Origin of the sequence: Aeromonas sp. S13(2024), from assembly GCF_041402405.1 — a bacterium.
In the GTDB taxonomy this organism is placed as follows: domain Bacteria; phylum Pseudomonadota; class Gammaproteobacteria; order Enterobacterales; family Aeromonadaceae; genus Aeromonas; species Aeromonas veronii.
Genome location: NZ_JBGLRA010000008.1, coordinates 113270 through 170940, shown reverse-complemented (window position 1 = coordinate 170940; position 57671 = coordinate 113270). Strand labels below are relative to the sequence as shown.

Annotated in this window: 50 protein-coding genes, 3 tRNA genes and 1 pseudogene (2 of these 54 running past the window's edge); 25 read left to right on the top strand and 29 right to left on the bottom strand. The window is 58.9% G+C overall.

What is annotated here, in order from left to right:
* Nucleotides 1–435, top strand: a pseudogene (locus tag ACB042_RS12865) (IS1595 family transposase); it begins 290 nt to the left of the window's first position.
* A gap of 29 nt (nt 436–464) precedes the next feature.
* Here ACB042_RS12865 and ACB042_RS12860 read toward each other — a convergent pair.
* Nucleotides 465–1184 (bottom strand): GntR family transcriptional regulator, encoded by a 720-nt coding sequence (locus ACB042_RS12860; RefSeq protein WP_005337027.1) that lies wholly within the window; start codon nt 1182–1184, stop codon nt 465–467.
* A gap of 247 nt (nt 1185–1431) precedes the next feature.
* Here ACB042_RS12860 and mngA point away from each other — a divergent pair, with 247 nt between their 5' ends.
* Together mngA and mngB are read left to right on the top strand one after the other, a co-directional pair.
* Nucleotides 1432–3378 carry a PTS 2-O-a-mannosyl-D-glycerate transporter subunit IIABC gene (gene mngA, locus ACB042_RS12855; protein WP_150388969.1) on the top strand — a complete coding sequence of 649 codons (1947 nt, stop codon included), beginning with the start codon at nt 1432–1434 and terminating at the stop codon, nt 3376–3378.
* Between the two features lie 86 nt (nt 3379–3464).
* Complete coding sequence (gene mngB, locus ACB042_RS12850; protein ID WP_371178522.1) at nt 3465–6119, top strand: mannosylglycerate hydrolase; 2655 nt, start codon at nt 3465–3467, stop codon at nt 6117–6119.
* Between the two features lie 164 nt (nt 6120–6283).
* Here the strand turns inward: mngB and ACB042_RS12845 are convergent, their stop codons facing one another.
* Complete coding sequence (locus ACB042_RS12845; RefSeq protein WP_368191834.1) at nt 6284–7273, bottom strand: D-alanine--D-alanine ligase; 990 nt, start codon at nt 7271–7273, stop codon at nt 6284–6286.
* A 204-nt stretch (nt 7274–7477) separates the two neighbouring features.
* Entirely contained in the window at nt 7478–8086 is a 609-nt protein-coding gene (locus ACB042_RS12840) for a 2OG-Fe(II) oxygenase (protein ID WP_371178521.1), read from the bottom strand.
* A gap of 350 nt (nt 8087–8436) precedes the next feature.
* Between ACB042_RS12840 and ACB042_RS12835 the strand changes: the two genes are divergently transcribed.
* A complete protein-coding gene (locus tag ACB042_RS12835; RefSeq protein WP_371178520.1) occupies nt 8437–8913 on the top strand; it encodes a glutathione peroxidase in 477 nt (158 codons plus the stop codon).
* 182 nt (nt 8914–9095) lie between these two features.
* Nucleotides 9096–10499: a DEAD/DEAH box helicase gene (locus ACB042_RS12830; protein ID WP_129504202.1), complete on the top strand. Its 1404-nt coding sequence runs from the start codon at nt 9096–9098 to the stop codon at nt 10497–10499.
* A gap of 111 nt (nt 10500–10610) precedes the next feature.
* On the opposite strand, the gene hutW is transcribed toward ACB042_RS12830, so the two are convergent.
* A complete protein-coding gene (hutW, locus tag ACB042_RS12825; protein WP_371178519.1) occupies nt 10611–11972 on the bottom strand; it encodes a heme anaerobic degradation radical SAM methyltransferase ChuW/HutW in 1362 nt (453 codons plus the stop codon).
* 256 nt (nt 11973–12228) lie between these two features.
* On the opposite strand from hutW, the gene ACB042_RS12820 reads away from it, so the two are divergent.
* The gene (locus ACB042_RS12820) at nt 12229–13824 is read left to right on the top strand and encodes a methyl-accepting chemotaxis protein (protein WP_371178518.1); all 1596 of its coding nucleotides are present in this window, start codon (nt 12229–12231) and stop codon (nt 13822–13824) included.
* A gap of 126 nt (nt 13825–13950) precedes the next feature.
* Here the strand turns inward: ACB042_RS12820 and aroG are convergent, their stop codons facing one another.
* The 5 genes from aroG to ACB042_RS12795 form a co-directional block, all read right to left on the bottom strand.
* Nucleotides 13951–15006, bottom strand: coding sequence for a 3-deoxy-7-phosphoheptulonate synthase AroG (aroG, locus tag ACB042_RS12815; protein ID WP_005351268.1), 1056 nt, complete (start codon nt 15004–15006; stop codon nt 13951–13953).
* A 220-nt stretch (nt 15007–15226) separates the two neighbouring features.
* Nucleotides 15227–16510 (bottom strand): 3-phosphoshikimate 1-carboxyvinyltransferase, encoded by a 1284-nt coding sequence (gene aroA, locus ACB042_RS12810; RefSeq protein ID WP_371178517.1) that lies wholly within the window; start codon nt 16508–16510, stop codon nt 15227–15229.
* 224 nt (nt 16511–16734) lie between these two features.
* Entirely contained in the window at nt 16735–17823 is a 1089-nt protein-coding gene (gene serC, locus ACB042_RS12805) for a 3-phosphoserine/phosphohydroxythreonine transaminase (RefSeq protein WP_005345045.1), read from the bottom strand.
* A 225-nt stretch (nt 17824–18048) separates the two neighbouring features.
* Nucleotides 18049–18975: an electron transfer flavoprotein subunit alpha/FixB family protein gene (locus ACB042_RS12800; protein WP_371178516.1), complete on the bottom strand. Its 927-nt coding sequence runs from the start codon at nt 18973–18975 to the stop codon at nt 18049–18051.
* A complete protein-coding gene (locus tag ACB042_RS12795) occupies nt 18972–19724 on the bottom strand; it encodes an electron transfer flavoprotein subunit beta/FixA family protein (protein WP_371178515.1) in 753 nt (250 codons plus the stop codon). Before ACB042_RS12795 ends, ACB042_RS12800 begins: the two co-directional genes overlap by 4 nt.
* A 169-nt stretch (nt 19725–19893) precedes the next feature.
* Between ACB042_RS12795 and ACB042_RS12790 the strand changes: the two genes are divergently transcribed.
* From ACB042_RS12790 to ACB042_RS12780, 3 genes are all read left to right on the top strand, one after another.
* A complete protein-coding gene (locus ACB042_RS12790) occupies nt 19894–21537 on the top strand; it encodes an electron transfer flavoprotein-ubiquinone oxidoreductase (RefSeq protein ID WP_371178514.1) in 1644 nt (547 codons plus the stop codon).
* 292 nt (nt 21538–21829) lie between these two features.
* The gene (corA, locus tag ACB042_RS12785) at nt 21830–22777 is read left to right on the top strand and encodes a magnesium/cobalt transporter CorA (RefSeq protein ID WP_005337059.1); all 948 of its coding nucleotides are present in this window, start codon (nt 21830–21832) and stop codon (nt 22775–22777) included.
* Between the two features lie 148 nt (nt 22778–22925).
* Nucleotides 22926–23387, top strand: a complete 462-nt coding sequence (locus tag ACB042_RS12780; protein WP_371178513.1) for a DUF2919 domain-containing protein — start codon at nt 22926–22928, stop codon at nt 23385–23387.
* 12 nt (nt 23388–23399) lie between these two features.
* Here the strand turns inward: ACB042_RS12780 and ACB042_RS12775 are convergent, their stop codons facing one another.
* On the bottom strand, nt 23400–24119 hold the full coding sequence (locus ACB042_RS12775; protein WP_302246145.1) for a hypothetical protein: 720 nt from the start codon (nt 24117–24119) through the stop codon (nt 23400–23402).
* A 271-nt stretch (nt 24120–24390) separates the two neighbouring features.
* Here ACB042_RS12775 and ACB042_RS12770 point away from each other — a divergent pair, with 271 nt between their 5' ends.
* Together ACB042_RS12770 and ACB042_RS12765 are read left to right on the top strand one after the other, a co-directional pair.
* Nucleotides 24391–24942, top strand: coding sequence for a lipoprotein (locus ACB042_RS12770; RefSeq protein WP_371178512.1), 552 nt, complete (start codon nt 24391–24393; stop codon nt 24940–24942).
* A gap of 195 nt (nt 24943–25137) precedes the next feature.
* The gene (locus ACB042_RS12765; protein WP_371178511.1) at nt 25138–27135 is read left to right on the top strand and encodes a hypothetical protein; all 1998 of its coding nucleotides are present in this window, start codon (nt 25138–25140) and stop codon (nt 27133–27135) included.
* An 84-nt stretch (nt 27136–27219) separates the two neighbouring features.
* On the opposite strand, the gene glgC is transcribed toward ACB042_RS12765, so the two are convergent.
* Nucleotides 27220–28494, bottom strand: a complete 1275-nt coding sequence (gene glgC, locus ACB042_RS12760; RefSeq protein ID WP_371178510.1) for a glucose-1-phosphate adenylyltransferase — start codon at nt 28492–28494, stop codon at nt 27220–27222.
* Between the two features lie 189 nt (nt 28495–28683).
* On the opposite strand from glgC, the gene ACB042_RS12755 reads away from it, so the two are divergent.
* Nucleotides 28684–30324 carry an EAL domain-containing protein gene (locus ACB042_RS12755; RefSeq protein ID WP_371178509.1) on the top strand — a complete coding sequence of 547 codons (1641 nt, stop codon included), beginning with the start codon at nt 28684–28686 and terminating at the stop codon, nt 30322–30324.
* Here ACB042_RS12755 and ACB042_RS12750 read toward each other — a convergent pair.
* From ACB042_RS12750 to ACB042_RS12710, 9 genes are all read right to left on the bottom strand, one after another.
* Nucleotides 30287–30781, bottom strand: a complete 495-nt coding sequence (locus ACB042_RS12750) for a hypothetical protein (RefSeq protein ID WP_042055706.1) — start codon at nt 30779–30781, stop codon at nt 30287–30289. The two genes, ACB042_RS12755 and ACB042_RS12750, sit on opposite strands and share 38 nt — an antisense overlap.
* 175 nt (nt 30782–30956) lie before the next feature.
* On the bottom strand, nt 30957–31319 hold the full coding sequence (locus ACB042_RS12745; protein WP_005337077.1) for a DUF2750 domain-containing protein: 363 nt from the start codon (nt 31317–31319) through the stop codon (nt 30957–30959).
* Nucleotides 31320–31499: 180 nt separating this feature from the next.
* Complete coding sequence (locus ACB042_RS12740) at nt 31500–32804, bottom strand: inosine/guanosine kinase (protein WP_005337079.1); 1305 nt, start codon at nt 32802–32804, stop codon at nt 31500–31502.
* Nucleotides 32805–32990: 186 nt separating this feature from the next.
* Nucleotides 32991–33383, bottom strand: coding sequence for an MAPEG family protein (locus ACB042_RS12735; RefSeq protein ID WP_043825191.1), 393 nt, complete (start codon nt 33381–33383; stop codon nt 32991–32993).
* Between the two features lie 34 nt (nt 33384–33417).
* Nucleotides 33418–34392 carry a ferrochelatase gene (gene hemH / locus ACB042_RS12730; protein ID WP_279489238.1) on the bottom strand — a complete coding sequence of 325 codons (975 nt, stop codon included), beginning with the start codon at nt 34390–34392 and terminating at the stop codon, nt 33418–33420.
* A 98-nt stretch (nt 34393–34490) separates the two neighbouring features.
* A complete protein-coding gene (gene adk, locus ACB042_RS12725) occupies nt 34491–35135 on the bottom strand; it encodes an adenylate kinase (RefSeq protein WP_005337083.1) in 645 nt (214 codons plus the stop codon).
* Nucleotides 35136–35438: 303 nt separating this feature from the next.
* The gene (locus ACB042_RS12720) at nt 35439–36197 is read right to left on the bottom strand and encodes a tRNA-(ms[2]io[6]A)-hydroxylase (RefSeq protein WP_005346385.1); all 759 of its coding nucleotides are present in this window, start codon (nt 36195–36197) and stop codon (nt 35439–35441) included.
* Between the two features lie 205 nt (nt 36198–36402).
* On the bottom strand, nt 36403–37923 hold the full coding sequence (purF, locus tag ACB042_RS12715; protein ID WP_005351229.1) for an amidophosphoribosyltransferase: 1521 nt from the start codon (nt 37921–37923) through the stop codon (nt 36403–36405).
* A gap of 21 nt (nt 37924–37944) precedes the next feature.
* On the bottom strand, nt 37945–38433 hold the full coding sequence (locus ACB042_RS12710; RefSeq protein ID WP_005337086.1) for a CvpA family protein: 489 nt from the start codon (nt 38431–38433) through the stop codon (nt 37945–37947).
* Between the two features lie 8 nt (nt 38434–38441).
* Between ACB042_RS12710 and ACB042_RS12705 the strand changes: the two genes are divergently transcribed.
* On the top strand, nt 38442–38618 hold the full coding sequence (locus ACB042_RS12705; protein ID WP_162504387.1) for a hypothetical protein: 177 nt from the start codon (nt 38442–38444) through the stop codon (nt 38616–38618).
* Nucleotides 38619–38620: 2 nt separating this feature from the next.
* Here ACB042_RS12705 and serS read toward each other — a convergent pair whose 3' ends face one another.
* The 5 genes from serS to lrp all read right to left on the bottom strand — a co-directional run bounded on the left by serS (nt 38621) and on the right by lrp (nt 45536).
* The gene (gene serS / locus ACB042_RS12700) at nt 38621–39916 is read right to left on the bottom strand and encodes a serine--tRNA ligase (RefSeq protein WP_201910252.1); all 1296 of its coding nucleotides are present in this window, start codon (nt 39914–39916) and stop codon (nt 38621–38623) included.
* 306 nt (nt 39917–40222) lie between these two features.
* A complete protein-coding gene (locus tag ACB042_RS12695; RefSeq protein ID WP_157160616.1) occupies nt 40223–41560 on the bottom strand; it encodes a replication-associated recombination protein A in 1338 nt (445 codons plus the stop codon).
* A 76-nt stretch (nt 41561–41636) separates the two neighbouring features.
* Nucleotides 41637–42245, bottom strand: coding sequence for an outer membrane lipoprotein chaperone LolA (gene lolA / locus ACB042_RS12690; protein WP_041202312.1), 609 nt, complete (start codon nt 42243–42245; stop codon nt 41637–41639).
* Nucleotides 42246–42325: 80 nt separating this feature from the next.
* Entirely contained in the window at nt 42326–44842 is a 2517-nt protein-coding gene (locus ACB042_RS12685; RefSeq protein WP_272955693.1) for a DNA translocase FtsK, read from the bottom strand.
* Nucleotides 44843–45044: 202 nt separating this feature from the next.
* Nucleotides 45045–45536 carry a leucine-responsive transcriptional regulator Lrp gene (lrp, locus tag ACB042_RS12680; RefSeq protein WP_005300047.1) on the bottom strand — a complete coding sequence of 164 codons (492 nt, stop codon included), beginning with the start codon at nt 45534–45536 and terminating at the stop codon, nt 45045–45047.
* Between the two features lie 150 nt (nt 45537–45686).
* Here lrp and ald point away from each other — a divergent pair, with 150 nt between their 5' ends.
* From ald to ACB042_RS12665, 3 genes are all read left to right on the top strand, one after another.
* Nucleotides 45687–46802 (top strand): alanine dehydrogenase, encoded by a 1116-nt coding sequence (gene ald, locus ACB042_RS12675; RefSeq protein ID WP_257687476.1) that lies wholly within the window; start codon nt 45687–45689, stop codon nt 46800–46802.
* 185 nt (nt 46803–46987) lie between these two features.
* Nucleotides 46988–47938 (top strand): thioredoxin-disulfide reductase, encoded by a 951-nt coding sequence (gene trxB / locus ACB042_RS12670; RefSeq protein WP_019445530.1) that lies wholly within the window; start codon nt 46988–46990, stop codon nt 47936–47938.
* A gap of 62 nt (nt 47939–48000) precedes the next feature.
* Nucleotides 48001–49248 (top strand): diguanylate cyclase, encoded by a 1248-nt coding sequence (locus ACB042_RS12665; protein ID WP_058057438.1) that lies wholly within the window; start codon nt 48001–48003, stop codon nt 49246–49248.
* 108 nt (nt 49249–49356) lie between these two features.
* On the opposite strand, the gene ACB042_RS12660 is transcribed toward ACB042_RS12665, so the two are convergent.
* On the bottom strand, nt 49357–49827 hold the full coding sequence (locus ACB042_RS12660; protein ID WP_005337104.1) for a glycine zipper 2TM domain-containing protein: 471 nt from the start codon (nt 49825–49827) through the stop codon (nt 49357–49359).
* Nucleotides 49828–49846: 19 nt separating this feature from the next.
* Here ACB042_RS12660 and aat point away from each other — a divergent pair, with 19 nt between their 5' ends.
* The 3 genes from aat (at nt 49847) to infA (ending at nt 51554) form a co-directional block, all read left to right on the top strand.
* Nucleotides 49847–50554, top strand: coding sequence for a leucyl/phenylalanyl-tRNA--protein transferase (aat, locus tag ACB042_RS12655; RefSeq protein WP_019445527.1), 708 nt, complete (start codon nt 49847–49849; stop codon nt 50552–50554).
* A complete protein-coding gene (locus ACB042_RS12650) occupies nt 50551–51267 on the top strand; it encodes an arginyltransferase (protein WP_371178508.1) in 717 nt (238 codons plus the stop codon). The genes aat and ACB042_RS12650 overlap by 4 nt, the downstream gene beginning before the upstream one ends.
* Nucleotides 51268–51335: 68 nt before the next feature.
* A complete protein-coding gene (gene infA / locus ACB042_RS12645; RefSeq protein WP_005300033.1) occupies nt 51336–51554 on the top strand; it encodes a translation initiation factor IF-1 in 219 nt (72 codons plus the stop codon).
* Nucleotides 51555–51622: 68 nt separating this feature from the next.
* Here the strand turns inward: infA and clpA are convergent, their stop codons facing one another.
* Together clpA and clpS are read right to left on the bottom strand one after the other, a co-directional pair.
* Nucleotides 51623–53878: an ATP-dependent Clp protease ATP-binding subunit ClpA gene (clpA, locus tag ACB042_RS12640; RefSeq protein WP_005337110.1), complete on the bottom strand. Its 2256-nt coding sequence runs from the start codon at nt 53876–53878 to the stop codon at nt 51623–51625.
* 59 nt (nt 53879–53937) lie between these two features.
* Nucleotides 53938–54255: an ATP-dependent Clp protease adapter ClpS gene (gene clpS / locus ACB042_RS12635; RefSeq protein WP_005337111.1), complete on the bottom strand. Its 318-nt coding sequence runs from the start codon at nt 54253–54255 to the stop codon at nt 53938–53940.
* 229 nt (nt 54256–54484) lie between these two features.
* Here clpS and cspD point away from each other — a divergent pair, with 229 nt between their 5' ends.
* A complete protein-coding gene (gene cspD / locus ACB042_RS12630) occupies nt 54485–54703 on the top strand; it encodes a cold shock-like protein CspD (protein ID WP_005300025.1) in 219 nt (72 codons plus the stop codon).
* Between the two features lie 117 nt (nt 54704–54820).
* On the opposite strand, the gene folD is transcribed toward cspD, so the two are convergent.
* Entirely contained in the window at nt 54821–55675 is an 855-nt protein-coding gene (gene folD / locus ACB042_RS12625) for a bifunctional methylenetetrahydrofolate dehydrogenase/methenyltetrahydrofolate cyclohydrolase FolD (RefSeq protein WP_005337113.1), read from the bottom strand.
* Between the two features lie 213 nt (nt 55676–55888).
* On the opposite strand from folD, the gene ACB042_RS12620 reads away from it, so the two are divergent.
* The 5 genes from ACB042_RS12620 to rstB all read left to right on the top strand — a co-directional run.
* Nucleotides 55889–55965: transfer RNA gene (locus tag ACB042_RS12620), tRNA-Pro, on the top strand.
* Between the two features lie 37 nt (nt 55966–56002).
* Nucleotides 56003–56079: transfer RNA gene (locus ACB042_RS12615), tRNA-Arg, on the top strand.
* 52 nt (nt 56080–56131) lie between these two features.
* Nucleotides 56132–56207, top strand: a tRNA-His gene (locus ACB042_RS12610).
* 312 nt (nt 56208–56519) lie between these two features.
* The gene (rstA, locus tag ACB042_RS12605) at nt 56520–57230 is read left to right on the top strand and encodes a two-component system response regulator RstA (RefSeq protein WP_258721035.1); all 711 of its coding nucleotides are present in this window, start codon (nt 56520–56522) and stop codon (nt 57228–57230) included.
* A gap of 21 nt (nt 57231–57251) precedes the next feature.
* A protein-coding gene (rstB, locus tag ACB042_RS12600) for a two-component system sensor histidine kinase RstB (RefSeq protein WP_371178507.1) crosses the window boundary here: on the top strand, nt 57252–57671 show its beginning. It continues 906 nt past the right edge of the window; the window shows 420 of its 1326 coding nt (coding positions 1–420); its start codon is at nt 57252–57254; the stop codon falls past the right edge of the window.

Below are 57671 nucleotides of genomic sequence, written 5' to 3'. Positions count from 1 at the left end.
TGTGGGTCAGCAAAAACACCGCGTTCCTCTGGCGTCACCACTTCTTGCGTGCGATGGCGACCCATCAGGTTGGAGAAAATTGATGCCGAGACGGTCATCGCGGTGTTGAAGCCATTGGTGTCACCCGATTCGGTGTTGTGTAGCGATGGTGCGGGCGTGTATGCCAGTTTCAGTAAAGTGCAGGGCGTGACTCATCAAGTAGTGCGCAATCGTTAGGGTGAGAGGGTGGTAGGGGCATTCCACATCCAACATGTAAACGGATATCACTATCGATTGAAAGAATGGATGGTGCGCTTTCATGGAGTGGCAACTCATTATCTGAGGAATTATCTGGGTTGGCGCAGGATGCTGGAGCGTTACGGGAGGTGCGTAAATATCAAAGCATGTTTGCATGAGGCGCTGGGGCACCCCATGCAACACATAATTGGAACATAGCCTTTTTTATCTCGGGTGCTGTCGCCTGCTCACCCCTTGGCGCGGCGGGCGACCAGGGTGAATTTGTAATCATCGCTCTTGAAGAAGTTGCGACTGAACTCGAACACGGTGCCATCTTGCAGGAAGCCGCGGGAGACCTTCTCGATAATGGGCTTGGCAGGGTCGATACCGAGCGCCTCCACCACCTGCGCCGAGGGGAGCACCGGAATGATCTCCTGCTCGCTGCGGTCGATCACCAGCTGCTTCACCTCTTCGATGTAGTGGTACTTGGAACCCTGCATCACCGCATAGCTGAGGTCGGGGAAGAGGGCGAGCGGCATCCAGGTCTCCTCCAGCGTCACTGCAATCTGGCGAATAAAGCGCACCCGCTTGACGTAGTAGACCAGTGCCCCTTCCAGCAGATTGAGCCGCTCGGCCAGCTCGCTGCTCGCCTTGATCACCTCGAAGGCGAGAATGTCGCTGTGGGTCTCGGCCGCAGGATCGGTCACCTTCTCATAGAGGCTGGTGAGCTGATAGATGTCGTAGTTCACCTTCTCCTGCCGCACATAGCTGCCGCTGCCCTGAATGCTCTCGATGACGTTGAGTTCGGTCAGCTGCTTGAGGGCCTGACGCACCGTCACCCGGCTCACCCCGAACTGCTCGCGCAACTCGGCTTCGGTGGGCAGGGCATCGCCGGGGGCCAGCTCCCCTTGCGCAATCCACTGCTGGATGGTGTCGGCTATCTGGCGATACATGGGTTTTTTCGACACGAAAGGCCACCTCGTCGGCTCTGCACCATGATAAATGGAAGAGGCGCCATTCTACCCCAGTTGCCCGGCAGACAAAACGGCTCAGCCCCATTTGACCTAACAAATCACCCCGAACGAACAATACAAAAACAATACAAATAATGAATTGTATGATACCACTCACAAAAATCAGTCGGCCGGTTTGTTAGCATCGCTGTCACTTTCACCATGACGGCTTGCTGGCAAGCCAACCTGACAGAGGATCATCATGAATCTGACCAGTCTTACCGGCCCCCATCTCATCACGTTGCAAACCCGGTTTGCCGATCGGGATGCGGCCATTCATGCTCTGGCTGATCGGCTCGATCAGGCCGGCAAGCTGCACGACAAGGCCGCCTTTTTGGCTGCGGTCATGGCCCGCGAGGCGCAGGGCCCCACCGCCCTTGGCGAAGGGCTGGCGGTGCCCCACGGCAAGTGCGATGCGGTGCGTGAAGCAGCCTTTGCCGTCGCTACCCTGAACGAGGAGCTGGGCTGGGAGGGGATCGACGGCCCCGAGCCGGTCAACCTGATCTTCATGCTGGCGATCCCGACCGATCAGGCGGGCTCCACCCACATGCAGCTGCTCACCACCCTCACCACCGCCCTGGTGGATGACGATACCCGCGAGGCTGTGCTGGCGGCCCAGAGTGCCGAGCAGCTGATGGCGCTGCTCGATGGTGAAGGGGATAGCGGCAAGCAACCAGCAAAAGAAGACAACTTAGATACCAATCAACCCACTGTGGTCTGTGTCACCGCCTGCCCGGCGGGGATCGCCCACACCTATATGGCCGCCGAGTATCTGGAAAAGGCGGGGCGCAAGCTGGGTATTCGGGTACTGGTCGAGAAGCAGGGTGCCAACGGCATTGAGGATCGCCTGCCGCAAGAGGCGCTCGATGCTGCGGTGGCTTGCATCTTCGCCGCCGAGGTGGCCATCAAAGAGCAGGAGCGTTTTGCCGGCATCCCCCGGATCGAGACGCCGGTGGCCGAGCCCATCCGCCATGCCGAGCGGATCCTCAATGATGCGCTGGAAGCGGCCAAGGCAGGGCGCACCGCCCCGACGCCCAACCCCAGCCAGAGCGACGTGCCGACCGGCAAGAAGGTGAGCCTCAAGACCGAGCTCAAGCAGGCGCTGCTGAGCGGCATCTCCTTTGCCGTGCCGCTGATCGTGGCAGGCGGTACCGTGCTCGCCGTCTCTGTGCTGCTGGCCCAGATCTTCGGCCTGCAACATCTGTTTGATACCGAGAACTCCTGGCTCTGGATGTACCGAAAACTCGGCGGTGGCATGCTGGGCACCCTGATGGTGCCGGTTCTGGCGGCCTATACCGCCTACTCGCTGGCAGACAAACCGGCGCTGGGCCCGGGCTTTGCGGCAGGACTGGCCGCCAACATGATTGGCTCCGGTTTTCTCGGCGGCGTGGTCGGCGGCCTTATCGCCGGTTACCTGATGCGCTGGGTCAAGCAGCATGTGCGCCTTAGCCCCAACTTCAACGGCTTTCTCACCTTTTACCTCTATCCGGTGATCGGCACCCTGGTAGCAGGCAGCCTGATGCTGTTTGTCATCGGCCAGCCGGTAGCCTGGCTCAACAACAGCCTCACCGAGTGGCTCAACGGCCTCTCCGGCACCAACGCGCTGGTCTTGGGCGCCCTGCTCGGTTTTATGTGCTCGTTTGATCTGGGTGGCCCAGTCAACAAAGCGGCCTACGCCTTCTGCCTCGGCGCCATGGCCAACGGGGTTTACGGCCCCTACGCCATCTTCGGCGCGGTCAAGATGGTTTCGGCTTTTACCGTCACCTTCTCCACCCTGCTGGCGCCGCGCCTGTTCCAGACCTTCGAGATCGAGACCGGCAAGTCCACCTGGCTGCTGGGGCTGGCAGGGATCACCGAGGGCGCCATTCCAATGGCCATCGAAGATCCAATCCGGGTGATCGGCTCCTTCCTCGCAGGCTCGGTGGTCACCGGCGCCATGGTAGGGGCCATGGGGATTGGTCTCTCCACCCCGGGGGCTGGCATCTTCTCCCTCTTCCTGCTCCACGATGGCGGCCACGGCGCCCTGATGGCGGCCGCCGTCTGGCTCGGTGCGGCGCTGGTGGGCACCCTTATCTCCACTGTGGTGCTGATCGGCTGGCGCCGTCACGCCATGCAGCGCGGCACCTATCAGGTGGTCGCAGCAGAGTAAGGCGCATCTTCACAACCGATTTTTCAACAGACTATTTTTCCGCACGGCAGGCAAGGGCCGCCGTGCGTCAGCAAAGGATCATTGTCATGACAGTTTCACGAGTTCACATCACGCCGCACATGCACTGGGATCGGGAGTGGTACTTCACCACCGAGGAGTCCCGCATCCTGCTGGTCAACAACATGGCTGAGATCCTGGCGCGTCTTGAATCCGACCCCGACTACAAGTTCTATGTGCTGGACGGCCAGACCGCGGTGCTGGAGGATTACTTCGCCATCCAGCCCGAGAACAAGGCCCGGGTGAAGGCACTGGTAGAAGCGGGCAAGCTCATCATCGGCCCCTGGTACACCCAGACCGACACCATGCAGGTGAGCGGCGAGTCCATCCTGCGCAACCTGCTCTACGGGATGCGCGACTGCCTTAGCCTTGGCGAGCCGATGAAGATCGGTTACCTGCCCGATTCGTTCGGCATGTCCTCCCAGCTACCCCACATCTTCAACGGCTTCGGGATTGACCGTGCCATGTTCTGGCGCGGCTGCTCCGAGCGCCACGGTACCGACAAGACCGAGTTCCTCTGGCAGAGCAACGACGGCAGCGAGGTGACCGCCCAGGTGCTGCCGCTCGGCTACGCCATCGGCAAGTACCTGCCGGAAGATGAGGCGGGCCTGCGCAAGCGGCTCGAATCCTACTTCGAGGTGCTGGAGAAGGCCTCGGTCACTCAGGATATCCTGCTACCCAACGGCCACGATCAGATGCCGCTGCAACAGAACATCTTCGCCATCATCGACAAGCTGCGGGAGATCTACCCCCTGCGTGAATTCCACATGAGCCGCTTCGAGCAGGTCTTCGAGCGCATCGAGGCGTGCCGCGACCAGCTGGCCACCCTCAAGGGGGAGTTCAACGACGGCAAATACATGCGGGTACACCGCACTATCTCCTCCACCCGGATGGACATCAAGCTGGCCCACGCCGCCATCGAGAACAAGATCGTCAACATCCTCGAACCGCTGGCGAGCATCGCCTGGGCACTCGGCTTCGAGTACCACCATGGGCTGTTGGAGAAGATGTGGAAGGAGATCATGAAGAACCACGCCCACGACAGCATCGGCTGCTGCTGCAGTGACAAGGTGCATCAGGAGGTGATGACCCGCTTCATTCTGGCCGACGACATGGCCGAGAACCTGATCCGCTTCTACATGCGCAAGATTGTCGACAACATGCCGGTGGCGCTCTGTGAAGACGGCGTGCAGGTGGCCGACAAACTCTGCCTGTTCAACCTGATGCCCTTCCCCCGTCAGGAGGTGATCAACACCAGCATCCGCATTCGCGCCCAATCCTTTGCCCTGCGCGATGAAGCGGGCCAGCCGGTCCCCTATTTCATCCGCGCCAAGCGGGAGATTGACCCGGGTCTGGTGGACAGACAGATCGTCCACTACGGCAACTACGACCCCTTTATGGAGTACGACATCCAACTCTGCCATCCCCTGCCGGCCATGGGCTACTGCACTCTCCATATCGAGGGCAACCAGCCGGGACTGGAGCAGCCGGTGACCACCCGCGGCGAGCTGCTGGAGAACGATTTTTACCGCATCGCCCTCAATGACAACGGCACTTTGCAGATCCTGGACAAGCTGCGCGGCACCACCTTCGATCAGGTGCTCACGCTGGAAGAGGGCTCCGATGATGGCGACGAATATGACTACTCGCCATCGCGGGACGAGTGGTTGCGCTACTCCACCGAGTTTGCGGTGACCCGCGAGGTTACCCATGAAGCGTGGCAGAGCATCGCTACGCTCAAACTGCGTATGGCCTTGCCGGCCAACCTCGCCGAGCGGGCCAACAGCCAGTGCAGCGGCCACCTTGATGTCACCTGCCGCATCACGCTCGCGCATCAGAGTCCGCGCATCGACATCGAGCTGGAGCTCGACAATCAGGCTGATGACCACAGGGTACGGGTGCTGATCCCCACCCCCTTCCCGAGCGATACAGTGGTCTCCGACAACCAGTTTGGCTGCATCACCCGCCCTACCCGCGACAGCGCCATGGCGAACTGGGAGGCAGAAGGGTGGAAAGAGGCTCCCATTCCGGTTTGGCAGCTGATGAACTTCGTCGCCCTGCAAGATGGCAAGCAGGGGCTGGCGGTGCTGAGTGACGGTCTGCGCGAGTTTGAAGTGATCGGTGAGCAGTGTGACACCCTGGCACTCACCCTGCTGCGCGGGGTCGGCGTACTCGGCAAAGAGGAGCTGCTGCTGCGCCCGGGTCGCCCCTCCGGCATCAAGCTGCCCACCCCTGACTCCCAGGTGCGTGGCAAGCTCAGCTGTCGTTTCAGCCTGCTGGCGTTTGCTGGCGATCACATCAGCGCCAACGTGATGCAGGCGGCGCGCAGCTACCTCACCCCGGTGCGCTGCTACAACAAGATCCCGTTCGATGCCATGAAGATCAACAAGGCAAGCTTCACCACCCCGCTGCACTTCAGTCTGCTCTCCATGGATCCCTCCGGTCCGGTGCTGAGCGCCCTGAAAAAGGCAGAGGATGAAGAGGCGCTGGTGATCCGGGTCTACAACCCGAGCGAGCAGGCTGTGCTGAAGGGTGGCAAAGTGAGCTGCGAACACGCCCTGAACGACTGGCAAGCGGTGCGGATGGACGAACAGCCCCTGCCCCTTGAACAGGCCGCTGGCGAGTTTGGCGAGCTGGCGCCGTGCCACTCCCGCAGCGTGCGCTTTCGGGTGGCTCGCCGCTAACCGCCGGTAACACCCACAGGTAGCAACAGGCGGGGAAGAGCCATCCCCGCCTGTTTATCCCTTCAAGCTGGCCTGCCCCGCTTGATAAAGACATAAAAAAATCCCCGCCAATTGGCGGGGATTTTTATTGGGTTCTGCTTCATCCCGCGAGCGGGAGAGCACGCTTAGCTGGCCTTGCGCAGGATCTGCTCAAGGTAGTCGGCGAAGCGGTGACCGTGATGCTCCAGCAGTTTCGGGAACATGGAGATGGAGGTCATGCCCGGGAAGGTGTTGATTTCATTCAGCAGGATCTCCCCCTCCTCGGTCAGGAAGAAGTCGATGCGCGAGAGATGGGTCAGTTTCAGCTGACGGAACGCCTTGAGGGCATACTCGTGGATCGCATCGGCCTGCGCCTGGGTCAGCCCCTCGGCACGCAGTGCAGTCTCGGTATGGCTGGCACTGCTGTACTTCTCTTCATAGGTGTAGAACTTGTCCTGCGGCACGCAGATCTCGCCCGGATAAGTCGCCACCAGCTCGTCACCGTACTGGTAAACCGCCACTTCCAGCTCGCGCGGCTTGACCGCTTTCTCGATCAGTACCTGCTCGGAGTAACCGAAGGCATCGGCAATACCTTTTACCAGATCCGCTTCGTTGCTGGCGGAGTAGCAGCCAACGGAAGAGCCCTGGGAGGCCGCCTTGATAAAGACCTTGCCCCACTTGGCCAGCGCGGCCTTCGCTTCGTCCAACGCCGCCTCATTTTGCTCGGTCAGGAACAGGTACGGGGTGTTGGGAATGCCGATGGCGGAGAGCCACAGCTTGGTGCTGATCTTGTTGAAGCAGATCTTGCTCGCCTCGGCATCGCAACCGAGATAAGGCAATCCGGCCAGCTCGAGAAAGGATTGCAGATCGCCGGTCTCACCCGGGTAGCCGTGGATGCAGGGCACCACGTAATCCACCGGACGGGCCACGCTGTCAAACGAAAGCAGCTTGTCGAGCCCCAGCTTGCACTCGCGGCCATCGGCACTGAGCCAGCGATCGGCGAACATCTCGACGCGGGTCACTTCGACACCGGGCAGAAGGCCCAGTTGTTGCTCGAGGAAATTGGCGCTGCGCAGAGAAACCTCGTGCTCGGAGCCACCGCCGCCGCACAGCAGCAAGACATGCATGTTCTTCATTAGATGTGATCCCTTGGGAAAAGCGGCCTCGTCATGACCATTTGATAAGCCAACCACCATAAAAACCGGACGAAGCCAGATACGAACATAAGTGCGCGCCAGTGTAGCAAGGGAGATCAACCCTTGTCAGCTGATGGGAGACCCATGACCCCACTTCTTGCAGTGAAAAGTCTCCCCTGTGTCAAAATCGGGACACATTGCCCCTCAGCGCGGGGGATCGACCCTTCCCATGCCGTTGCCATTGACCCTAAACCAGCCGGCAATGCTGTAGCGCTCGCGATTGGCAGGCAGCACCTCGTGGGGAAACTCCTCGGAGAGAAACATGACCAGCCGCCCCCCCTTGGGGCTGACATCCATCAGAAACTGCTCCTTGTCGTCATACATGCGCAGCACTCCACCCGCTTCGGGCAGCCAGTCGTTGTTGAGGTAAAACACGGTGGTAAGACGGCGGTTGGAGCGACCGGCAAAGGCATCCCGATGGGTGGCGTAAAAATCCCCGCTGCGATAGCGGGCGAAGTGGGCCTCGTAGTCGAACAATCCCAGCATCAGCATCCGGTTGGCGGCAAGACGCAGGGACTCCATCCGGGCGAGGTAGTCAACCACCGGCGCACCGAGGGAGGGCTCCAGCCAGTGGATCTGGTCACGGCGAATATCGGGATTGCCCTGGTGCAGGGCGTCACGGCCGATCCCGGCCGGTTGCCATTCGCTTGGCAAACAGGCTTTGAGGGCATCCACCTCGGCGGCGGTCAAAAAATCATCCACTATCACCCATCCCCGGGTGTAAATGGCATCCATGGCAGCTTGATAGTCCAAGATTGGCTCACAATGAGTGGAAAGAGGGCGCTTTGTAGCGACTTACCGGCAAAGTCACAAACCGGTTTGCTTCTCTTGAGAAGTCCCAACATCAATACGCGAGTTGCTGCCCGCCTCCCCGCATTTTTGTCGCCAGTTGTGATCCCGCCCTGCCAAAGAGCGTATTGGCTGTCGAAACTGTGATGGCCCTTGCAATCGGGACGAGGAGGCGCCGCGGCCTCCTTGAGGTGCCAAGAGCCAGCCGATACCGTATCCGCATCGCCATGTTGCTGTTCATCCGGCGCTTGTCTCTGTCACCGACCGAACTACTCACGGCACAACCCGCGCATCACCCACGAAAGGATCTTCTCATGCCTCTGCCCGATCTCACTTTGCAACGACTGGATGGTACCCCCTACCCGCTGACTCAACTGGCGGGCAAGGTGGTGCTGGTGGTCAACGTGGCCAGTCGCTGCGGCTTTACCCCCCAATATGAGGGGCTGGAAGCCCTCTATCGGGAGCTCGGCCCCAAGGGGCTGGTGATTTTGGGCTTCCCCTGCAACCAGTTTGGCAATCAGGAGCCGGGGGATGCGGACGAGATCGCCCGCTTCTGCTCCCTCGACTATCCGGTAACCTTCCCCATCATGGCCAAGTGCGATGTCAACGGTGAGCATGCCCACCCCTTCTACCAATGGCTCAAGCAACAGAAACCGGGCTTTCTTGGGCTGGAAAACGTCAAATGGAACTTCACCAAGTTCCTGATCGACCGTGATGGCAATGTGGTTGACCGCTTTGCTCCCACCACCAAGCCGGAGAGTCTGGCCGAGCAGATCAGCGAGATGCTCTGATGCTCCCGCACCGTTTTACGCCACTGCGTTGAACGATTGTATGGCGGCCGGTGCGACAGCTACTGCGCATCGGCCGCTCTTTTGCTATATTACTGCCCCGTTATCATTTCCATATCGTGGCTGGCCCCAACATGCTGGCTGCCCGTTGAGCCAAAGGCTCATCTCAGGAGTTTCTCTCGAACATGTCATTCAACGAACTGGGTCTGTCTCCGCATATTCTGCGGGCCGTCAAGGAGCTGGGTTACGAACAGCCAACCCCCATCCAGCAGCAAGCGATTCCGGCCATTCTGGCCGGTCAGGATGTGCTCGGCGGCGCTCAGACAGGCACAGGCAAAACGGCCGGTTTCACCCTGCCGATGTTGCAGCGTCTGCTGGCCAACCACGGTCGTGGCCGTCGTCAGGTGCGCGCACTGGTACTGACCCCGACCCGCGAACTGGCGGCCCAGGTTGGCGAGAGCATCATCAAGTATGCCCACCACCTGCCGTTCAAGACTCTGATCGCCTATGGCGGTGTCAGCATCAAGCCCAATCTGGACGCCATCAAGCTGGGTGTGGACATTCTGGTCGCCACCCCGGGCCGTCTGCTGGATCTGCTGACCCAGGGCGCCCTGACCCTGAGCCAGCTGGAAGTGCTGGTGCTGGATGAAGCGGATCGCATGCTCGACATGGGTTTTATCGTCGACATCCGCCGCATCATGAAGGCGCTGCCTGCAGAGCGGCAAACCCTGCTCTTCTCTGCCACCTTCTCAAACGACATCAAGGCGCTGGCGGATGATCTGCTGAACGACCCCACCCTGATCGAGGTGGACCCCAGCAATACTGCCGCCGAGCAGGTGACCCAGCGCATCATTCAGGTGGATCGGGAACGCCGCCGCGAACTGCTCTCCCACATGATTGGCCGTGGCAACTGGCAGCGGGTGCTGGTGTTTGTCCGCACCAAGCAGATCGCCGACCGCCTCGCCCAGCAGATGCAAAAAGATGGTCTCAATACCGTGGCGATCCACGGTGACAAGAGCCAGGGTGCCCGCAACCGGGCGCTGGCCGATTTTCGCAGTGGCGAGGTGCGGGTGCTGGTAGCGACCGATATCGCCGCCCGCGGTCTCGATATCGATCAACTGCCCTACGTGATCAACTTTGAACTGCCCCAGATGGCGGAAGATTACATCCACCGTATCGGCCGTACCGGCCGCGCCGGTCGTGGCGGCGAGGCCATCTCGCTGGTCAGTCAGGATGAGCTGGGTCAGCTCAAGGCAATCGAAGCCCTGATCGGCCAATCCCTGACCGTGGAGATCCTGGAAGGGTATGAACCCAGCGGCAAGCCGAGTCGCCAGACTCTGCCGGGCAGCAAGCCGGTGCAGAACCCGCCTCGGTCTCGCGGTCATGCCAACGCCAAGAGCAGCAATGCCAAGGGCAAGCCAGCCGCGGGCAAGGGCAAAGCCAAGGGTGACGCCAGCAAAAATCCCGCCCAGTCTCCTCAAAACAAGTCCCGCAAGCGGGAAGTGGTGGGCGAGGATATCGGCTTTGCGCCGATGCGACGTCTGCCCAAAGCAATGCGCGACAGCTATCAGGAGAGCAGCGACGAGTAAGCTCGCGCGACGCTAACTGCCAAGCCAAAAGAGGGAGCCTGCAAGGCTCCCTCTTTCGTTATGGATCGCTCGGAGCCATGCAAGTACTCCGTGCAAATGCTCCGCTCGGGCTCAAACCAGCGAATGGCGTACCGCGGCAGTACCATGGCTGGGCGGCGCAGAACCATCGAGCGGATTGAGCTGCAAGAACTCGAACAAGCCAGCCTGCATATTGACGTTCCAGAAGCGGCCGGCGAGGGTGAGTTGCAACCGTGCATTCTCGATCTCGGCCAGCCCGTGCTGCTGCCAGGCGGCAAAAAGCGGCATCAGATGGGTCAGCAAAGGCGCTGGCAGACGATCCAGCGCCAGCACGCCGCTGTCGAGAGCGCCACGCAGCAGACCATCCATCCTTGCATTGGGATTGCGTCCCATCACCATCCCGGGCGCCCGCTTGCCACTGGCCAGCGCGTCATGCCAGGGGGCCAGATCCCGTCCATACATCAAGCCGTGGCCAAGAATGCTGCCCCCAGCACCGGCGCCAAAGGGGAGGATCTCCGCACCGCGCTTGGCCATCTGGTTATAACGACTCTGCTCGGCCGGACTGCGCCGCCAGTGGCTGCAAGAGAGACGCTCCCAGCCGTGAGCTTCCAGTTGCGCCCCGCCATAGGCATACATGGCCGCCCGCTGCTGACCATCGGCGAGCCAATCCAGGGTGCCCTTCTCCTGCGCGCGATCCAGATTGGTGCCCTGCATGGCGATGAGCTGGTAGAGATCGACCCCGTGTACACCGCTCGCCATCACATCGCGGATATCCTGCTGCCACACGGCATCATCCTGACCGGGCAGACCAAAGATGAGATCCGCCACGATCACAGCCGCATCATCGCGGGTCAGCTCACCCAGACGGGTCAGCAGCGTCTCCCTGTCATCGAAACGGGCCGCTTGCTGACGCACCCGGGAATCAAAGCTCTGCACCCCGAAGGAGAAGCGGTTGAAGCCCCCCGCCAACGCCACCTGCCATTTCTCATTATCAAAGCCGTTGAGGCGCCCCTCCAGTGTCACCTCGGCATCCGCCGCCAGCGGAAAACGGCGGATCACGGCGGCCAGCATGGCCAGCTCGTCGGCGCTCATGTCGGTCGGCGTACCGCCCCCCACATAGACAGCTGAAAATGGCATGCTCTGCGCCAGCGGGGTGTCAGCCGCCTGCGCAAGAGAGGTACAGAGGGCGTTGACATAGCGGTTGATCCGCGCTGGGTTGGCGCCATTTTCAAAGAAATTGCAGAAGCTGCAGCGCTTTCGGCAAAACGGAATGTGGATGTAGAGGGCGCGCTCCTCAGCTTCACTCTCTCGCTGCCACCAGCTCTGCCAGCCAGCCTCATCCAGCGGGAAGGGGCGCATCCCTCCCCGACTGGCGTGAGCCGAGGTCTTGGCGCTAAAAGCAAACTTGAGGGGATCCGGCGTGGCAATACCGGTCATGGAAGGGGTCAGATTCATGATGGTCACTATTATCAGCAAATAATGACAATGATAACGATTATCGTTACTGGTAATTTGTTCTGGATCAACCCGAGGAGCAGCGCCCCTCCCGAAAGGCATTTTGGCAACCTGCATTACCGATCTGCTTAACAGATTATTTACTCAAGAGTGGTTATCGTGTGCCGATAGAGAACCATCTCCCGCCGTTTCTTCGTCTACGATCAAGATGATACGGGATCACATAACAACACCAAGCGCATGGAACTTGCCCAAAATGCATAACCTCTCCTTGAACTGGAAAATATTCCTCCCTCTTGCGCTGGTCATCAGCACCACCTTTGGCCTCTGCTTCGAGCTCTCCGCATGGCTGCAACGGGATCTCGCCATCCGGCTGGCAGAGGAGAAAGTTGAGAGCATGGCCAACACCTATATGGATCAGGTGAACGTGCTGATGATGACAGGTGGCATGGCCAACCGGCAGATAGTGCAGACCAAACTCAAGAGTGAAGCGGGCATCGTTGAAGCCCGTCTGGTACGCGCCTCCGCCGTCAGCAACCTGTTTGGCCCGGGCCACCCGGATCAGAAAGCGCAGGATCCCCTCGATGAGCGTGCCATCAATCAGGGCGAAGCCATCCTGGAGCAGCAGGGCAACCGGCTCACCCTGATCAAACCGTTCAAAGCTTACAAGGAGTATCGCGGCACCCAATGCCTCACCTGCCACCAGGTCAATGAAGGAACCGTGATGGGGGCAGTGCGGATCAGTTATGACCTCAGCCACACCTTCGGCGAGATCCGCCACAACAACCTGATCCTGAGCGGCAGCTTGGCCGCCGTCTTCAGTCTCGGCTTCGGCTTGCTCTGGTGGGTATTGCAACGCTACGTGAAACACCCCCTGCGCCAGCTGCAGCTCACCATGATCCGGATGGCCAAAGAGCGCGATCTCGCCCTCCCCCTGGTCAATCACAGCCGGGATGAACTGGGCCAGATGACCCGCGCCGTCAATGACATGGTGCAGGGCTTCCGCCACAGCCTGCAGGAGGTGGAAGGGGCAACCCACCAGCTCTATCAGGAGTCAAACCAGATCCGTCAGGTGGCGACCCAGACCGAAAACTCGGCCCGCCAGCAAGAGGGGATGACCACCCAGGTCGCCGCCGCCGTCAGCGAGCTGGCCGCCAGCTCTCACGAAGTGCGCGAACATGCCCGCCACAGCGCCGAGCTCTCCGCCCTCACCAATCAGGATGCCGCCGACACCAGTCGCCTCGCCCAACACTCCATCACCGACATGGGCGAGATGTCGGCAGAGATCGATCGGGTGGATCAGGTGATCCAGCAACTCGACAGCCGCTGCCTGGCGGTTGACGGCGTACTCGAGGTGATCAAGGGAATTGCCGATCAGACCAACCTGCTGGCCCTCAACGCTGCGATTGAAGCGGCCCGGGCAGGCGAACAAGGCCGTGGCTTTGCGGTAGTAGCCGATGAAGTGCGGGCCCTCTCCAACCGCAGCCGCGCCGCCAGCGAAGAGATCTCACAGATGATCGCCGCCCTGCAAAATGAGGCCCAGAGCGCAGTTACGGTGATCGGGGATGCAAAAAGCAAAGCCGATGAGAGCATCAGCAAGACCGAAGCGACCCTGGCAGCCATGCAGAACATCATCGAGCGCATCGCCCGCATCAACGACCTCAACGCCCAGATGGCCCAGTCGGCCGAAGAGCAGGACAGGGTCTGCCATGAGGTAGACAGCTCGGTGAGCGATATTCGAAATACCTCCAACGACACCCTGGGTCAGGCGCACGCCGCCAACCTCGCCAGCATCCAGTTGGTGGAGCAGTGTCAGAAACTGGAGGCGCTGCTGAAAACCTACCGCTGGTAATCCACTTCACATATGAAAAAGCGCGACCCGAGGGTCGCGCTTTTGCTTTGTGGATTCGATTTGGCCGAATGGCATCGTTGCTGTTCCAGCGGCGCGTTGAGTATTAACAACGCCGCCGGGATGACTTTAGCGGGCGTTGCGGGTTGCGACGGCATCCGCCAGGTTGCGCAGCAACACTTCGGTATCAGCCCAACCGATGCAGGCATCGGTGATGCTCTGGCCGACGGTGAGTTCACACCCTTCCACCAGATCCTGACGCCCTTCTACCAGATGGCTCTCCACCATCACACCAAACACCGCCTTGCTGCCGGCACGCAGCTGACCGGCTACGTCTTCGGCCACCACCATCTGGTTCTTGAACTGCTTGCTGCTGTTGGCATGACTAAAGTCGATCATCACCTTCTGCGGCAGACCGGCTTTCTCCAGCCCCTTCACAACTTCGCTGACATGGGCCGCGCTGTAGTTCGGCTCACGACCACCACGCAGAATGATGTGACAGTCCGGGTTGCCGCGGGTCGCCACGATGGCGGAGTGACCATACTTGGTGACCGACAGGAAGTGGTGCGGCGCACTGGCAGCGCCAATGGCATCGATGGCCACCTTGATGGTGCCGTCAGTGCCGTTCTTGAAGCCCACCGGGCAGGAGAGACCGGAGGCCAGCTCGCGGTGTACCTGGGATTCGGTAGTACGGGCACCGATCGCGCCCCAGCTCATCAGATCCGCCACATATTGCGGGGTGATCATGTCGAGGAACTCGGAGGCAGTTGGCAGCCCCATGTCGTTGAGATCCAGCAACAGCTTGCGACCAATGCGCAGACCGTCGTTGATCTTGCAGCTGTTGTCGAGGTACGGATCGTTGATCAGCCCCTTCCAGCCCACTGTGGTGCGCGGTTTTTCGAAGTAGACCCGCATCACGATCTCCAGCTGACCTTTCAGCTCGTCGCGCAGCGCCTTGAGGCGCTTGCCGTACTCCAGCGCGGCAACCGGATCATGGATGGAGCAAGGACCAATCACCACCAGCAGACGATCATCTTCGCCGGCCAGGATATTGTGAATGGCCTGACGGGATTCAAAAACGGTGGACGAGGCAACCTCGGTAGCCGGAAACTTCTCAAGCACCGCAACCGGGGGTAATAACTCTTTGATTTCACTGATACGAACGTCGTCGGTTTGATGCTGCATGACAATGCTTCCTGCTAGATGACTGCGATTAGGAAATATCAACATAGCCCGCGACAGGGCATGTGTAAATAGGAAATTACAGCAATCACAAAACTATTTTATATATCAATCTTGCAAGTTATTGAAATGATGCTATGCGAAATGGAAGTACGGATGAGGAAGGCAAAAAAGCCCGCTCAGCGCGGGCCCGAAGCGTCGGTGATGACGGGTTTGTCAGTGATCAGCCACGCTGGCTGATACTGGCCAGCTTGTCGAAGTAATCCGGGAAGGTCTTCGAGGTGCACTTGGGATCATTGATGGTGACCGGGGTATCCGACAGCGCCACCAGCGAGAAGCACATGGCGATACGGTGATCGTTGTAGGTATCGATCTCGGCATGCTTGAGCTGGGTCGGCGGGGTCACGGTGATGAAATCATGCCCCTCCTCCACTTCGACGCCCAGCTTGCGCAGCTCGGTCGCCATGGCGTGCAGACGATCGGTCTCCTTCACCCGCCAGTTGTAGATATTGCGAATGGAGGTCGGCCCCTCGGCAAACAGCGCGGCAACTGCGATGGTCATGGCCGCATCGGGAATATGGTTCATGTCCATATCCACTCCGTGCAGCGGCGCCTGCTCCGCCTCGATGAAATCATCGCCCCAGGTGATGCGCGCGCCCATCTTCTCCAGCACGTCGGCGAATTGGATATCACCCTGAATGCTGTGCTTGCCGATACCGGTGACCCGCACCTTACCCTTGATGGCACCCGCCGCGAGGAAGTAGGAGGCGCTGGAGGCATCCCCTTCCACCAGAAAATCACCCGGGCTGATGTAGGTCTGGTTGCCCTTGATGTAGAACAGCTTGTAGTTGTCGTGCTCGATGACCACCCCGAACTGCTTCATGATGTGCAGGGTGATGTCGATGTAGGGCTTGGAGACCAGCTCCCCCTTGATGTGGATCCGGGTATCACCGGCCGCCATCGGCGCCGCCATCAAAAATGCGGTCAGGAACTGGCTGGAGACGGAGCCATCGACGTGCACATCGCCGCCCCACAGCCCCTTGGCATCCACCACCAGCGGCGGATAACCATCGTGTTTCAGGTACTGGATATGGGCACCCGCTTCACGCAGGGCATCCACCAGATGGCCGATGGGACGCTCTTCCATGCGCGGCTCGCCGCCCAGGGTGTATTCACCGGAGCCAAGGCATAGCGCGGCGCAGAGCGGTCGCATCGCAGTACCGGCGTTGCCGAGGAACAGATTGACCGGCTCTTTCACCGCGAAGCTGCGGCCCAGACCCTGCACAGTACACTCGGTCTTGTCGGCGGAGAGCTTGTACTTGACCCCGAGCTGGGTCAGCGCAGCCAGCATATGACGAATGTCATCGCTGTCGAGCAGGTTGGTCAGACGGGTGGTGCCACGAGCCAGCGCCGCCAGCAGCAGCGCTCGGTTAGAGACACTCTTGGAGCCGGGCAAATTGACCTCACCGGCCACACGTGAAATGGGTTCCAAACGCAACGAATTCATAGACTTCCTGTGCTATCTCAAAAATAAACGCCTGTCCGGACGTTAACAGCCTGCGTCCCGCTCGGCAAGGGCACTTTCAGCGGAAATCGCACGGCAAACGCCAGCGCGCTGGTTCTGTTGAAAAAAACGCCGGGGTATACCCGGCGTCTTGAATCACTGCAATAGCTGTAAGCGGCTCACGGGTTGTCACGAGAGGCCGCCAGCAAACAGGTGGAGCTCTCTTATCAGCCGTGGCGCTTGGCAAAGCCATCCATAAAGCTGACCAGGGCCTTCACCCCCTCCAGCGGCATGGCATTGTAGATACTGGCGCGCATGCCGCCGACAATGCGGTGCCCTTTGAGCGCCAGCAGACCAGCCGCTTCCGATTCGGCCAGGAACTGCTTGTCCAGCTCGGCATTTTTCAGCTGGAACGGGATGTTCATCCGCGAACGGCAGCTGACATCCACCTGATTGCCATAGAAGCTCGACTGATCGAGATAGTCATAGAGGAAGTCGGCCTTCTCCTTGTTGCGCGCTTCCATCGCCTCGAGGCCACCCTGTTCCTTGAGCCACTCGAACACCAGACCGGCCAGATACCAGGCGTAGGTGGGCGGCGTGTTGAACATGGAGTCGTTCTTGGCAGTGAGCTTATAGTCAAAAATCGAGGGGACATCGGCTCTTGCCTGATCCAGCAGATCATCGCGCACGATGGCGATGGCAAGCCCGGACGGCCCGATATTCTTCTGGGCACCGGCATAGATGATGCCAAAGCGGCTCACGTCGAGAGGACGGGAGAGGATGGTGGAGGAGAGATCTGCTACCAGCGGCACCTCGCCGGTGGCCGGGATGTCGAACATCTCGATGCCGTCGATGGTTTCGTTCGGGCAGTAGTGAACATAGGCCGCATCGGCGCGAAACGCCGGCGTCGGCAGCAGGTGGGAGATCCCCTGCTCGTTCTTGGCAACACCCTGGAAGGTCTGGATATCGCCATACTTTTTGGCTTCATCCACCGCGCTCTGGGACCAGACACCGGTCAGCAGAAAGTCCGCTTTCTTGTTGGCCCCGCCCAGCAGGTTCATGGGCACGGCGGAGAACTGACCGCGGCCGCCACCGTGCATGAAGAGCACCTTGTAGTTGTCCGGCACCGCCAGCAGCTCGCGCAGATCCGCTTCGGCCTTCTCGGCAACCGCCATGTAGGGCTTGCCGCGATGGGAAAGCTCCATGACCGAGGCTCCCAGCCCCTGAAAATTACAAAATTCGCGCTGGGCGCGCTCCATGACTTCAACCGGCAGCATGGCGGGGCCGGCGCAGAAGTTGTAAATCTGTTTGCTCATGACGCTTTCCGTGAGTGGATGAGAGTAATCGATGACTTGTCAGGTTTTACACAAGAGCAGCCAGCGGATCAAAGGCTTTTTGGGAGCTGGCTCAACCTTTTACCGTCACTCTGCGTCTCCCTTGCAGTAGAAAAAGCCCTGAACGGGTCAGGGCTTGCAGGGAACATGCACAGAAATGGCGGGCAGAGCGCATAAACGACCACAGCCCAGCCATTTCTGACAAATTTACAGTTTGGCGGTGAGCTCAGGCAGCAGAGTGAAGAGATCCCCCACCAGCCCGTAGTCCGCCACCTGAAAGATGGGGGCATCGCTGTCCTTGTTGATGGCCACGATAACCTTCGACTCCTTCATCCCCGCCAAATGCTGGATGGCGCCCGAAATACCGACCGCGATGTAGAGCTCCGGCGCCACCACTTTGCCGGTCTGCCCCACCTGCAGATCGTTGGCGACATATCCCGCATCAACAGCGGCTCGCGATGCCCCCACGGCGCCGCCCAGCTTGTCGGCCAGCGCCTCAATCAGGGCAAACTGCGTCTTGGAACCAAGGGCGCGACCACCGGAGACAACCACCCGGGCGGCGGTCAGTTCGGGCCTGCTGGAGCGCACCGCGCGGCGCTCGACCAACCGGGTACGACCAGCGAATTCGGGCACGGCCAAGCGTTCGATGAGAGCCTGTCCGCCCGTCGCCGCCTTGGCAAACGCGGTGACCCGCACCGTCATCACTTTGACGGGCGCCGAGCTTGCCACTCTGGCGATGGCATTGCCTGCATAGATGGGGCGCAGGAAGGTGTCGCTACTCTCGATAGCCGTCACCTCGGAGAGCATCTCCACCCCGAGCCGAGCCGCTACTTGTGGCAGCAGCGCCTTGCCCATGGTACTCGCCGCCATCAGGCAGTGGCTGTAACCTTCGCACCAGCTGGCCAGCAGCTTGTCCACCCCATCCAGCAGCCCGTCGGCCAGCAGGGGATGTTCGGCAAGCAACACCTTGTCGACACCGCCAATGGCAGCCGCCTGTTCACCCGCCTCGGTCAGCCCCTGACCCAGCAACAGCAGGTCAACCTGACCGCCGATTGAGCCGGCGGCGGTGACCAGTTGTGCCACGTTGTCGGCCAGATGGCCCTGATGATGTTCGGCAATGATCAGCACGCTCATGGCAGCACCTTCGCTTCGTGTTTGAGTTTGTCCACCAGCTCGTCCACCGAGCCCACCTTGATCCCGGCGCTGCGGGCTGGCGGCGCCACCACCCCGAGCAAGCGGGTCTGATTGGCCACCTCAACGGCGAGTGTCGAGAACGGGGCGCTATCAAGCTGCTTGCGCTTGGCCTTCATGATGTTGGGCAACGAAGCAAAGCGCGGTTCATTCAAACGCAGATCGGCGCTCACCACCGCAGGCAACGGCATGCCCAGGGTCTCGAGGCCACCGTCGATTTCGCGAGTCACCAGCAGTTCCCCCGCTTCCACCTTGAGGGCTGACGCGCAGGTCGCCAGCGGCCACTCATTGAGGGCCGCCAGCATCTGAGCCACCTGATTGTTGTCTGAATCGATGGACTGCTTGCCGAGCAGCACCAGATCCGGCTGCTCCTGCTCACACACCTTGTGCAAGGCGCGAGCAACCGTCAGCGGGGCGAGCGTCTCATCGGTGACATAATGCAGCGCCCGATCCGCACCCAGCGCCAGCCCATGGCGCAGTTGCTCGGCGGCAGCGTCAGGGCCAAAGGTCACCACCACCAGTTCGCTGGCAACCCCGGCTTCCCGCAGCCTGACCCCCTCCTCCACCGCAATTTCACAAAAGGGGTTGATCCCCATCTTCACATTGGCGAGCTCCACGTCGGAGCCGTCTCCCTTCACCCGGATCTTGACGTTGTAGTCGACTACCCGTTTGATTGCGACCAGCAGCTTCATGGGGTCATGCCTCGTCTCTTTGGATTGAATTCATTAGTGTGCCTCTGCGTTTGTTGCAGTACGCTCTTCCCTGATTTTTTGCTTTTTCTTGCTCAGTTTTGCTTACAACTGCTTTACGTTTACGTAAACTACCAGCATTACCCTAGGCCAACCAGAGCGCAGAGGCAAGATGAAACGGGAAGCAATGGAATTTGATGTCGTCATCGTCGGCGGCGGTCCGGCGGGGCTCACTGCAGCCATCGCCCTGAAACAGCAGGATGCCACTCTCTCTGTCTGTCTGCTGGAGAAGGGAGCGGAAATTGGCGCCCATCTGCTCTCCGGCGCCCTGTTTGACCCCGTCGCCTTGCAAGAGCTGCTGCCGGATTGCTGGCAGCAAGCGCCGCTCGGCGTGCCGGTCAGCGACGATCAGGTTCATCTGCTGCAAAGCGAGCAACACTCTCTGCAACTCCCCGCCTGGGCGGTGCCGCCCCGGATGCACAATGAGGGCTGTCACATCATCAGCCTCGGCAATCTCTGCCGCTGGCTCGGCCTGCAAGCGGAAAAACTGGGAGTCGAAATATACCCGGGATTTACCGCCAGCGAACTTATCATGGACGCGGGCCGGGTCAAGGGGGTGATCACCGGCGATCTGGGGCTGGATCGGGCGGGCAATCCGAAAGCAGATCATGTGCCCGGCATGGCGCTGCTCGGCCGCTACACCCTCTTTGCCGAGGGGGCCCGCGGCCATCTCGGCAAGCAGCTGATCGCCGACTTCAACCTGGCAAGCCCTGCCCAGCCCCAGCACTATGCCATCGGCTTCAAGGAGCTGTGGCAACTGCCTGCTGGCCAAGGCAAAGCGGGACAGGTGCTGCACGGCAGTGGCTGGCCCCTTGGCAAGCAGGGGGGCGGCAATAGCCACGGTGGCTTCTATCTCTATCACATGGAGGGGGATCAGGTGGCAGTCGGGCTGATTGTCGATCTCAACTACCAGAATCCCTGGCTCAGCCCGTTCGACGAATTCCAGCGCCTCAAGCATCACCCGCTTATCGCTGGCGTGTTGCAAGATGGGGAGCGCATCAGCTATGGCGCCCGCGCCATCACCAAGGGGGGCTGGCACGCCCTGCCCCGCATGCACTTCCCGGGCGGCCTGCTGATCGGCTGCGATGCCGGCACCCTCGACTTTTCCCGGATCAAGGGGATCCACACCGCCATGAAATCGGGGATGCTGGCGGCAAAAACCGTCGCGATGGCGCTGCGGGGGGGCGATGAGGGAGGCCGGGATCTGGCCCAGTATGGTGACGAGCTGCACCAGAGCTGGCTGGCCCGCGAACTCAAGGCGGCGCGCAACTTCGGCGCGGCGCTTCACCGCTATGGTCCCTGGTTGGGCGGTGCCTTCAACTGGCTGGAGCAACGGCTGTTTGGCGCAAACTCGCCCTTCAAGCTGTTCGATAAGGCTCACGACTACCGTCAGCTGCGCGTGGCCAGCCGCTGCGAGCCCATCCCTTATCCCAAACCCGATGGCAAGCTGAGCTTTGACAAACTCTCGTCTGTGTATCTGGCCAACACCAGTCACGACGAGGATCAGCCTTGTCACCTCAAGCTGCAGGACGAGCGCATTCCGGTCGAGGTCAATCTGCCGACCTGGGCCGAACCCGCCCAACGCTACTGCCCGGCCGGGGTGTTTGAAGTGCTGGAAATGGAAGGCGCGGCCAAACTGCAGATCAACGCAGCCAACTGTATTCACTGCAAGACCTGTGACATTAAAGATCCCAGTCAAAATATCATCTGGACACCGCCACAGGGAGGATCCGGGCCCAACTATCCGAATATGTGATGAAGCGGGGCAGCGGCAACAAGCAGCCCCAGCTAGCCCTCCCCCAGCCAAAGGCGGGTTCTACCCCGCATAGCCGCTCAGGTGATCCGACCTCGCTGTTTTTTTGAACAAACAAGCTGAATCCCTGATGAATAGCCCCTGACAAGCGCGGCCCGCCCCTGTATAGTTCGCCGCATTCAGGTTTTCCATCGGCCCGATCTGCTTATCCACGGGATCGCCTTCTGCAGCGATCTAAGGCCGCATGACCTGTGCAACCATCCCTGATTACCCATGACTTTTTAAGGGGGGACAGATGATCACCGCCTACATTCTCAACAACAAGGTGCTGGACATAGTCACGCTCGGGCCTGACGACATAGTACCTGACAACACGGTCTGGCTGGATGCCTACAAGCCGGACACGGCAGAGCGAGAATGGTTGACGGGCCTGTTCCTGGAAGAGGTCCCCGACAAGGAAGAGCTCGACGACATCGAAGCATCCGCCCGTTTTTACTGGGATACCGATGGTCTGCACATTCACTCCCTGTTTCCCCAGCGGATCGGTCGTGACACCAAGGGTGTCCACGTCTCCTTTACCCTGCGCAACAACCTGCTGATCAGCATTCGTGAAGATGACATCGGGCTGGTGCGCCTGCTGCGCCATTATATGCGCCAGGATCGGCTGGAGGTGGAGGATGCCCTCGACATCCTGCTGGAAGTGCAAAACCTCAAGGTGGAGTACCTCTCCGACCTTATCGAAGATGGTTACAAGACCTTGGAAAACACCGCCGATCAGATCTTCGAGCCGGATCAGATCAACCCCATGCTGAAAGAGTTGATGGCACAGGAAGAGGCCAACGGCCAGATCCGTCTCTCCCTACACGATACCCGCCGCGCCCTGCGTTTCCTCAAACGCAGCCTGCGCCAGCGCATGAGCCTTGAGCAGAACAAGTGGATCGACGAGATGCTGCACGACGTGGAATCCCTGTTGCCCCACACCCAGTTCCTGTTCGACAAGATCAACTTCCAGCTGGAGGCCTCCATGGGGGTGACCAATCTGGAGCAGAACAAGGTGATCAAGATCTTCTCGGTAGCCGCCGTGATCTTCCTGCCGCCGACCCTGATCGCCAGTATCTACGGCATGAACTTCGGCCGCATGCCGGAGCTCGCCTGGGAGTATGGTTATCCCATGTCACTGGTGCTGATGGTGATGTCATCGCTCGGCACCGGCCTCTTCTTCAAGCGCAAAGGCTGGCTTTAACGCCGCCGACGCGCGCTGCGATATCTGAAGAAACCGATTGGGGGGCATGGCCCCCCGATTAATTTGCGCCACGCCCAACGCCTTGCAAAGGGCGCTTCTTCGCCCCATATCCCCTCCATCACTCAATTCAAGTGGATAACGGGCAACCATGACCCTCTACCCCGAACACCGATATGACGATCACGGCCAGTTGCGCCCGCCCCTCTGGTTCTGGCCCATCGCCCTGTTGCTGACCCGCTCGGTCTGGCTCTTTCTGATGGCAGGGGTCACCCGCGAGAGCGGCAGCGAGATCCTTACCCTCTTTTATCCGGACAAGATCACCCTCTACATCAGCCTGCTGACCGATGTCCCCGCCATGCTGGCGTTGCTCGCCTGCGGGGGCACCTATCAGCAGACCCAGAGCATTCGCGCCAGACTCCGGCGCCACAGCCCGCTGCTGCTGCTCTGCTCTGCCGTCAGCGGTCTGCTGATGCAGTTGCACAGCCTCAATCTGCAAAAGTGGTCGTTCAGCTGGCCCACCGCACTGGTGCTGGTCGCCAGCCTCTGGTCACTCTGGTATCTGCTGCGCAGTCGCCAGATACGGGAATATGCCGCAGATCAGCCCCACTAACGGGGCTGACACCTATTGACGAGTGACCCGGATCTGCAGGGTCTGGCGCTCGCTCTGGCTGCCTCGCCCTCCCTGTAGCTGGGTCCCGAGGCTGCTTCCTTGATCCGCTGAGCTGGTCGAAAGCTCTCCCACCGTCAGCCACTGGCCCGGGGCCCCGCTCACCTCGGTGGCACTCTGCCCACGATTGATTGTGCCCTGATCCAGCCTCGCCTGTTCGCTGCTCAGCGCAATCTGCACCCGATCGCCAATCAAGGTGGCCGTGGCATAGAGACCGTTCACCAGCGGCATCATCCCCACCACTGCCCCCCCGTTCCATTGGTAGAAAGTCACCGGCTGATAGGAGCCCATCTGCAGCAGCACGGGACGGCCAGACAGCCCGCGCACCTGCCAGCTGTCGTTCTGGCTGCGCTGGTACTGCCGGGCGTTGCCATCGACCAGCCACTGCCGCTTGGCCTCGTCGCGACTGATTGATCCCCCCAGTTGCTGACCGCTGGCGGCACCATCGACCCGCCACTCGATAAGCAGGCTTTGCGGTGGCTGGTTGATCTGCGCCAGCGTGGCTTCGGCCTCCTGCAACTGGGCTGGCGTCCCGCTCAGCACCAGCTGATTACCCATGGCACTCACCCCAAGCTGGGGATAGATCTCCTTGAGGGTCTGCACCGCCGCCTGCGCCTCGAAGACCGGGATCACCTTCACCTCGGCCCACAGCGACGGGCTCCATAGTCCCATCATGCAGACAAGCCACAACAGCGCCCTGCGGCCAACCTTGCCCATCCGAACCATTACGCTCTCCTCGCTCTCTGTTCTCTTCTCTTTTCTCTGCTCAGTGCCCGCAGCCAACAGCTCAGCCCTATGCCGCTCACTCGTCGATGATGAACCCGGCGGTTGCCAAAAAACAACCGGGAATGCAGCAAGTTCGAGCTTTCCCAACGTCTGAGACTCTTATTCCACGCCCGTTATCGCGTAAGATAGCGCCATCATATTTGCCCAAGCGGAATCCCTCATGTTGAAACAGCTATTGTTACTCCCCCTCGCCCTGCTGCTGGGGGCCTGCTCCCTGACCCAGTACAATGTCAGCGAGGCCGAAATCAACCAGTACCTCAAAGATCAGGTCTCTTTTGAAAAACAGCTGGGGATCCCCGGCATCATGTCGAGCAAGATCCGTCTGGATGAGATGCAGAGCCGTATCGGCCGCAAACAAGCAGATCGCATCGAGCTGGACGCCGCTGGCGACCTGCAGGTGAGCAGCCCCCTTGGCAGCCAGCAGATGAAGATCCGCTTTGCTTTGAGCGCCCGTCCGGACTATGTGGCCGATCAGGGCGCCATCTATCTGCGCGACCTTGAGCTGGTCTCATTCAAGACCGAGCCGGCCGATATCGGGGCCGCCCTCACCCCGCTGCTGCCCACCTTCAATCAGTCGCTCTCCCTGTTCCTGTCGCAGACCCCGGTCTACCGCCTCGACAGCAGCCGCAAGAACGAAGCCAGGATCAAGGAGAAGGTCGAAGCCCTCAAGGTGGAGCCTGGCCGTCTGGTCATCCCGTTCAAGCTGCTCTGATCGCCGCCGCACTGGCACTTTCATCGCAATAAACAGATAACCGCCCTCTTCGACAGCACACGTCTGCTTTAACGTGCTACCGATCAGGGCGGTTTTTTACTTCTCAAGTCCCCCTCAACACAGCATAATGCAGACCATTCTCATTTAGATTCGTCATGAGAAGCGTCAATAATAAAACCAATGGTGAGAAGGGACATGAGAAAAACCGTACTGGTTCAGGCGATCGCCTGCGCACTGATCAGCGGCGCCGCACACGCTGCCGTCAAGGTCGAAGACAAGACATTCAATACCGCCGCCAACATGCTGGCCTATACCGAATTCGAGCTCTCCGGCGAACCGCTGGCCGAAGCCCTCGGTCTGGATCTGGATGTGCTGGATGCCAACCGTGCCGATGAGCCGACCCCGTTCGACTTCGCCGCCGGCATCGAATCCTACGAATACTCAGAAGAGGCGATGTACGCCCTCAACTACCAATCCGGCATGGGCCCGCATCTGGTGAACGGGCCGCAAAACCTGGCCCGTGGTGGCACCATGGCCTCTCTGGGGCAACGAGTGCTGGCCATGGCCGATGCCGTTGGCTTCCCGGCGGATGAAGTGCCGCAGGGCATGTATCCCCTCTCCCTGCCCTACGCCTCCGCCAATCCTGAGTTTGCCCAGGCAGTGAATACCACTCCGGTCAATGGTGACCAGATCACCATCAAGACCGCCAAAGGGACCGAGAAAACCGTCAAGACCCAGGTGCCCGCCTACTTCCGCGACTACAGCACCCTGCGCTGGAGCGGCAGCGACAACCTGCTGGTGCCCGCAGCGGTGGGCGGCATCCTGCTCAAAGAGGTGATGTGGTCGCAAGACTTCCTCGGCGGCATGCACGTGGCCGAGACCGATGAAGAGGTAGAAGCCGCCTCCGCCACCATGGATCAGGATGGCAAACACAAGCTGGGCGTCTCTGCCGCCGATGGCTTCAACGGCATGATGCTGACCGAGCAATCCATCGACAAGCTGGCCATCATGCAGAACCAGCTTGGCTTCGATGGCAAACAACTGGGCGCCAAAATCACCCCGCAGTACGATCCGGCCAAGGGCGTGATTTACTTCCCCCATCAGGTGAAAGTGACCGAAACCAGCAACAACGATGCCGGTGCCATCGGCAAGCTGGAGGTGGTGGATGGTTCCGCCCAGCTGCGCGATGCCTGGATGATGCTGTGGCCGCTCTCCGAGTTCTATGCCTTCAGCGATCAGCGCAGCGCCAATACCAACCAGAACCCGGCCTTCCACGCCGTGTTTGACGGTGCGCCGTTTGCCGCCGCACCGGCTGCCAACAAGACCAATGACCTGGGCAAAGCGGTCGCGGGCAGCGATGCCTTCTCGCTGGCGATCAATCTCTCCAACCTCACCTTCAAGAACCTGGCGGCCCTGCACTTTGATACCAAGGCTGGCTCCCTGGTCGACAGCTGGCAGGCAGGCAAACAGGGTAAGCACGTCACCACCTTTGACGCTGCTTACGCACTGGTCGCCCTGCAGATCTTCCAGCGCGCTCAGGATGCACTGCCGGTCGGCTACGCCGCCGGTGACAATGGCGAGCTGAACCTCAAGACCCAGCAGGGTCAGCAGGCGCTTGAGCTTATCCGCAAACAGGCCGATTTCATCCTTGCCAACCTCAAGGGCAAAAATGGTCTGGTGCATGACGGCATCACCCTGGGTGGCAAGCTCGATGCCGGCCACTCCATCGATGCACAGTTCGCCGCCATCCGTGGTCTGACTGCCGCCTTCCTCGCTACCTCCGATGCCAAGTACCGCACTGCCGCCCGTGAGCTGTTCATCGCAGCCGACAAGGCCTACTTCAATGCCAAAGCGGGCACCTGGCTGGCGGGTAAACAGGGTGAATACACTCCCTGGACCCAGGCTGCCATCTCCGGCGCCCTGCGCTCTGCCATGCTGAACCTGCGCAACGAAGGGGCCGAGAAGGCGCCCGAGCTGGAGCTGGCCAAGCTGACCGGTCAGTACGTCAGCTGGTTCCGTGGCTCCGTCAACGGTGGCATGCAGATGGCCGAGTGGATTGGTGACTCCGGCGAGAACATCATCGAAGGTGCCGGCAGCGACACCGATGAAGATGGCGTACCGCAAGTGACCGCCGCCGGTGGCAAACACGGCACCGCCATGGTGATGGCTGCCAAAGCGGTGGTTAGCGAGTAATCCTCGCCATTCACCTGCATGAAAAAGGGAGCCAGATTGGCTCCCTTTGCATTACAGCGTCTGACACAGTTTCAAGGGTCTTCCTCAAACCAACTTGTCCAGCATCTCCTTGGTCACCAGCACAATCCCCTGCTCGGAGCGGTAGAAGCGGCGGCTATCCTCATCGGCATTCTCGCCCACCACCAGCCCATCGGGCAGCACACATCCCTTGTCCACCACCACCCGGCGCAGACGGCAACCGGCACCGATCTCGACTCCGGGGAAAATGATGGCCTGATCCAGGGTGCAGAAGGAGTGCACCCGCACATTGGTAAAGAGCACCGAGTTGAGCACAAACGACCCGCTGACGATGGTACCACCCGAGAACATGGAGTTGATGGTCATGCCATGCTGACCATTGCGGTCCTGCACAAACTTGGCTGGTGGCGTCAGGGTCTGGCTGGTCCAGATGGGCCAGTTCTGATCGTAGATGTCGAGCTCGGGCAGCACGGAGGCGAGATCCATGTTCGCTTCCCAGAAGGAGTCCAGCGTGCCCACGTCACGCCAGTAGGGCTTTTGCCCCTCGCGCGCCCCGACACAGGACATGTTGAAGGGGTGAGCAAATGCCATCCCCTCCTCCACGATGCGGGGGATCACGTCCATCCCGAAGTCGTGTTTGGACTCCTGATTGTGAATATCCTCCTCCAGCAGTTGGTAGAGGTACTCCGCCTCGAAGATGTAGATCCCCATGGAGGCCAGCGAGCGATCTTCACAACCCGGCATGGCGGGCGGATTGGCCGGTTTTTCGACGAAGGCGCGGATCTTGCGCTGCTCGTCGATATCCATGATCCCGAAGGCGGATGCCTCGGCCCGCGGCACCTCGATACAGGCGACCGTCACCTTGGCGCCAAGGCGCACATGGTCGAGCAACATGGCGGCGTAATCCATCTTGTAGATGTGATCCCCCGCCAGCACCACCAAGTATTTGGGGCCGTAGTCACGGATGATATCGACGTTCTGATAGATGGCATCGGCGGTGCCGCGATACCAGTGCACCTCATCCACCCGTTGCTGGGCAGGGAGCAGGTCGATGAATTCGTTCATCTGGTAACGCAGGAAGGACCAGCCCGATTGCAGGTGACGCAGCAGGCTGTGAGATTTGTATTGGGTGACTACACCAACGCGGCGGATCCCCGAGTTGATACAGTTGGAGAGCACAAAATCAATGATCCGGAATTTGCCACCGAAATGGACGGCAGGCTTGGCGCGGTTGTCAGTCAACTGCTTCAGGCGACTACCACGTCCACCCGCCAGCACCAGTGCCATACTCTGGTTCAATAATTGTCGTGCTTTGGCACTATTTTCGGGCTCTAACAACATGATTTACCTCTGCCTTGTTTGATCTATTTTCAACTCATCTTCGCCTGTTTCGGCACCTGTGAAAGTGGTTTCACTCACATTTAACCGATCTCAATTGACCCTTTTCACCGAGTTGCGAGGAATAGCATGCTTTGCTCCGCCAGCTTGGTTAAAATTCCCCCACAAAGCAGCCACTTCAAGGATGACAAGATGGTTCACAAGCTCGGACGTACCCTCTTTCTGATCGCCACCATAGTGACCATACCCCTGCTGCTCCTGCAAGCAGTTTGGTTGGCCCTTCAGAGCACACCGCTCACTTTGGCCATTATTCTGGCCACCACACTGCTTGGCATGATCCTGCTGTTGATGCTGGCCATCCGCACCATGGATGGCATGCTCCAGCATCAGGAGCTCACCTGGGTCAAGGCGATCAGAGGGCGGGATCCCTCACAACTCGATGAGCCCGCCTCCCAGGAGGTACTGCAACAGCTGCTGGAACAGTTCGAAAGCGCCGAGCAGAGCGCCCATCGCCAGCTGACCGAGCTCAGCAACCTGGCCACCACCGACGAGCTGACCCAGCTACTCAATCGTCATGCATTTCGCCGCGACATGACCGAGTTGCTGCAGCGGGATCAGGACACCCAGACCGCGACCCTGGTGCTGATCCGTGCCACCGAGCTTGGCAAGATCAACGCCCAGCGCGGATTCCAGTCTGGTGATGCCTACATCAAGGACATGGCCGCCCTCATCAAGCGGGTGGTAAGCCGTTTCCCGGGCAATCAGGTCTACCGCATTTCGGGGGCCGATTTCGCCGTGCTGGTGCAACCGGTGGCCAATATTCCTCCCCATCTGCTGGGGCAGGATTTGAAGGTGGCCTTCGATCACTATCAGGATCAGCACGAGCTGGAGAGCACCGGTTACTCGGGGCTGACCAAGCTCAGCAGCGGCCAGAAAATCGAAGCTGTGCTGGCCAGAGCGGATCTGGCGCTGGCTCGCGCCCAGACTGAAACCATCAACGGCTGGGCCATCCAGCAGGATGACAGCGCCTCCGATCTGCAGGGCCAACACCACTGGCGCGACGTGCTGACCGAAGTGCTGGCACAGGAGCGACTCAGCTTTACCTACCAGCCGATCCAGCCCCTGCACCGCAGCATGCTGGCTTACAACGAGATCTACACCCGCTTCAGCGGCAATGACGGCACCGCCCTGCCCACCGACACCCTGTTTGCCATGGCGCAGCGGCTGGATATGGTGATGCGGCTGGAGCAGCTGGTCATTACCCACATCATGCGCCAGTACCGGGCCTTTGGTGCCAACCAGAGTCGCTGGGGGATCAATCTCTCTCCCAACTTGCTGCAAAACAGCGCCTTCCTGATCTGGCTTGACCGCCAGCTGCTCAAAGATCCCAATACCAGCGCCAATCTGGTGTTCGAACTGGATGAAGAGCATCTGGAACGCAACCTGACAGGCGCCAAGCGGGTGTTTGAATTGCTGCGCCGCAACGGCAGTCGCTCGGCCATCGCCAATTTCGGCAAGGGGATCGGCTCCTTTACCCTGTTTCGCGAGCTCAAGCCCGACTACATCAAGCTGGACCCTGCCCTGATCACCGGACTGGAGCAGGATCAGACCAACCAGCAGTTCGTGCGGATGATCGTCGATGTATCGCATCGGATGGGGTGTCAGGTGATTGCAGAGGGGGTAGAACAGCTTGGTCAGAAACAGCTGCTGCAGGGGATGTACGTCGATGGCTTGCAGGGCTATCTGATCGCCCGGCCGCAACCGCTGCGACCGGATATCAGCCAGCTGGGGCTCTTTACTGAGGATGCTTCAACTTCAAAAGGGTCAGAATGATGTCATTGAGCTGGCGATAACGCTCCAGCTCCTTCTGATCGTAACGGGTAGCCAGTGTAGTAGGATTGTGGCGGTTTTTGAGGTAACGGTTGATCTGCAACCGGTTGAACCCCGCAACCTGATAGACCTGGCCAAGCAGGGTATTGAGCTCATCGTGCTCCAGACCGGCTCTGGCCAGATAGTCCCCATCGGCGGGACTCTCGGTCTGGTGACTCCACTTGCCAATGCGACCACTCTCCTGCAGATAGCTGAGCCACTGTTCGATATAGAGCGGTTTGCACCCCGCCAACAGGTTGAAAAAGCCCACCGCGTCGCAACGACAACCGCTCAGAAGCACGACCGCCAGCTGATCGTCATCGCACTGGAAGGTCACTGGTCCGGCTTGCGCCCAATCCAGCGCCTGCACCCGAATGCTGGCCTTCTCACCCGCAGCTCCCGTTACGTCGAATACAAACATGGCGCTCCTCCCTTGGCAAAAGGTTGATGATGGACCATCCCCCTGACAGGTGCAAAGGCAAATCGGCTTTTAACTCATCAATCGGGCCATTCGACCATAAAAAAGACCGGCACCCTCACGGATACCGGTCTTTGTTCCGATGGCCTGTGCGTTCAGGCCATCAATGGAGGCGCTTTCAGGCGTCCAGTTCAACCAGTGCCTTGGCCAGCTCGATGGGTTCGAGCTCCTGACCTTCCAGATCGGCGTTCCAGTTCGGGCCGACCAGTACATCGTCTTCATCCAGATCGTTGATCCAGATATCGAGAAACTCTTCCAGATCGATCACTTCCGGCTCGTAATCGGCCCACTCGTCAACACAGTGCAGACGGGCGTCCTCTTCGGCAGACCAGAGCGGCATCACGTCGGCATCTTCAAATTCGGCGGAGCGGCAGACGACCCAGTCTTCCCCATAGCGCAGACCCCACACCTGACCCGACTCGCGGACTTGTTCGATAAACAGTTGGAAATTGGCGTCAAGGTTGTCGTTAAGCATGCTCATGGGATTCTCTCTTTCTTTCGGGTGCTGCGGCATTGTCGGGCGACAATACGATGGCCAAATGGTGTCGTAAAAGTGACATGGACTCAAGCATATTGGGGTTATTCCGGGAAAAAAGCCGGGATAACTCATATTTGCCTGCAAAAACGCCTCCCGATGGAGACGTCTTGCAGATTCAGGAGATCAACGCTCCCAGTAAACCTCTTCCAGACTGTCCTCTTTCTCCGGCAAACCGCGGGAGAGACGGGGACTGCTCTGGGCCAACACCTCGTAGCTGACGCGGTTGGCGTATTTGCACACCTGGGCCAGTGAGGAGTAGGTCAGGAACTCGGAGATGTGCTTGGCGGAGTTGGGCACATTCATCCGGTGATAAGAGTTGGCCACCATGTCATGCAGCACGGCGGAAAGGGCGCCATCCCCTGCCCCGTTGGTGTTCTTGATCTTCTCCGGGCCACCCATATACGGGGAGATGTGGGAGTAGATACGGGCCGGTTTACGGCACTTGGCACGGGCCATCGGGCGGCTGAACTCATACATGTTGAACTCGGGGATAACGCCCGGCAACAGGGTATGGGTGGTCTCGCGCTTGTAGTCCTCATCGGTGTAGCTCGCCATGTAGAGGCCGATGGGGCCAGCAGTACAGAGCACCATGTCGGCCCAGTCGAGCGCCTTGTCGGCCGCACCGAGCGGATCAGCGATACCGGTCAGGGCTTCACCTTCGTCTTCGTTCATCGCCAGCACAGTCACGTTCTCGGCAATGAAGTCGCGCCACCACTGGGGGTTTTCGTCGATGACGAAACGGGTGCCCAGGGTCAGCACCACGGGAATACCGGCCTCGCGGGCATAACGCACCGCGGTCATGGCCGCCTCTTTCATCGGATCACCATCGTCACCACGCACCAGATAGGCGGTGATCACCAGGGCAGACGCCCCTTTGATCACATCCTCCGGAATGTGCTGCACATCCAGCTGGTTCATCTTGCCGGCGTTGATGCCGAAGCTACGCTCGCCGCACTCGGTGATGAAGGTGAAGCAACGGCCGATGGGGCCATCCACCGGCTGCAGATAGTCCAGATTGACGCGGGAAGAGGTGTTGCACAGATAACGGTAGGCGTAGCAGCCGATGCGAATGTCCTGACTCATCACACCCAGCAGGATGGAGTGGGAGTCGGCCAGTACCGAGTAGTTATGTACCGTGTTGCCGATGGTGCCACCGGCAAACTCGCTCACTACCATGTTGTTGGCCTTGAGCTCGTCATAAATCCGTTCGGCTACATCGTCATTGATGACGACGGAGTGCCCCTTGCTCAGACCATAACGGGTCAGAAAGTCTTCATCCACATGGGCTTCGATATCAACCAGGGTCTGATCAATCCCGACGACGTAGGCTTTGCCCAGCTCGGTTAACAGGGGATTTTGCGGCACCAGGGGATCGCGTCTGTCGACAGGGAAGTAGTGTTTGGACTTGCGCTGACCGGGAAATTTCATGGCAATGTTCTGTGCTCTGGGGGAAAGAGGGGCGGGATTTTAACACAATCCGCCGCCCCGAAAAGTCGCCCTGTTTAAATAATGGAGTCAGTATAGACAAGGCTTGCAAGGAAAAACGTTTGCCTTTTCACCATAAAAAAACCACCCTGCCCGGGGTAGTTCCATAGCATAAAAAAGCGTCGGTTTTCAGGCGGCCGCCATCCCCTGCAACAGGGCCAGCAGCGAGAAGAGGCCGAGGGCTAGCCAGAACAGCAAGGTGCCCAGAAAACGGGGCACATTGGGGGCTTTGGGGATCTGGATGCCAATGGCATGCAGGATACGGCCGACCAACAGCATGGCGCCACCGGCATGCAGCCAGAGCGCAGCGGCACCGGAGAGCTCGCACAGCGCCATCAGCAGCAGGGTCAACGGCACATACTCGGCAAAATTGCCGTGGGCCCGGATCGCCGCCAGCAGCTCGGGGGCTTCCCCCTGCCCTATCATCACCCCGAACTGGGCACGACGTCTGACCACCCAGAAGGAGAGCCCCAGAAACAGCAGCCCCAGCAGACCTGCATAAATCAGCGTGATATGTACCATGACTCGACTCCTTGTTTGACTGACTGCCGGTCACTCATGCCAATTCGCGGCAGATGAGCGAGACCATCATCCTGATATGGGCCTGATCGCTGTTGAGGGCCGGAATATATTCAAACCGCTCGCCACCGGCCTCCATGAAGATCTCCCGATTCTGTACCTGAATTTCCTCAAGGGTTTCGAGGCAGTCGGCCGCAAAGGCAGGGCAAATCACATCGAGCCGCTTGATGCCCGCAGCAGGCATACCGGCAATGGTCACGTCTGTGTAGGGCTTGAGCCACTCCTCCTTGCCAAAGCGGGACTGGAAACTGGCCGTCCACTGCCCGGCCTCCAGCCCGAGCGCCTCGGCCAGCAAGCTGGCGGTATGGCGACACTGGTGACCATAGGGGTCCCCTTCGTTCTCGTAGCGCTCGGGAATGCCGTGGAACGACATCAGCAGGTGATCACCCTGACCGTACTGCTCCCAGTGACGGCGCACGCTCATGGCCAGCGCCTGAATGTATTCGGGGTGGGCGTGATAATCACGAATGAGCCGTACCACCGGCAGATTGCGTTCTCTCTTCATCGCCTTGCCCCAGGCATCGAAGACCGAGGCGGTGGTACTGACCGAATATTGCGGATAGAGCGGCAACAGGATCACCCGGTTGACCCCTTTGGCCTTGAGCGCCTGCCAGCCATCATTCACTGACGGGGAACCATAGGTCATGGCCAGCTCCACCGGCACCTCGACCCCCTCCCGCTTGAGCTCCTGCTCCAGTGCGGCGCGCTGCTGCTTGCTTATCACCATCAGCGGCGAGCCCTGCTCGGTCCACACCTGCTGATAGAGCTTGGCCACTTTGGGCGAGCGCGTCGGCAAGATGATGAAGTGGAGCAGCGGACACCAGAGGTAACGGGGCAGGTCCACCACACGGGGATCGTGCAGGAACTGGCTGAGGAACGCTTTGACGGCAGCGGTGGTCGGTGCGGCTGGGGTACCCAGATTGACCAGCAATATTCCGGTTTTCGTGGTCACGTTGGCTTCCTGTCTATCTGTCATTATGCAAAAAGGGCCCGACAGGGCCCTTCTCTTTATTTATCTGATGGCACGGGAAACTGTGCCGGCAGCAAAGATCAGCCCAGAATGGTGGCAAGCTGCTTGCTGACCAGATCAACCGGCTGGGTGCCGTCGATCTTGACGTAACGGGTGTGGCCCGCTTCCGCCTCTTTGCCGTAGAAACCAATCAGCGGCGCGGTCTGCTGATGATATACATCCAGACGCTTGCGTACTGTGGTCTCTTCGTCGTCGGCGCGGATCACCAGATCTTCACCGGTCACGTCATCCTTGCCTTCCACTTTCGGCGGGTTGAACACCACGTGGTAGGTACGGCCGGAGCCGGAGTGAACGCGACGGCCGCTCATGCGCTTGACGATCTCTTCGTCCGGCACATCGAACTCCAGCACGAAATCAACTACGACACCGGCGTCCTTCATGGCTTGCGCCTGGGGAATGGTGCGCGGGAAACCGTCCAACAGGAAGCCTTTGGCGCAGTCCGGCTGAGCGATGCGCTCTTTGACCAGACCGATGATGATGTCGTCAGAGACCAGCTGACCTGCGTCCATCACAGCTTTGGCTTTCAGACCGAGCTCGGTGCCCGCTTTGATCGCCGCACGCAGCATGTCGCCGGTGGAGATCTGGGGAATACCGTGTTTTTCCATGATGAACTGAGCCTGGGTACCTTTGCCGGCGCCCGGAGCCCCCAACAGAACAATGCGCATACACGCTCCTATTGATTGGTTATTCAAATCTTGCGAAGGCAAAAAAGTACACGGTTTCGCCCGTTTCTACAAGGGTGAGCCACCTGAATGAGCACTTTATCACCATAATAACCGGCTGATCGAACAGGATTTCATCGCAAGGGGAAGACGCAAAAATAGCCAGGGATTCAGCATAGAGCGCCAAAAGCAGGAAGGAGGTACGACAGAAAAAAAGATCCCGGCTCAGGGCCGGGAATTGCGCTCAAAAGTAACTACTTGTCGCTCGTAGTAGGAACAGGGCAATAGTAGTTTGCCCCCTGTGCGTCAACAACTGTCAGATGTGACAGGCAGGCCGCTATGGAACCGGAACTGCGGATCCGGCGAGCAGATTAGCTCGGCTTCCAGCTTGCCAAAGAAGGCCACCCGCTCGCTGATATCCTCCCCTGCGTACTGTTCGGCCAGGCTCAGGTAATCCTGATAGTGACGCGCCTCGGAACGCAGCAAAGAGACGTAGAAGCGGCTCAACTCCTCGTCCAGATGGGGCGCCAACTTGGCAAAGCGCTCGCACGAGCGGGCCTCGATATAGGCGCCGATGATCATCTTGTCGACGATGGTGGCCGGCTCATGGGTGCGCACATGCTGCATCAACTGGCGGGCATAGCGGGAGGCCGTCACCGGCCCGTATTCGATGCCGCGGGCCTGCATGATCTCCAGCACCTGCTCGAAGTGGTGCAGCTCCTCCTGAATGAGCCGCACCATGGGAAACAGCAGCGGATTGCGCTCCAGCTCGGCAAAGACGGTGCGATCAGACTCCCCCATGCTGCGTTTGCCCAGGATCTCGGCCTTCTCCGGAATGGCATCCAGCTCGCGATAGAACTCCAGCTTGGGCAGCAGATGGCGCTTGCCCTTGGGCAGGCAGTAGCGGCGCACCAGACTGTGGGCCGTGAGTGCGGCCTTGGTCTCGCAGTTGGCGTGATCGATGAGCAGGGTCGGCAAACGGGCCGGATCCCGCGCCATCTCCACCCACTCATCCGGGGTCTCGCACTGCAAAAACTGGCGCACTGGGGCTAGCAGATCATCCATCTGAACTCTCGTCTCTTAAAAGCGTATCGGTCATATATGTTGCCGCCTATGCTAGCGGATCCCGCTGGCCATGCCCATATCCGGCAAGATAAGCGGATATTTTTCAAACAGATATCTCCTCCCCCTTCTGCCCGTGTTAGGTAGAAACGACAATGGGGGCCACAGGCCCCCATCTCGCTATCCCATCCGGCAAAACCGCAAACGTTTAACTGCCTTCGTTAAAAATTTCCAGATTGCTGGTGCCTTCCTGCCATTCACGCACCGCTTTGGTGTCATCGTTGCGCAGGGCATTGAGGTGATCCAGATAGGACTGGTCCACGTCGGAGGTGACGTAGTGGCCATTGAAGACCGAGGTCTCGAAGTGACGCAGATCCGGGTTGATCTCCCGCACGGCGGCTTCCAGATCTTCCAGATCTTGGAAAATCAGACCGTCAGCGCCAATCAGCTTGCACACCTCTTCCACTTCACGGCCGTGGGCGATCAGCTCGTTGGCGGTGGGCATATCGATGCCATAGACGTTGGGGAAGCGAATTTCCGGCGCTGCCGAGGCGAAGTAGACCTTGGCTGCCCCCGCTTCACGGGCCATCTGGATGATCTGCTCGGACGTGGTGCCACGCACGATGGAATCATCTACCAGCAACACCTTCTTGCCCTTGAATTCGGAGCTGATGGCGTTGAGTTTGCGGCGCACCGACTTCTTGCGCTGGGTCTGGCCCGGCATGATGAAGGTACGGCCGATGTAGCGGTTCTTCACGAAGCCCTGACGGTATGGCAGGTCGAGGGTATGAGCGATCTCCAGCGCCACGTCACAGGAGGTTTCGGGGATGGGGATAACCACATCGACATCGAGATCTTCCCACTCGCGGGCAATCTTCTGACCCAGCTTGCGACCCATGTTGAGGCGGGCGGCGTAGACCGAGACCTTGTCGATGCACGAATCGGGACGAGCGAAGTAGACGTATTCGAAGATGCAGGAGCTCATCTGCGGGTTCTCCGCACACTGCTCGGAGAAGAGCTGGCCCTGCTCGGTGATGTAGATGGCTTCACCCGGCGCAATATCCCGCACCGTCTCGAAACCGATGGCGTCGAGCGCCACGCTCTCGGAGGCGAGCATGTACTCCACCTGGCCCTGCTCGTCCTGACGACGACCGAGGATCAGTGGGCGAATGCCGTTGGGATCACGAAAACCGATGAGACCATGGCCAATCACCAGCGAGACCACCGCATATGCACCGCGGATCTGCTGATGGGTTCTGCGCACCGCGGCGAAGATATCTTCGGGGCGCAGGGCCATCTTGTCACAGCGATCCAGTTCGTGGGCCAGCACGTTCAGCAACACTTCCGAATCGGAGGTGGTGTTGATGTGACGACGGGCGACCTTGAACTGCTGCTCCTTGAGCTCCTTGGCGTTGGTGAGGTTGCCGTTATGGGCCAGCACCATGCCGTAGGGCGAGTTCACATAAAAAGGTTGGGCTTCAGCGGCACTTGAGCTGCCTGCGGTGGGATATCTGACATGACCTATGCCGATGTTCCCTTGCAAACGCTGCATGTGGCGCACTTCAAACACGTCCTTCACCAGGCCATTGGCCTTGCGTTGCCGGAAGTTTCCACTATCAATGGTCACGATCCCGGCGGCATCCTGTCCCCTGTGCTGCAACACCGTCAAGGCGTCGTAGAGGGCCTGATTGACGGGGGTGGTGCCAACTATACCGACAATACCACACATGTCTTTGCTACCTCGAAGTCACTATACCTGTTTAAGAAAACTGGATGAGTTCAACATGAACCCGAAAAACCACTGGATCACCGGCTTGAACTCCGGCACCAGCTTGGACGCCACCCACCAGTCGCTCTGGGAGAGGCTGGTGAAGGTATCCATGAAAAAAAGCAGGGCACTGACGATCAGCACCCCGCGAATTGCACCGAAGCAGACCCCCAGCACCCGATCGGTACCGGAGAGACCCGTCTTGTCCACCAACAGGCCCACCACATAGTTGACCACGCTGCCGAGGATCAGGGTCGCCACAAACAGCGCCGCGATGGCCAGACCGTTGCGAACCAGCGCGTCGGAGAAGGAGGTGAAATAGACGGCGAGATCGGGATAGAAATGGCTGGCAATAAAGAAGGCGACGAACCAGGTGACAAGAGACATGGCCTCCTTGACGAAGCCGCGCACCAGGCTGATGAGAGCAGAGAAACCGACGATGCCGATGATGGCGTAATCAATCCAGACCATAGAAAAAGATGTCCTGCGAAATTGCGGCGCAGTCTAACAAAAACGATTGCGCATTGCTTGATAAAAATGTGTTAACTGTTCAAAGCGACGCCGAAAAACCGTATTTTTTCAGCACTAAAACGGTTGATCGGCGCCAGAATGCACAACGCCATGGCAATGCCATGGCGTTGTGGTCAGCGGCGTGAACTTACCCGATGTGGGTCAGGCCACCCATGTAGGGTTGCAGCGCAGCCGGGATGGCGATGCGACCATCTTCCTGCTGGTAGTTCTCCATCACGGCAACCAGAGTACGACCCACCGCCAGACCGGAACCGTTCAGGGTGTGCAGCAGTTGCGGCTTGCCATCGATGCGCACGCGAGCTTGCATGCGGCGCGCCTGGAAGTCGGTGCAGTTGGAGACAGAGGAGATCTCGCGGTAAGTGTTCTGGGCCGGCAGCCACACTTCCAGATCGTAGGTTTTGGAAGCGCAGAAGCCCATGTCACCGGTAGAGAGCGCCATCACGCGATACGGCAGTTCCAGCAGTTGCAGCACCTTCTCGGCGTGACCGACCATCTCTTCCAGTGCATCCCAAGATTTCTCCGGGTGAACCAGCTGAACCATTTCAACCTTGTCGAACTGGTGCATACGGATGAGGCCACGGGTATCACGACCGTAGGAACCGGCTTCAGAGCGGAAGCAGGGGCTGTGGGCGGTCATCTTGATTGGCAGCTCTTGCGCGTCAAAGATCTCGTCACGGGCCATGTTGGTGAGCGGCACTTCGGAGGTCGGGATCAGGGAGAACTTGCGCACCTTGCCCTCTTCTTCCCCTTCACCTTCGATACCGGTATTGAACAGGTCCTGAGCAAATTTCGGCAACTGGCCGGTACCATAGAGGCTGTCCGGGTTCACCAGATAGGGCACGTAGCACTCGGTGTAACCATGCTGCTGGGTGTGCAGATCCAGCATGAACTGAGCCAGGGCACGGTGCAGACGGGCAATCTGACCCTTCATCACTACGAAACGGGTACCGGAGAGTTTGACGCCGTTTTTGAAGTCAACGCCCTTGGCCGCTTCGCCCAGATCGATGTGATCGCGTACCGGGAAGCTGAACTCGCGCGGGGTCCCCCAGCGGCGCACTTCCACGTTGTCGTTCTCGTCACGGCCCACCGGCGTGGTCTCGCTCGGCAGGTTGGGGATGGCGTCGGCAATGGCTTTCAACTGGGCCAGCAGGGCATCCAGCTCGACCTTGCTGGTTTCCAGCTCGTCGTTGATCTTGGTCACTTCGGCCTTGAGCGGGGCAACATCTTCACCACGACGGGCAGCTTCACCGATGGATTTGGAGCGGGCGTTGCGCTCGGCCTGCAGCTCCTGGGTACGGGACTGCAGATCCTTGCGTTTCTCTTCCAGAGCGTTGACAGCCGCTACGTCCAGAACGTAGCCACGTGTCGCCAGACGAGCGGCAGCCTCTTCGATATCGCTGCGCAGATATTTGGGATCCAGCATGGTTTACCTACTTTTTTAAAATGGGATCTGGGCCTGAGTCGTCATGACGGGCTGGGAAACAGATCCGGAAGTTAACATCGGTTGGCGCACCCCAATCGTCTTCAGAATCGGGCCTCAACAATCAGGCCTTCGAGATCAAGAAGATGGCGCAAGGCCAAGACAAGCGGGGTCAGACGGGCAGTGTAGCAGACCGCCCCCCCGCCCGAACAGGGACTATTTGTGTCGTTTTTACCGACTTTGACACGCAAACCGTCCTGCATATTCAAACGCCTGACCAATTTTCAGCCATGCGAGGTAACAAAGGGGCTATTTGCCCCGTTGCTGCGGACTTTGCCTGTCCAGTTCATGGAGGTAATCGAGCTTCTGGCCAATCTGCTTTTCAAGGCCGCGATCGGTGGGCTGGTAGTACTGCTTGCCCGCCAGCTCGGGCGGGAAATACTGCTCGCCCGCAGCATAGGCGCCCGGCTCGTCATGGGCGTAGCGATACTCGGCGCCATAGCCCAGATCGCTCATCAGTTTGGTCGGCGCATTGCGCAGGTGTACCGGCACCTCGAAGTCAGGGAGGTTTTTGGCATCATGAAGCGCCGCCTTCCAGGCGGTATAGACCGCATTGCTTTTCGGAGCGCAGGCGAGATAGACGATCGCCTGGGCGATGGCCCGCTCCCCTTCCGCCGGACCAATCCGATGGAAGCAATCCCAGGCCGACAGGGCGACCTGCATGGCGCGCGGATCGGCATTGCCCACATCTTCCGAGGCAATCGCCAGCAAGCGGCGGGCTATATAGAGGGGATCGCAACCGGCACTCACCATGCGGGCATACCAGTAGAGCGCTGCATCCGGCGCCGAGCCGCGAATGGATTTATGCACCGCCGAGATGAGGTCGTAGAAGTGATCCCCCCCCTTGTCGAAGCGGGCCACGTGCTCCCCCACCACGGCAGCGAGCAGGGCACTGTCGATCACCCGCGCCCCTGTGCTGTCGGTTTCGGCCATGTCGGCCAGCAGCTCCAGATAGTTGAGGGACTTGCGCCCGTCGCCATCCACCGCCTTGGCCAGTGCCTCCTTGACGCCGGGGGCAAAGGCAAGGGCCGGATCATTGAGACCGCGGGGATCCTGCATCGCCTGATCGATCATGGCGAGGATGTCCTCCTCCTCCAATCGCTTGAGCAGATAGACCCGGGCCCTGGAGAGCAGCGCGTTGTTGAGTTCGAACGAAGGGTTCTCGGTGGTAGCACCGATGAAGGTGATGGTGCCATCTTCGATGTGGGGCAGAAACACATCCTGCTGGCTCTTGTTGAAGCGGTGTACTTCATCCACGAAGAGGATGGTGCGCACCCCGCGCCAGCTGTTCTCCTTCGCCTTGTCGATGGCGGCGCGGATCTCCTTGATACCGGAGGTGACCGCAGAGAGTCGCTCCACTTCCGCCTGGCAGTAGTGAGCCATCAACTCCGCCAGCGTGGTCTTGCCGGTACCGGGCGGCCCCCACAGGATCATCGAGTGACAGTGACCCGCCAGGATCGCTTTGCGCAGGGGCTTGTCAGCCCCCAGGATATGTTGCTGACCGATATACTGGTCGAGGTTTTGCGGCCGCATCCGGGCCGCCAGCGGACGAAAGTCCGATGAGAAATCCAGCGACAAGTTGCTCATCTGTATTGACCACCCAACGTCACGCCACTCGCCTTTGACTGGCGCAGTGGCGAGCAATCCAACGACCGCTTGCTCATTAGCGCTGGTCGTCCAGCTCGACCCCCTTCGGGATCTTGAAAACAAATTCGTTGCCCTTGAGCACCGGCTTGCGGTTGAAGCTGCTCAGGGTGAATTCACTCCACTGCCCTTGCGCCTCTTTCACATCGAAACGACTGATGTTGTCTTGTCTGTCGAAGGTGACACGGAAGGATGCAATCAGCTCATCCTTGTTACGGCTGGTGACGGTGTAGACATCCCCCTGCTGGGTCACGTCATAATTCTTCCAGAACTTGTCGTCATTGCCAGCAATCAGAATAAAGGGGGTGTTGAGTACCGCATCTTTCAGCTTGAGGGCGGTCACCTGCTCGACGAAGGGATCATAGACCCAGACATCCTGACCATCGGCAACGATCAGGCTCTCGTCCGGCGAGGTGGTGTGCCAGTTGAAACGGTTTGGCCGCTGCACCAGCAGATCGCCGCTGGCCTTTTGCAGCTCCTTGCCCTTGCTGTCATAGACGGTCTGGGCAAATTTGGCGGAGAAGAGGCTGACACCCGCCAGCTTCTGTTTGAGATCGCTGGCCGCATCGGCCCACACCTGGCTGCTGGCCATCAGCAGCACGGTACCCATCAACAGTTGTTTTTTCATCACGCTCTTCATAAAGACGCTCTCGATAAAAGGCCACGCCCGCGGAGGGCATGGCCAGGGATAGTAAGAAACGGTGAGGCTTAGTCCCGCACCGGCGGCGGTGCCAGCACGTCGCGCTGACCATTACCACCCGGTGAGCTGACGATGCCCTGATTCTCCATCTGCTCGATGAGACGGGCTGCCCGGTTGTAACCAATCTTGAACTTGCGCTGGACACTGGAGGTCGAGCCACGGCGGGACTCCACCACGAAAGCGACCGCTTCGTCGAACAGGGGGTCCAGCTCTTCGTCGCCACCACCGCCATATTCGCCGCTGCCACCTTCGCCACCCGACTCACCGGAGAGGATCTCCTCGATGTAGTTCGGCTCGCCGCGCAGTTTCCAGTCTGCCACCACCTTGTGCACTTCGTGATCATCGACGAACGCACCGTGTACCCGGGTCGGGTTGGAGGTGCCAGCCGGCATGTAGAGCATGTCGCCCATACCGAGCAGGGATTCGGCGCCGCCCTGATCGATGATGGTACGGGAGTCGATCTTGCTCGACACCTGGAACGAAATCCGGGTCGGGATGTTGGCCTTGATAAGACCGGTAATCACATCCACCGACGGACGCTGGGTCGCCAGAATAAGGTGAATACCGGCGGCCCGCGCCTTCTGGGCGATACGGGCGATCAGCTCTTCCACCTTCTTGCCGACGATCATCATCATGTCGGCAAATTCGTCCACCACCACCACGATGTGGGGCAGTTTCTCCAGCTCCGGCGGCATCTGATCCATGGAGTCACCCGGACGCCACAACGGATCCAGCAGGGGTTCCCCCTCCTCGATGGCAGCCAGTACCTTGTCGTTGTAGCCCTTGAGGTTGCGCACCCCGACTGCCGACATCAGCTTGTAACGGCGCTCCATCTCGCCCACACACCAGCGCAGGGCGTTGGCGGCATCCTTCATGTCGGTCACCACCTCGGTCAGCAGATGCGGGATCCCTTCGTAGACCGAGAGTTCCAGCATCTTGGGGTCGATCATGATGAAGCGCAGGTCATCGGGGGATGACTTGTAGAGCATCGAGATGATCATGGTGTTGACCCCCACTGACTTACCGGAACCTGTGGTACCGGCCACCAGCAGGTGCGGCATCTTGGCCAGGTTCACCACCACCGGCTCGCCGGCGATGTCCTGACCCAGGCCCATGGTGAGCGGGTTGCGGCTATCGCGGAAGGCATCGCAGTCGAGGGTTTCGCGCAGGTAAACGGTCTGGCGCACCCGGTTGGGCAGCTCGATCCCCACATAGGTTTTACCCGGAATCACTTCCACCACCCGCACGCTGCTGGCAGACAAGGAGCGTGCCAGATCGCGCGAGAGGTTGGTGATCTTGCTCGCCTTCATGCCCGGCGCCAGATCCAGCTCGAAACGGGTAATGACCGGGCCCGGATAGACACCGACCACCTTGGCCTGCACGTTGTAGTCGGCAAGCTTGGCCTCCACCAGACGGCCCATGCGATCCAGCTCATCCTTGCTCATCATCTGGGTCTTGGCTGGCGGTCTGTCCAGCAGCTCGATACTCGGTAACGGCGGCAGCGTAGATTGTGGACGACGCTTGGGCTTGGTCGGTGCGACGGCTACCGGCGCGGCGACCTCGTCGTCCCCTTCGGCCCAGGGCAGATCCAGATCGTCCTCATCATCGTCATCGGCCACAGCCAGTACCGGCTGACGGCGACCATTGGCGGCCGCCACCGCACGTTTCGGCTTGGCAACAGGAGTCGGCTCGTCCTCTTCATCATCAAACTGTGGGTCGAACTCGAAGGTATCGTCGTCGAGTTCCGGCAGCCACTCTTCGGCGGCAGCCTTCTGGTTCTTGGCCTTGGGCTTGCGCGTCCAGCTGGTGTGTGGCTCATCTTCCTCGTCATCAAACGCGATGGCCCCTACCCCGCCTTCCAGCAAGGGATCCGGCCCCTCGTTGCGGGGTTGACGCCAGCCACCGGTCAGCCAGCGGCCGAGGGTGGTCGGGAAGTGGTAAACAGCGCTGACCGAACCGGTACAGGCCGCACCGATCTGCTCGACAATAGTGAGCCAGGACCAACCGGTAAACAGGGTGATGCCGGTTGCCACGAAGCAGAGCAGCATCAGGTTGGCCCCGACGCCGCCAAACAGCGGCACCACTGCAGAAGCGATCACATCCCCCACCAGACCACCGGCGGAGAAGTTTTGCATATCGTTGAAGTTCATGCTGGCAATGGCCGACATGCCGAGCACGGTCAGGATAAAGCCGATGATCCGCACCCCCAGGGTGAGGTAATCCACATCGAGCAGACGGCTCGGACGCCAGAACAGACTCCAGCCCAGCAGTACCACCAGCGGCGGCACCAGATAGGAGAAGGCACCAAAGGTAAACATGGTGATATCGGCGAGCCAGGCACCGGCACTACCGGCGAGGTTCTTCACCTCCCCTTGCCATGAGGTCTGGGACCAGCCGGGATCAGCGGGGTGATAGGACAACAGGGCAAGCAGAAGATAAGCAGCCATCAGGGTGATGGCGATCAAGACGGCTTCGAAGATCCGTTGTATACCTGATAAAGGAGTAAACAGCTTTTTATCGGCCAAACTCCGGCTCCTTTCTGAAAACATGTAATGCAGGAAATAAGGGGGCCTAGTATCCCCGAAAAGCCCATCGATTGTCAGCCAGAGCCTGATGGGACGGGGCCATATTTGCAATTATCTTTACAAGAAGAAACGAGCGGACTGGCCGCTCGTTTCTGACTGTCATGGTGTCTCATATGGAGAAGATACCACGGCATAACCTGCTTTATCGGGTGCTGATCACCAGACGACTGCTCTGCTTGACCTCTTCCATCACCACATAGGTGCGGGTGTCATTGACACCGGGCAGACGCAGCAGGGTTTCCCCCAACAGACGGCGGTAAGCCGACATGTCGCTGACTCGGGTCTTGAGCAGATAGTCGAAGTCACCGGAAACCAGATGACACTCCTGGATCTCTTCGAGCACCTGAACAGCCTTGTTGAACTGTTCAAACACATCAGGCGCCCCGCGATTGAGGGTTATCTCTACAAACACCAGCAGAGATGCGTCCAGATAATGAGGGTTCAGAATAGCGGCATATCCTTCGATATAACCTTGTCGCTCGAGGCGACGAACCCGTTCCAGACACGGTGTAGGACTCAGGCCAACTCGCTTGGACAACTCAACATTCGAAATCCTGCCATCCTTTTGCAGTTCATTAAGAATGTTGCGGTCAATCCTGTCCAAATCCTTTAGCCGACTCTTAGCTTCCATCATTTTATTCCATCCTTTGGCTATTTTTTGGTAAGAATCACCAGTCATTTTATAATTATGGTCACAAATCCTGTCAATACCTGAATATACTAGGCGCAAATGTTGGTTAACATTTTGGCAACATGAAACACCAATCTATAGACGAGGGATAGCATGATTATCGGTGTACCTAAAGAGATAAAAAACCATGAATACCGCGTAGGCATGGTTCCGGCCAGTGTACGTGAACTGACAGCACGAAACCATACTGTTTTCGTCCAAAGCGGTGCCGGAAACGGCATTGGCTTCAGCGATGCAGATTATATCGCTGTTGGAGCCGAAATTTTGGCCTCTGCAGCAGAGGTTTTCGCCAAAGCCGAGATGATCGTCAAGGTCAAGGAACCTCAGCCTGTCGAATGTGCCATGCTGCGTCCGGGTCAGACCCTGTTCACCTATCTGCATCTGGCGCCAGACTTGCCCCAGACCGAAGCCCTGCTTAAAAGCGGCGCCATCTGTATCGCCTATGAAACCGTCACCGACGGCCGTGGCGGCCTGCCCCTGCTGGCCCCCATGTCGGAAGTGGCCGGACGCATGTCTATTCAGGCGGGTGCCCAAGCGCTGGAAAAATCGCGCGGTGGTAGCGGTGTGCTGCTCGGCGGCGTACCCGGTGTCGAACCGGCCAAGGTGGTGATCATCGGCGGCGGCGTGGTCGGCTCCAATGCAGCCCGCATGGCCATTGGCCTGCGCGCGGATGTCACCATCCTCGACAACAACATCGATACCTTGCGTCGTCTTGATAACGAGTTCCAGGGAGCAGCCAAGGTGGTTTACTCCAACAGCGAGACGCTGGAGCGACATCTGCTGGCGGCCGATCTGGTCATCGGCGGCGTACTGGTGCCGGGTGCCACTGCGCCAAAACTTGTCCGCCGTGACCACATTGCGCGCATGAAGCCGGGTTCTGCCATCGTCGATGTGGCCATCGATCAGGGCGGCTGTGTGGAAACCTCCCACGCCACCACCCATCAGGATCCGACCTATATCGTCGATGAGGTGGTGCACTACTGTGTCGCCAACATGCCGGGGGCGGTGGCCCGCACCTCGACCGTGGCGCTCAACAATGCCACCCTCCCCTTTATCATCAAGCTGGCCCAGCAAGGATATCGTCAGGCACTGCTGAACGATCCCAACCTGCTGCACGGGCTCAACGTGATGGAGGGCAAGCTCACCTGCAAGGAAGTGGCCGTGGCACATGGCCTTGCCTACACGGATCCCCTGACCCTGCTGAACTGATCTGCGCTGGCCTGCGCCAGTTGGAGATGAGTGAAAATCCGCCCGCGATGGGCGGTTTTTTTATTCCTTTATTTTGCATGTCACCCCTTGTGAACACGATTAGTGCAATCGACTCACCAGCCTTTGACCCCGAATCACGAATTACCTACAATCGCGCAAACTCATCACATCCCGGAAATGACATCATGAGCCAAGTCACGCACAGCAAATTGCTGATCTTAGGGTCAGGCCCGGCCGGTTACACCGCGGCCGTCTACGCCGCCCGCGCCAACCTCAATCCCCTGCTCATCACCGGCATGCAGCAAGGGGGTCAGCTGACCACCACCACCGAAGTGGAAAACTGGCCAGGTGATCCGGAAGGGCTGACCGGCCCTGCCCTGATGGAGCGCATGAAAGAGCATGCAGAGAAGTTCGATACCCGCATCCTGTTTGATCACATCAACAGTGTCGAACTGACTCAGCGCCCGTTCCGTCTCAAGGGCGACAACGGCGAGTACACCTGCGATGCCCTGATCATCGCGACCGGCGCCTCCGCCAAGTATCTGGGTCTGCCCTCCGAAGAGGCCTTCAAGGGTCGCGGCGTCTCCGCCTGTGCCACCTGTGACGGTTTCTTCTACCGCAATCAGGAAGTGGCGGTGATCGGCGGCGGCAACACCGCTGTTGAAGAAGCCTTGTATCTGGCCAACATCGCCAAGAAGGTGCACCTGATCCACCGCCGCGACGAATTCCGTGCCGAGAAGATCCTGATCAAGCGTCTGCACGACAAGGTCGCGAGCGGCAATATCGTGCTGCACACCCACCAGACTCTGGACGAAGTGCTGGGGGATCAGATGGGGGTCACCGGTGTGCGCCTGCGCAACACTCAGGACAACAGCACCAGCGAGCTGCCGCTGATGGGCGTCTTCATCGCCATCGGCCACCAGCCCAATACCCAGATCTTCGATGGCCAGCTGGAGATGCAAAACGGCTATCTGAAGGTACGTGGCGGCCTCGACGGTTTTGCCACCCAGACCAGCATTGAAGGTGTCTTCGCTGCCGGCGATGTGGCCGACCACAACTACCGTCAGGCGATCACCTCTGCTGGTACCGGCTGCATGGCAGCCCTCGATGCCGAACGCTACCTCGACGCGCAATAAACAAGCGCAGATGTGATATAAGGCATACCAGTCGGTATGCCTTTTTTATTTAAAGGAGTCTAATGAAACAGAAGATATTGATTGTCGAAGATAGCCTGACCATCCGCCGTATGCTGACTCAGGCCATTGCCCAGCAGACAGGCCTCGAGATTGACGCCTTTGATACCCTCGAAGGTGCCCGTCACTGCCGGGGCGAGGAGTATGTGGTCGCGCTGGTGGACCTGACCTTGCCGGATGCGCCCCGTGGCGAAGCGGTCAACGAGCTGCTGGCTCGAGGTTTGCCGGTGGTGATCCTCACTGCCGACATCAGCGAGGATAAACGTGCCGCCTGGCTGGAAACCGGCGTGCTGGACTATGTGATGAAGGATTCGCGCCACTCGCTGCAATATGCCGTCAGTCTGGTGCACCGCCTCTATCTCAACCAGTCGATCGAAGTGCTAGTAGTCGACGACTCACGCACCTCCCGTCACCGCACCATGGCCCAGTTGCGCAAGCAGTTGTTGCAGGTGCATGAGGCCAGTCATGCCCGTGAAGCGATGGCGATGCTGGAGCAACACCCGGACATCCGGCTGGCACTGGTCGACTACTATATGCCGGATATCGATGGCATCAGTCTGGTGCGGATGCTGAGAGAGCGATACAGCAAGCAGCAGCTCGCGATTATCGGGATCTCGGTCTCGGACAAGCGCGGTCTCTCTGCTCGCTACCTCAAGCAGGGCGCCAACGACTTTCTCAACCAGCCGTTCGAGCCGGAAGAACTGCAGTGTCGGGTCAGCCACAATCTGGAAGCGCTCGAGCAGTTCAACAGCATTCAGGAGTCAGCCAATCGTGATTACCTGACCGGTCTCTACAACCGGCGCTACTGGTTCAACGAAGGGCAAAAATGGTTTGAAGAGCATCAGCGCCTGCAGACGCCTCTTGCACTCTGTGTGCTCGATGTGGATCACTTCAAGCAGGTCAACGATCACTGGGGCCATGCCATCGGCGATCAACTGCTCTGCCATCTGACCCGGCTACTGACCCAGTTCTTCCCCGATGCCATGATCGCCCGCTTTGGCGGAGAGGAGTTTGCCATGATGGTGCCTCACTGTACCGTCCCCGTGTTGATCAAGCGTCTTGAAGGGCTGCGTCAGCAGCTGCGCCAGCAACCTTTGTCACCGGAAACCCCGCTCTTTGTTCGCGCCAGTTACGGCGTGATCAGCGTCGGGCGGATATCCATGGACGAGGCGCTGAGCGTAGCGGATCGGCTGCTCTATCAGGCAAAGAACACCGGTCGCGACAAGATAGTCTCTCAAGAGATAACTATCTGAATCCTCAGGGCATCAGTCCCGTGTATTACCGCCCGACAGACTTTCCGACAGGAGAGTCTGCGGGTTCCTTTCCTGCCACAGTCTCCCCATCACCATGACTATCGAAAGTCAGTAAGTCTTGTCGACCCGCACCCCATCATCGAAGTAGAGAATGCGCACCTTGTCTCCATTGGCAAAGACCATGGCGGGATCATAATCCTGGATCACGTTGATAAGGGCATTTTGCTCGTTGCGGATCAGCAGCTCCACCAACTTGTTTTCCACCACGGTTCCCCCGGACTGGTATTGTTGCGCAGCTGCAGCTCCCGCCAGCGCCCCGACGGCGGTGGCGATCTCACGACCATGACCGCCGCCAAACTGGTTGCCCAGCAGACCGCCCAACACGGCACCACCCAGCGTCTTCCAGCCAGAGTGCTCGGACTCCAGGATCTGGCGCTGGGTAATATTGCGCACCGTTTCGACCTGACCAAACACCACCTGATTGACGGGCCGCGCGGTATTGCGCTGGTAGACCTCCGCCCCGGCAGGCGCCGTGACAAAGCAGAGCAAGCTGGATACTATCAGGATAATGGCCTTCATCTATAAACCTCGTTGCCTTATGTCTCGCTATCTTACCCAACTGGATGATGAGCTTTGCTGGTTTCCCGACCCCAGCCATGCGCTGGAAGAGCCCAACGGCTTGCTGGCGATCGGCGGGGATCTCTCCCCTGCCAGATTGCTGGCAGCTTATCACAAGGGGATCTTCCCGTGGAATGAACCCCACCAGCCGACCCTGTGGTGGTCACCGGATCCCCGCGGAGTGATCCGCCCAGACCAACTCCATGTGGGACGGACACTGCAGAAGATTATCCGCCGTACCCCATTCGATATTTCCGTCAATCGCGCCTTTAATGAAGTCATTACCGCCTGCGCCGCCCCTCGTCGCACTGCCGATGGCACCTGGATCAGCCAACCCATGATCGAGGCCTACCAGCAGTTGCACCGGCTGGGTCATGCCCACTCTATCGAGATCTGGCAGGAGGGAGAGCTGCAAGCGGGGCTGTATGGCCTATCTATCGGCCGACTGTTTTGCGGTGAATCCATGTTCAGCCGGATTGATAACGGCGCCAAACTTGCCATGGTGGCACTCTGTCGCCACTTCGCCCGCCATCGCGGCGCTCTCATCGATTGCCAGATGCAGAACCCGTTTCTGGCGACCCTGGGTATCGAGGAGTGGCCAAGGGCCCGTTTTCTGGCCGAGCTGGCGCGCCTTGGCCATCAACCACTGTTGGCTTCCTGCTGGCAAGAGGGGGAGATCAGCCTATGACTGAAGAAGTGATCCTTAAAGTAGGGCTGACTCCCAAGCATCCCTGCAGTTATCTGGACCATGAACAGGAGCAGTTGCTGGTGCTGATGGATCACAATCTGCTCAACGCCAACGGTTACGAGCGATTGTTGACTGCCGGTTTTCGCCGCAGTGGCAACGACATCTATCGCCCCCACTGCCCGGCGTGCCATGCCTGCCAATCCCTTCGTATTCACAGCGACCGCTTTCGTCCCAGCCGCGGCCAGAAGCGGATCCGCCAGCTCAACAGGGATATCGAGATCGTCCTGAGCTATGATGACAAACCCGAGTATTACCTGCTCTACGAACGTTATATCCGCGAACGCCACCCCGATGGCAGCATGTATCCCCCCAACCGCAGCCAGTATCGCGGTTTTCTCCATTGTGACTGGATGCCGCCACTCTATCTGGAGATGCGCAAGGAGGGCCGTCTTATCGGCGTGGCCACCACAGACCTGCTACCCCACTCCTTGAGCGCCATGTACACCTTCTTCGACCCCGATTATGCCGATCGCTCCCTGGGCACCTTTGCCATCCTCTGCCAGCTCGATCTGGCCAGGCGAACCGGACGAAGCTGGCTCTATCTTGGCTATCTGGTAGAGGCGTGTCGCAAGATGAATTACAAACGCAATTATCTTCCTCACGAGCTGTTAATTCAGGGGGAATGGAAAAATATCGACACCAAGCCCGAGTAAACTTTACACATAGCCTTAAATCCGGCATGATCCAGCGGTTTTTTGTTGTGGCTTATCAAGAGGATTCAATGGCTAAAGAAGACAGTATTGAGATGCAGGGCACTATTCTCGAAACCCTGCCCAATACCATGTTCCGTGTGGAACTGGAGAATGGTCACGTGGTTATCGCTCATATTTCAGGCAAGATGCGCAAAAACTACATTCGTATCCTGACTGGAGACAAAGTAACGGTAGCACTGACTCCCTACGATCTCTCCAAGGGACGTATTGTTTTCCGCTCTCGCTAAGCCAGGAATTCAGCAAAAAACCCCAACCTTTCGGTTGGGGTTTTTTGTCGTTTTCTGATCACTGACGCTTAGTGGGAAACAGCTTCAACATTGACCTGAAAATCAAAGCTGAGGCTGTCATTTACCAACTCAACCTTCACAATTCCCCCGTCAACCAGTGAACCGAACAGGATCTCGTTGGCCAGGGGTTTCTTGAGGTGCTCCTGGATTACCCGACCCATCGGTCTGGCCCCCATGGCTCTGTCATATCCCTTCTCTGCCAACCAGTGGCGGGCACGCTCGGACACCTCGAGAGAAACTCCCTTCGCATCCAGTTGAACCTGCAATTCGACAATGAACTTGTCGACCACCTGATGGATCACCGTCATATCGAGATGGTTGAACCAGATGGTGTGATCAAGCCGGTTACGAAACTCCGGACTGAAGGTCTTGTTGATCACCGCCATGGCATCGTGGCTCAAATCCTGTTGCTGGAAGCCAATCGATTTGCGTTGGGTCTCCTGCACACCGGCGTTGGTAGTCATCACCAAAATGACGTTACGGAAATCCGCCTTGCGTCCGTTGTTATCGGTCAAGGTGCCGTTGTCCATCACCTGCAGCAGCAGATTAAATACGTCCGGGTGAGCTTTCTCAATTTCGTCGAGCAACACAACGGAATGAGGATGCTTGATCACCGCATCGGTCAGCAAACCACCCTGCTCAAAACCGACATAGCCGGGAGGCGCACCAATCAGACGTGAGACGGTGTGACGCTCCATGTACTCGGACATATCAAAGCGCAGCATCTCGACACCCAGCGCCTTGCCCAACTGCTGGGTCACCTCTGTTTTACCGACACCGGTAGGACCGGCAAAGAGGAAGCAACCAACCGGGCGACGCTCGTTACCCAAACCTGAACGAGAGAGGCGAATCGCATCGGTCAGCACCTCGATGGCTTTATCCTGACCAAAGACCACCATCTTCAGATTGCGCTCCAAGTTCTTCAGTACCTCTTTATCTGAAGAGGAGACTGATTTTTCCGGAATGCGGGCGATCTTGGCCACAATGGACTCAATTTCCTGCACATTGATCACTTTCTTGCGCTTGCTCGCCGGCAGCAACCGTTGACCGGCACCCGCCTCGTCGATCACATCGATCGCCTTGTCGGGTAGGTGACGATCATTGATGTACTTGGCAGAGAGCTCGGCAGCTGCACGGATCGCCTTGGCGGTATAGCGTACGCCGTGGTGGGCTTCGTAGCGACTCTTGAGCCCCATCAGGATGCGAGTGGTGTCATCGATAGTTGGCTCGACAATATCGATCTTCTGGAAGCGACGGGCCAACGCACGGTCTTTCTCGAAGATCTGGGCGTACTCCTGATAAGTGGTGGATCCCACACAGCGGAGCAAACCATTTGAGAGCAGTGGCTTGATCAGGTTGGCCGCATCCAGCTGACCACCGGAAGCAGCACCGGCACCAATGATGGTATGGATCTCGTCGATAAAGAGGATGGCTCCTTCCTGACGCTCAATTTGCTTGAGCAGTACTTTGAGGCGCTTCTCGAAATCCCCACGGTATTTGGTGCCCGCCAGCAGAGAACCCATATCCAGTGAATAGATGGTACTGCCCGCAATCACCTCGGGGACATCCCCCTTGACGATGCGATAGGCCAAGCCTTCTGCAATAGCGGTTTTGCCCACACCCGCTTCACCCACCAGCAGCGGGTTGTTCTTGCGACGACGGCAGAGCACCTGAATGGTACGATTGAGCTCCTGATCACGGCCAATAAGCGGATCGATGCGCCCTTCCAGCACCAGCTGGTTCAGGTTGGTGGCAAAACTCTCGATCTGGGCGGCCGAGACATCATCATCAGACTCGGGATTGTTATTGCTGCCGAGATCAGGCTTGCTGTCCTTGCGAACCCCGTGGGAGAGGAAATTGACGACGTCGAGACGGCTGATCTCGGCTTTTTTCAGGAAATAGGCAGCTTGTGACTCCTGCTCACTGAAGATAGCGACCAGCACGTTGGCGCCGCTGACTTCGGTATTGCCGGAGGATTGCACATGGAAGACGGCACGCTGCAACACACGCTGGAAGCCCAGTGTCGGCTGGGTTTCACGATCTTCATCATCGCGCGGTATGAGCGGAGTAGTTTGGGTGATGAATGCGCGGATCTCCTTGCGCATCTGCTCAACATCGGCACCACAAGAGCTCAGCGCCTCATGGGCTGAACTGTTATCCAGAAGGGCTAACAACAGGTGCTCGACGGTCATGAATTCGTGGCGCTCGTCACGGGCCAGTTTGAAAGCCTCGTTCAGCGTCTTTTCTAGATCTTTATTCAACATAGGCACCTCCCCTAGTACAGCTACAATGTGGTGTCACACTCGCCATCAAGTCATCAGATTCAAGCCTTTTCCATAGTACAGAGCAGTGGATGTTCGTTGTTACGTGCATAGGTGTTGACCTGGACAACCTTGGTTTCGGCGATCTCTGCGGTAAACATGCCGCAGACACCCTTACCACTATAATGCACACTCAGCATGACCTGAGTCGCCTTGTCCAAATCCATACCAAAGAACTTTTGCAGCACCTCCACCACGAACTCCATCGGGGTGTAGTCATCGTTGTTCAACACAACCTTATACATGGGTGGCGGCTGCAGCTTTGTTTTCTCTGCTTCTGCAATCTCTTCATTAGCAAAGAGTTCTTTCTGCTTGCTCATAATCGCGCTTTGGTACCTCTAGATTACTACCGTCTAACACAAGGTTGTCAATAGACTTGTTAACCAGATCACATCAGTTGTTAACAACTCCTTGACTCGCTCAAAAGTTAGACTAGATTGGTTACTTGCTAATCTGTGCCCGTCTGCTATGGGCTCATGTCCCTAGTTATAAAGGGCTGGCGCAGGTTACTCAACGACTTCTGGGTAATCAATAAAAGGATGTAGAAGTATGGCAACCGGCACAGTTAAGTGGTTTAACAACGCAAAAGGATTTGGGTTTATCTGTCCGGAAGGGGGCGGTGAGGATATCTTCGCTCACTACTCCACGATTCAAATGGAGGGCTACAAGACCCTGAAAGCGGGTCAGGCTGTCAATTTTGAACTGCAACAGGGGCCGAAAGGAAATCACGCCTCTGTGATTGTGCCAAACGAAGCACAAAATATGTAAATAACACCCGTTGGATAAATAAAAAACCGGTTCCTCTCTGAGCAACCGGTTTTTTATTGTCAGATTTCTGGCGAATCCTGCCTCCTCACGGGATCACAGGGTTATCACCAGCCATGATCAGTCGTGATATTCGCTGCAGGCGATCAGGGTATTTTCCATCAAGCTGGCGACCGTCATCGGGCCCACGCCACCGGGTACCGGAGTAATGAAGGAGGCATGGCTGCGCGCCGTCTCAAACTCTACATCCCCGACCAGCGAGCCATCAGCCAGGCGATTGATGCCCACATCGATTACCAGTGCCCCCGGTTTGATCCACTCCCCAGGGATGAAGTTGGGCTTGCCGACTGCGACAACCAGCAGATCGGCACGGCGAACCTGCTCTTCCAGATCCCGGGTAAAGCGGTGACAGGTCGTGGTTGTGCAGCCAGCCAGCAACAATTCGAGGGTCATGGGACGCCCCACTATGTTGGACGCGCCCACCACGACCGCATGCAGACCATGCGTCTTCACGCCGGTGGTCTCGATCAGCGTCATGATCCCTTTCGGAGTGCAGGGGCGCAGCGCCGGAATACGTTGGGCCAGACGACCGACGTTATACGGGTGAAATCCATCTACATCCTTGTCAGGCTGGATCCGCTCCAGCACCTGAGTGGTATCAAAGTGATCCGGCAACGGCAACTGAACCAGAATGCCATCTACGTGGCTATCCGCATTCAGCTGGTCGATCAGCGCCAGTAGCTCTTCCTGACTGGCAGTGGCACTCAGATCATAGGAGCGGGAGAGAAAACCCACCTCCTCGCACGCCCGACGTTTGCTGCCGACATAGACCTGAGAGGCGGGATCCGCCCCCACCAGAATGACTGCCAGCCCTGGAGCCCGTTTCCCTGCCGCCAACCGCTGTTGGACTTGCGCGGCGACCTGGCTGCGAATCGTTTGCGCAACCTGTTTTCCATCTATGATTTTGGCAGACATCGTTCTCCACTCACCATGTGTTCAACTGCCGCGCATTGTCGCATTTTTTTAGCCGGGATGTTAGCGGCAGACGCACGCCAGACCTGTAGCGGGCAATAAGTAGGCACTTGAATTTACTGGGGGAAAAAGTCGTTGACGCTGGCCCTTACGCTTGGCTATGATGCCCGCCCGTTGCCCAGTACGACTCTTGTCGATATGCTGGTCAAGGATTTTCGGTGATTAGCGCAGTCCGGTAGCGCATCTGGTTTGGGACCAGAGGGTCAAAGGTTCGAATCCTTTATCACCGACCATGTTCATCGACTCGTCCCTAAGACGTGTTGATACAAAGCGCCCTTAGCTCAGTTGGATAGAGCAACGGCCTTCTAAGCCGTGGGTCGCAGGTTCGAATCCTGCAGGGCGCGCCATTGATGCTCTCCTTTTCTTCTGGATTGGCGAGTGTTGATGAAAATTTCAGTGGTGGCTGTAGCTCAGTTGGTAGAGTCCCGGATTGTGATTCCGGTTGTCGTGGGTTCGAGCCCCATCAGCCACCCCATTATTCTGTCGATAATCGCCGCAAGGTGATGTCCATCGACCTGGAGCAGTGACCTTCTGGTCTGCTCCACGAAAAACCGGCCTTTGCCGGTTTTTTTGTTTTGCGCTCCACAGCTCCTTGCCTTGTCTGCAAGGTCATCCTCCAGCTCGATAAACGCGGCTCTGCCCATTTGTCACGATGTGCTTCTCCCCATCGATGACACAGCCACTCTCCCCCGCACATCAGCCTGCCCGGTTCTTTTTCTGTATTTCCCAAGCGCCATTGATATGCTGATCGCTCTTCTTCTCTCCTGCTTTCCGTTGGAGCTTTTCTATGCAACGCATTCTTTTTGTCGAAGATGATCCCGAGATTGGCCAGCTCATCAGCAGTTGGCTCGGTCGCCACGATATGGAAGTGATCCTCGAGCCCAGAGGGGACATGGCGCTGGCCCGGGTCGAGGCCGAGCAGCCCGATCTGGTGCTGCTCGATATCATGTTGCCGGGGCAAGATGGCATGTCCCTCTGTCGGGATCTGCGGCCGCGCTTCGACGGCCCCATCGTAATGCTCACCTCGCTGGACAGCGACATGAACCAGATCCTGAGTCTGGAGCTGGGTGCCAACGACTACATCCTTAAAACCACCCCGCCACCCGTGCTACTGGCCAGACTGAGGGTGCAGTTTCGCCAGCACCAACAAGCATCAACCCAACCGGCAGCCACCAGCAGCGTTCCCCAGCAGCTGCAATTTGGTCGGCTGCGGGTGGATGGCCCGGGGCGGGATGTGCGCCTCGATGGCGAGAGCATTGCTCTCTCGACCGCTGACTTTGATCTGCTGTGGGAGCTCGCCTGCCACGCGGGCCAAATCTTGAGTCGGGAAGCCCTCTTTCGCAGCTTGCGCGGCCGGGAGTACGACGGTCAGGATCGCAGCATGGATGTGGCCATCTCCCGCCTGCGCCGCAAACTGGGTGATAACCCCGACAACCCGACCCGGATCAAGACTGTGCGCCAGAAAGGCTACCTCTTCGTCCCCCACGCCTGGGAATAGCCCTCTTTCGGGAGCACCGCCATGCGCCACCTCTTTATCCAGTTCTATCTGTTGCTGATCGGCTGCTTCACCCTGGCCATCCTGCTGGTGGGTGTGGTCTATCAGGTGACCGCCGAACGGGCGGGTGATCGCTATCTCGAACGCATGATGCAAGGATCCCTTGGCCTGTTGACCGGCGAGTTGGCAAGAACCCCGCCAGAGCGCTGGCCCGATCGGCTGGCCGAGCAGAGCAGTCAGTTTACCCTCCCCCTCAAGATCGGCGAGCTGGTGCGCCAGCCCCTGGCCAGCGAGGATCAGGCCTTTCTGGCTGCCGGCAACATTGTCATCGTCGAGGAGGATGACACCTTCCTGCAGCGCATCCCCGATACCGAGCGGGTGCTGATTGTCGGCCCTGTACCCTACCTCTCCTACCTGCACGAGCTGCACTGGGTCGATGTGGGA

Bases quoted from the DNA above. Each gene is read 5' to 3' on its own strand.
- mngA (WP_150388969.1), top strand. From the start codon at position 1,432: ATGAATCTGACCAGTCTTACCGGCCCCCATCTCATCACGTTGCAAACC.
- mngB (WP_371178522.1), top strand. From the start codon at position 3,465: ATGACAGTTTCACGAGTTCACATCACGCCGCACATGCACTGGGATCGG.
- ACB042_RS12845 (WP_368191834.1), bottom strand. From the start codon at position 7,273: ATGAAGAACATGCATGTCTTGCTGCTGTGCGGCGGCGGTGGCTCCGAG.
- ACB042_RS12835 (WP_371178520.1), top strand. From the start codon at position 8,437: ATGCCTCTGCCCGATCTCACTTTGCAACGACTGGATGGTACCCCCTAC.
- ACB042_RS12830 (WP_129504202.1), top strand. From the start codon at position 9,096: ATGTCATTCAACGAACTGGGTCTGTCTCCGCATATTCTGCGGGCCGTC.
- hutW (WP_371178519.1), bottom strand. From the start codon at position 11,972: ATGAATCTGACCCCTTCCATGACCGGTATTGCCACGCCGGATCCCCTC.
- ACB042_RS12820 (WP_371178518.1), top strand. From the start codon at position 12,229: ATGCATAACCTCTCCTTGAACTGGAAAATATTCCTCCCTCTTGCGCTG.
- aroG (WP_005351268.1), bottom strand. From the start codon at position 15,006: ATGCAGCATCAAACCGACGACGTTCGTATCAGTGAAATCAAAGAGTTA.
- aroA (WP_371178517.1), bottom strand. From the start codon at position 16,510: ATGAATTCGTTGCGTTTGGAACCCATTTCACGTGTGGCCGGTGAGGTC.
- serC (WP_005345045.1), bottom strand. From the start codon at position 17,823: ATGAGCAAACAGATTTACAACTTCTGCGCCGGCCCCGCCATGCTGCCG.
- ACB042_RS12800 (WP_371178516.1), bottom strand. From the start codon at position 18,975: ATGAGCGTGCTGATCATTGCCGAACATCATCAGGGCCATCTGGCCGAC.
- ACB042_RS12795 (WP_371178515.1), bottom strand. From the start codon at position 19,724: ATGAAGCTGCTGGTCGCAATCAAACGGGTAGTCGACTACAACGTCAAG.
- ACB042_RS12790 (WP_371178514.1), top strand. From the start codon at position 19,894: ATGAAACGGGAAGCAATGGAATTTGATGTCGTCATCGTCGGCGGCGGT.
- corA (WP_005337059.1), top strand. From the start codon at position 21,830: ATGATCACCGCCTACATTCTCAACAACAAGGTGCTGGACATAGTCACG.
- ACB042_RS12780 (WP_371178513.1), top strand. From the start codon at position 22,926: ATGACCCTCTACCCCGAACACCGATATGACGATCACGGCCAGTTGCGC.
- ACB042_RS12775 (WP_302246145.1), bottom strand. From the start codon at position 24,119: ATGATGGGACTATGGAGCCCGTCGCTGTGGGCCGAGGTGAAGGTGATC.
- ACB042_RS12770 (WP_371178512.1), top strand. From the start codon at position 24,391: ATGTTGAAACAGCTATTGTTACTCCCCCTCGCCCTGCTGCTGGGGGCC.
- ACB042_RS12765 (WP_371178511.1), top strand. From the start codon at position 25,138: ATGAGAAAAACCGTACTGGTTCAGGCGATCGCCTGCGCACTGATCAGC.
- glgC (WP_371178510.1), bottom strand. From the start codon at position 28,494: ATGTTGTTAGAGCCCGAAAATAGTGCCAAAGCACGACAATTATTGAAC.
- ACB042_RS12755 (WP_371178509.1), top strand. From the start codon at position 28,684: ATGGTTCACAAGCTCGGACGTACCCTCTTTCTGATCGCCACCATAGTG.
- ACB042_RS12750 (WP_042055706.1), bottom strand. From the start codon at position 30,781: ATGTTTGTATTCGACGTAACGGGAGCTGCGGGTGAGAAGGCCAGCATT.
- ACB042_RS12745 (WP_005337077.1), bottom strand. From the start codon at position 31,319: ATGAGCATGCTTAACGACAACCTTGACGCCAATTTCCAACTGTTTATC.
- ACB042_RS12740 (WP_005337079.1), bottom strand. From the start codon at position 32,804: ATGAAATTTCCCGGTCAGCGCAAGTCCAAACACTACTTCCCTGTCGAC.
- ACB042_RS12735 (WP_043825191.1), bottom strand. From the start codon at position 33,383: ATGGTACATATCACGCTGATTTATGCAGGTCTGCTGGGGCTGCTGTTT.
- adk (WP_005337083.1), bottom strand. From the start codon at position 35,135: ATGCGCATTGTTCTGTTGGGGGCTCCGGGCGCCGGCAAAGGTACCCAG.
- ACB042_RS12720 (WP_005346385.1), bottom strand. From the start codon at position 36,197: ATGGATGATCTGCTAGCCCCAGTGCGCCAGTTTTTGCAGTGCGAGACC.
- purF (WP_005351229.1), bottom strand. From the start codon at position 37,923: ATGTGTGGTATTGTCGGTATAGTTGGCACCACCCCCGTCAATCAGGCC.
- ACB042_RS12710 (WP_005337086.1), bottom strand. From the start codon at position 38,433: ATGGTCTGGATTGATTACGCCATCATCGGCATCGTCGGTTTCTCTGCT.
- ACB042_RS12705 (WP_162504387.1), top strand. From the start codon at position 38,442: ATGTCCTGCGAAATTGCGGCGCAGTCTAACAAAAACGATTGCGCATTG.
- serS (WP_201910252.1), bottom strand. From the start codon at position 39,916: ATGCTGGATCCCAAATATCTGCGCAGCGATATCGAAGAGGCTGCCGCT.
- ACB042_RS12695 (WP_157160616.1), bottom strand. From the start codon at position 41,560: ATGAGCAACTTGTCGCTGGATTTCTCATCGGACTTTCGTCCGCTGGCG.
- lolA (WP_041202312.1), bottom strand. From the start codon at position 42,245: ATGAAAAAACAACTGTTGATGGGTACCGTGCTGCTGATGGCCAGCAGC.
- lrp (WP_005300047.1), bottom strand. From the start codon at position 45,536: ATGATGGAAGCTAAGAGTCGGCTAAAGGATTTGGACAGGATTGACCGC.
- ald (WP_257687476.1), top strand. From the start codon at position 45,687: ATGATTATCGGTGTACCTAAAGAGATAAAAAACCATGAATACCGCGTA.
- trxB (WP_019445530.1), top strand. From the start codon at position 46,988: ATGAGCCAAGTCACGCACAGCAAATTGCTGATCTTAGGGTCAGGCCCG.
- ACB042_RS12665 (WP_058057438.1), top strand. From the start codon at position 48,001: ATGAAACAGAAGATATTGATTGTCGAAGATAGCCTGACCATCCGCCGT.
- ACB042_RS12660 (WP_005337104.1), bottom strand. From the start codon at position 49,827: ATGAAGGCCATTATCCTGATAGTATCCAGCTTGCTCTGCTTTGTCACG.
- aat (WP_019445527.1), top strand. From the start codon at position 49,847: ATGTCTCGCTATCTTACCCAACTGGATGATGAGCTTTGCTGGTTTCCC.
- ACB042_RS12650 (WP_371178508.1), top strand. From the start codon at position 50,551: ATGACTGAAGAAGTGATCCTTAAAGTAGGGCTGACTCCCAAGCATCCC.
- infA (WP_005300033.1), top strand. From the start codon at position 51,336: ATGGCTAAAGAAGACAGTATTGAGATGCAGGGCACTATTCTCGAAACC.
- clpA (WP_005337110.1), bottom strand. From the start codon at position 53,878: ATGTTGAATAAAGATCTAGAAAAGACGCTGAACGAGGCTTTCAAACTG.
- clpS (WP_005337111.1), bottom strand. From the start codon at position 54,255: ATGAGCAAGCAGAAAGAACTCTTTGCTAATGAAGAGATTGCAGAAGCA.
- cspD (WP_005300025.1), top strand. From the start codon at position 54,485: ATGGCAACCGGCACAGTTAAGTGGTTTAACAACGCAAAAGGATTTGGG.
- folD (WP_005337113.1), bottom strand. From the start codon at position 55,675: ATGTCTGCCAAAATCATAGATGGAAAACAGGTTGCGCAAACGATTCGC.
- rstA (WP_258721035.1), top strand. From the start codon at position 56,520: ATGCAACGCATTCTTTTTGTCGAAGATGATCCCGAGATTGGCCAGCTC.